This window comes from Rathayibacter sp. AY1C9 (assembly GCF_002932315.1).
GTDB lineage: Bacteria > Actinomycetota > Actinomycetes > Actinomycetales > Microbacteriaceae > Rathayibacter.
This window is the reverse complement of record NZ_PSVZ01000025.1, coordinates 1-42584: the sequence shown is the minus strand read 5'-3', so window position 1 is coordinate 42584 and position 42584 is coordinate 1. Positions and strand designations below refer to the sequence as shown.

Genomic DNA, 42584 nt, shown 5'->3' with positions numbered 1-42584 from the left:
AGGTTGGGGCCGATGGCGTCGGCTTCGAGGACGCGGCCGGTGCGGCGGTTCTCGCCTTCGCCCCAGGCGACGGTGCGCTCGTAGCCGACGACGATCACGGCGTCGCCCTTGTGGAGGGAGGCGAGCACGTGCTCGCCGAGTTCGAACTTCGCTTCCACGTAGTGCGTGGTCGGGGCGTCGTGCGGGGTCCACTCCCCCGCGCGGTATTCGCCGGTGTTCTCGATGACGCGCAGCTTCACGATCTGTACGCGGCCCGCCTGCACGGCCTCGGGGTCGGCGGCGAGGTTGCCGGTGATGGTCCTGGTACTCATTTGCCTTCTCCTGCTGGTTCGGTTCGTGGGTCGTCCCGTCGACGTCGGCGGGATCTCGTCTGTGGCGTCAGCCGCGGGGTTGTCAGTGGGGCGCGGCTCTATGCCCCAGGACGCGAGAGCGTCGCGTCGGGTGACCTCGACGGGCGGCTCGGACAGCGCCCTGCGCTGTTCGAGCTCGGCGCGCGTCACGGCGTAGGCCGGGAGACGCCGCTCGTCGCCGTAGGCGAGGCGGTAGTACCGATCGGCCTCGTTCTCCGCCCAGTCGACCTCGCCCTGCCGGTCCGCGCGCCCGGCGAGATACCCTGCCCGGTACTCGTCGCTCTCGACGTTCGGGCCGGTCACGCTGCGTGCTTCTCGATGAGGTCAGGGCGGAACCCCGACCAGTGATCCTCGTCGCTCGCGACGACCACCGGGGCGGCGGAGTAGCCCAGCTCCTCCGTGACGTAGGCGAGCGCTGCGGGGTTCGTCGTGACGTCGACAGTCGTGTACTCGATGCCCTTCGCGTCGAGGGCTCGGTAGGTCGCGGTGCACTGCACGCACGACGGCTTCGAGTAGACGGTCAGAGCCATGAGGAATCCTCCAGATAGAACTCCATGTGCGCTTCGAACTCCTCGCGCTTCTCCTCGGCGCAGTGCGCGTGGATCCACCACCCGGCCGCGTCGCGGTCACCGGCCTTGTCGAGCATCTGCGCGATCACGTTGACCTTCTCGCAGGAGAGAGTGGGCGAGACGGTCATCGCCACGCGGAAATTCGCGAGGGCCGCGGTGTAGGTAGCGCCCGCGGTGAGGAACGCGGTCACCGCCTCGTCGTAGGCGTCCGCCGCCGCGAGATAGATCGTCACTGCGTCGGCCTTCGGCTGCTCGGTCATCGCTTCGCTCCTTCCGGGGTGTGCGCGTCGCCCTCGTCGTCGTCGGTCGCGTGCTCCGCGATCCACAGGTCGGCGGCCTCGTCTCGTCCGAATGCTCGCAGGAGTCCGGCCAACGCGTCGACCTCGCAGCAGCTCATCCGGACGGCCAGATCGTCGGCGGTGTCCCCGTGGGAGAACACGGACACGAACTCGGCCACCGCCTCCGGGAGGGTCGGTGTCTGCGGTTCGGTGGTGGCGGTGTCGGTCATGGTGAAGTCCTCTCGTCGTCGGGTCCCGGGCGGTAGTCCTGCCCTGCCCCTCCCCCTCGTTTTTTTGCCGTGATTCTCAATCAGATTTGTCAAGCCAGCGGGGGTGGTCTGGCCGGATCGTTCTTCCTTCTCTCCCAGCGTTTTTTTGCCTGGAAGGCACGTAGTGCCGAGCAGGGTCGGAGGTGGGAGCGCAACCCGGAGGGCGGAGGAGGAGAGGTTGTCGGCGCGATGGGAGGGAGCGCAGCGACCGCGTGCCGAGAAGCTCGGAGGAGCCGGCCGCGCAGCGGCTTGCGTGGACGCCGGAGGCCCGTACGCTGCCGAAGGCTTCCAGGCAAAAATTCGCGCAGCGCACGACACCGCGCCGGCCTGAGGTCGGCGTCCGCTTGTTCGCGATCTGATGCGCGGAATTGCGGCCGCTCGAAACGGTCCCGACGCTGGACGTCCTAGCGACCGCTCTGCAATGCAGAGTACAGTTGCTCTACACCACAGAGTGATCGGAGCATCATGTCGCTGACTCGCACGCCCTTAGAAGAACGGGTCCGAGACGCGCGGCACGTGTCATCACTTCCGCTGATCGTCTCCGGCGTCGGAGTGGTAACAGCCGGACTGCTGCCCCTGGCCGGTTCGACGCTCTTCACCGTCGGCTTCCTGATACCTGCCTTCACGAGCATCGCTCTCTGGCTCGTGTTGAGGGCTACTGCTGCTCACGCAGGTGTGGGAATGGGGCGCGAGCGCATGGGGCCGGTCGCGGCTGTCATCGCCACTATCTCGATCTTGACGTTTCTGCCCACGATGTTCGCCGGTCCGGCCTTCCTCGTTGAGTTCGTCGGTCCGGCATTCCTTGTCGGGGTGCTCCTGTTCGCGATCGGTTGGCGACTCGAGAATCGCAGCCAGTGGCTTGCTGGCCTCGGGGTGGCAGTAGTTTCCCCCTTCCTCTTCAACAGTTTCTTGCAGGGCGCCGCCGCCGAGAGCGGGTTGACCCCGGGTGATTCCTACGGTTCCACGCCTCTGTCGATCGATGGCGTCGTTCTCGCGATCGCCGGCATCACCGTCGTCGTTCTGGGTATTACTGCTTTCCGGCAGGAGACGGGACGTGCCCGTGACACCAGGCGCTGAGGAGTCGACCGACGACGAGTTCGCGTCCTTGGACGATGCCGTCCACCAACGAACACGTCTTGCGATTTTGACCATCCTTCACGAGGCTGGCGAAGCCGACTTCCGGTTCCTGCGCGCGACCCTCGACCTCACCGACGGCAACCTTGGGCGACACCTCGAAGTCCTACTCAGGGCCGGTCACATCACCACACGACGGGGCTACGACGGCCGCCGAGCCAAGAACTGGGTCGCTCTCACTCCTCAGGGCACCGCCGCCCTCAGCATCGAAGTCGAAGCACTGCGCGCGATTGTCGCGCGCGTCGATCGCGCGCAGAATCCCTGACCAGGATTACCCCGCAGCGAGGTGGTTCACCACGAGTGACGGTTGCCGATGCCCTCCCACGGATTCCCGCCAGCACCGAGACCACGAGCCGCCGACCCATCTGCGATCGTCCCTGACGCGAACGCGGCGGGCTCTGCGCCTGTGGGGTGATAGCTGGTCTGGTCGCGGAAAATTGCCCAGATGACGTTGATGCGGCGTCGGGCGAGTGCGATCAGTGCCTGCTTGTGCGACTTGCCCTCGCCACGTTTTCGCTCGTAGAACGAGCGAGAGACCGGGCAGTTCCTCGACGCGATGAACGCCGCTTGGAAGCAGGCGTTCAACAGCCGCCGGTCGTAGCGCCGTGGCCGGTGGTGGTTGCCGGAGATCTTCCCGGAGTCGCGCGGCACGGGAGCGAGGCCCGCGAAGCTGGCCAGCCGGTCGGGCGTCTCGAATGCGGCGAGGTCAGTACCGGTTGCGGCGAGGAAGTCCGCGGCGAGCCTGCGCCCAAATCCGGGGAGCGACACGAGCAGATCCGCAGAACTGCTGTCCTGTAGAACGGCGTCGATCTCGGCCTCGAGCTCGGCGAGTTCGTCGCGGATGCGGAGCAGATCGCGGGCGGACCGGCTCACCAGCCGGGCCGCGGCATCCTCCCCCGCGACGACCGAGGTCTGCTCGCGCGCGGCTTCCACCGCCGTCTTAGCGACGGCCGCGGACTTCCAACAGCCCTGCCCCTTCAACCACGACGCCAGACGGCTCTCCCCCGTCTGCCTGATCGCGGACGGCGTCGCGTACCGGGTGAGCAGCACCAGAGGTCCCCTGGTCGTCGCGTAGTTGAACGCTCCCTCGAGTGACGGGAAGTAGTGGACCAGGATGGCGCGTAGCCGATTTACGGCGCGGGTGCGGTCGTGCACCAGGTCCTCGCGCCGGGCTGAGAGCAGGCGCAGCTCCGCGGTGACGTCGTCGGCCTGCCGCATCAGCGTCACGTCTCGTCGGGTCCGGGCCTGGTCGGCGATGATGACCGCGTCCTTCGCGTCCGTCTTTGCCTCGCCTCGGTAGGCGCCCGAGGCGTGATGAACGACCCGGCCCGAGATGTAGAACAGCGGCTGCGCGTGGGAGCTGAGCAGCGTCTGCAGCAGCCCCGTTCCGCCGTGGTTGAGGTCCGTCGCCCACGCGACGTCGGTGCCACCCGGCAAGGAGGCGACGTCGCCCATCAGGGTCAGGATCGCTGACTCTCGGTTCTTGAAGCGCTGCGAGAGCAGCTTGGTTCCGTTGCCGTCGATGACGACGCAGTGGTGTTCGGTCTTGCCGGCGTCGATACCGGCCCAGAGTTGTGGCATGCAGGGTCCTTCCGTTGAGGGGTGCGGTGCGCGATGAACGACCTTGCCGGCATGTCCTTACGGGGCGATCTGGTCGCGTTTCTCAATGAGCGGTCCTGCCGTTGCGGGGTCCCGGGCGGCTAATCACGGCGTGCCATCAGTCGGCTGAAGGCGGTCAGCCATACCCGGGATCCCTGGCGCGTTCCGGAGCCTACAACTGCCCCGGATCCACGGAAATAACGGTAAGGAAGGCGGTTTTCCGCCTTAGCAACCGGAGGGCGCAGTGCAATCCGCAGGGCGAGGGGGGAGAGAGTTTCGGCGCGAAATAAGGGAGCGCCGCGACCGCGTGCCGAAAGTCTCGGAGGAGTCGGTGGCGCAGCCACTTGAACGGAGCCCGTAGGTAGCTACGAGCGCAGCGAAGCGGAGGGAGCCGCCGAAGGCTTCACGGCAAAGAAGCGTGAGCCCAACGGGCGAACATCAGCGGCCGGCACCGCCGGCCGAACCTCTGGGCGGCGCTCCGTCGCTGCTGCGCGAGTGCAGCTCGCGCCCCGGAACGGGATACCGGGGAGCGTGAGGGGTTACCCCTCATGGGGCGGCAACGCCGACCCTCCCCCACCGTCGACCGCGACATGCTGACTTGTAAACATGCCTACAAGTCAGCACGTGCTGTGGGGACTCGAACGTCCGTCACCACAGTTGCCGAGCCGTGGGTTCGAACAGCGCCGCCGCCACCGCGCAGGTCCCCCGGAAGATAGCGGCGCCGACGCGCAGTAGCTCGTGGGTCATCCGATCCCGCGTCTGCCGGCTGCTCCCAATCACGGGGTCACCGCGGATGGCGAGTGACGGCCTGGGAGGGCCGGACGGCCCGGTAGGCATGTAGGGAAGTTGACTTGATTACATGCTTACTTGTCATCAGCTTTGTGTCCCTCGTACTGGGCGAGGAGGAGTTGAAAGGCTTCCGCAGCGAGCACCTGTACGGGGACGCCCTGCTCGGCCGCCAGGATCTTCACCGCTCGGATCGAGTCCTGGGGGAGTCGGACGGAGAACACGGCGAGCTGGGTCGGCGGCACGAAGGTGCCTTCGCCCGCCTGGGCTCTCTTCGGTCGAGCTGCGCGGCCCGCGGCCGCAAAGCGGTTCTCGCTCACTTGACGATTCCCTTCAACTCCGCGAGCACGTTTCGGTACTGGCCAGGATCGGTGATCGGCAGGCCGTACGCCATCGCGAGAGCCTGCGCCTGCGGGATCTCGCTCGTCAGGACGGGGACGCCGAACGGTTCGAGCGCGTCGCGGATCTGCCCAGCGGCGACCGTGCGCTTGACCACTCGGGTGAGGAGGGTGAAGGCCGGCGCGTCCGTGAGGGCTTGAACCTGCTCGATGAGGTTGACCGTCTCCGCGTACTGGGAGAAGTCGCCGCTGGTGGGTTGGATCGGGATCAGGATCAGGTCAGCGGCTCGAGCTGCTGACGTCGTGATACCCAGGTCGCCCGGGGGAGTGTCGATGAGCACGTTCTGGTGGCTGCTGCTCAACCAGGGCTGCTTGTGGATCGTGTTGCGAGGCAGCCCGGTCGCGTCCCAACCGAGGGTGTTGGCCCAGTCGAGCGCGCTGCCCTGCGGGTCGCCGTCGACAATGAGCACGCTCTCCCCGGTCTCGCGAAGCGCTGCTGCGAGATGGATGACGGTCGAGGTCTTGCCCGACCCGCCTTTCAGGTTCACTACCGCTGTAATCATGATGACAAGACTACCAGTCTGCATGCTGACATGTAAACATGCTGACGTGCTGACTTGGGGGATGCGCGGTTACTGGGGCCGTCGCTCGACGGCGGACGCCCAGACCCACAGTCGGCGGCTGGCGTCGCGGTCCTGCCACTCGACCATGACGGCTCGGGCGGTCCAGGCGATAGCGAAGCCCTCAACGCGAACGGGGGTGCCGGGGTAGCGGACCCAAGCCCAGACGGGCAGGGGAGTGGCGGCCCAGGTGGGCCGCTGCCGGGTCTTGTCTAGCTCGTCGTCGGTCAGGCCGATGGGGTGGCCGCGGCCGGCTGTCTCTTCGATGCGTCGATCGATCTGTGCGCCGACGTGGCGCTCGTAGCGTCGGTTCGTTCCCACGCCGCCAGTAGAACATATGTTCGAACGCGTGCGGTCGACGTCATGCGGCGGTCGAGGACCACCAGAGCGAGCCGGGGGCGAGCATGCCGGTGCGTCCCCAGTGCAGCGCCTCGCGGTGATCGCCGCGGCCGGCGGCGTCGCGGGGGTAGAGCGGCCAGACGCGCTCGCCAGCGGTGCTGTCCTCGAACAGGGGACGGCTCGACACGTGTCGGCGTCGCGGGCGTTGCCTGGGGGAGGAGGAGCGGTGCGCGAGCTCGGCTTGCCACCAGGCCCACACTTCGCGCTCGACGTCGTAGCGGTGCGCTCGATCCGTCAACGCTCCGTCGACCCCGATCGCACGAGCGGCGGCGGTTCGGCGGTCACGCTTGGCCTGGGTCCAGCCGTTGGTGTGCTTGACGATGAGCCGGTGTGTGCGCAGGCGGGAGAGGGCGGTGGCGGCGGTGCGGGTGGTCACTCCCAGCAGGGTGGCTGCGGCGTCGAGAGCGAGGGTCCCTTCTCGGCGCAAGAGCGCGTACGCCTTGCCTGCCAGGTGTCCGAGGCCGGCGCGAGTGAAGAGGTCGTGCCGAGTGTCCGTGAGGTCCGCCTCGAGCGTGGTGAGCAGCATGGCTCGTTCGGTGAAAAGCGGCCCGGGGGGGCGGGGGTTATTAGTGGTTGTGACCGGACTTTGCAGGGAGCCTGTGGAAAAGTGCTCGGACAGTCGCCATTCGCTGGCGTTGGATCCGTCCGCGCGGACGACGAGCTGCACGTAGCCGTCCTCGCGCAGCGTCCGCAGGGCGCTTGCCGCGGTGGTGCGGCCCAGGCCGGCCAGGAGGGCCAGGTCGCGGATGGACGCGGCCACGGTGCGCTTGCCGGTGTGCAAGGTGAGGTAGGCCAGGGCGGTGAGGATCGTCTTCTCCGACGTCGCCCGCTCGGTCCTGCCCCACCGGCCCGGGCTCACCCGGAACCGGTCGAGGAGGGCGCTGACGGCGCCGACGAGGCTGTCCAGCTCCGCTAGGTCGCCCGGTTCGCGCTCGGGCGGGAGAACGGCGTGCAGCGCCGCGTACTGGCGGGCCCTCTCCCACTGCCGCGCCAGGCGCTCCGCAGCCTCGTCGCGGGCGCGGGGCCGGCGGTGGCCGCGCCCGGTGTTCTTGGTCCGGTAGTGCTCCATCCCGGGAGCGGTCCGGGCGGCGTGCTCGACGTCGGTGTCAGACCAGCCGGCGTGCGCAGCGGAGAGCAGGCACATGAACGCGGTCCACGAGGGATTCGCGCCGCCGCCGGGCGTGGCCATGTGCGCGGCGCCGGCAGCGCTGAGCGTCCGGTGCGTTTGGTGTGCGGTGGCGGTGGGTACTGGGGGAGTGGCGTCGACGCGCAGCGGCGGCCGGGACTCTTCCAGCGCGACCGTGACGGCATCGATGGCGGCCGCGGTGACGTTCGTATCCAGCAGCTCCTCCGCGCGGCCTCGGAGGACGGTCGAGAAGCTGCCGTCGCGGTGCGGGGAGAGCGGCGGACGGGCGGCGCCGGTGCGCGGGTTGCGGAGCATCCCGTGATCGAGGGTGCGGAAGTTTGCTCGAGCGGCGATCGCCAATCGGGCCACCTGCTCGGCTGGGGCGGCTTCCGCGAGAGCGACCCACAGGTGGCGGCCTCCGGTGCCGGAGGACTGACAGACGATGTGAGCGACCTGGTGGGCGTCGAGGACAGCGGAAAGCGCGTCGCAGTCGTCCGCGGCCTGCTCCATGAGCTCGGCGTCGACGCCGTGGGAGTCTTTGCCGTCGAAGTCGAAGCACAGCAGCCGGAACGCTCCAGCGTCATCGGTGAGGTAGATCGCCCACGGCGCGGCCGGCGCGACGGGGGAGACGGGGAACGCGGCCGGATAGGCGTTCTCGTCCAGGCGCCCGTAGGCGTCCGGGCGCATCGTGCGCACCGCGGCACGGGGGCTCAGCCGGCGCGTCAGCGTCCACGGCGCCGAGAAGAGGTCAACTTCGGCGTTTTGGGCGTGCGCAGACACAGCAATGTGGCTTACGATGAGGTCACTTCTCCTCCCTCGGGTGGGGATGACGAAGGCCCGGCCTGAGAAACCGGTACTTCTGGAACTGCTTCACACCTGTTAGCCCTGGTAAGCGAGGGTGTGAAGCGAGAGCTTCTAGGCCCGTCGCGTGAGCGGCGGGCCTAATGCGTTAAGTCGTGGTGATCGGCAACTCCTCGTTCGGCTCGGTCTCGGAGGTCCACCACACCGGCAGCCCTCGAGAATCGACCTCGATGCTCTCTACCAGGCGTTCGAAGAACACAGCCGACGACACATTGGCGTGACGCGCGAGCTGATCGAAACGGTCCTTCGCCGCGCGCTCGACCTTCCAGCCGGTCGCTACGGCGTCATTGAGCGAGCCGCGAGGTCGCCTGGGAGTAGCCATGCCTGAAAACATACCGCTGTCGCTAGCGATCGCGAGACGCGCTGCCCGGTGTGTCGCCGTCACAGGTCGAGCGAGCGTCGCGCGGCGACCACGAACGACGCGATCGAGTTGGGGTCGACGCGGAGATCTTCGCCCAGATGGATCAGGAGCCCCAACCGGTCGAGCGCTTCGACTTTGAGGCGCACCGCGGACGGCCGCAGGCGAGTAGCGCGCGCCAGCAGCTCCGGCGATGCCGCCGTGTCCGCGAGGAAGCTCAGCACACGGGTCATGTCCGGCTCGACAAGCGTCTGAATAGCTCCAAGCGCATCAGTGCCGTTCCCGGGGCCAAAGGCTTTAGTGCTCATCATCGATGCGCCCCCAAATCTGTCAACGAATATCCGTGCGGGTACTGGGCCGACCCCGTTACGCCTTGAACAAATCGCGGACTTGCGGGACGAGGGGCGCGCGCCGTGAGGCGATTCCGCACGCTCATTGCAGCAGCGGAAAGCGCCGAGACAAAGGCGTTGGTTCGAGGAAGTCCCAGCGCCTGACTCACACGCTTATCGCCAATCCATGTGCTGAGGATCAGCCGCGCGAAGGGGCGGACAGGCGTCGGCATAGTTGAGCGGATGACTCCGACTGTCCAGTCGGTCAACTCTTGCCCCTCACGCGACCAGGCAATCCGATCCTCCTCATAGGAGCGATAGAAGGAGTTTGCGGCATCTACGTCCTCTGGAACATTACTGAGCCCCATTGCGCGGCCAAGATTCGCGTAGAAGTCGATTGTTGCAACTTGCTCCGCCGACGTCAGCTCACGCCACCCATGCTTCTCTATCCACCGCATCGGTACTATTGCAAGACTGAAGAGAACATAGAGGAAATCTTCGCTGGGCGCTTTCACGTGGCGATGAGCCGAGACAAGTAGGTCGATCATTTCGAGCGCGCGATCTGACTGAAGTTCTCCGTCGATGAGTTCGTAGAGAATGAGCGCAGTGTCTACTGAGCGTTTTCTGGGTTCCGACTTGATAGCACCTGAACGGTGAAGCGTCCGAGCGATCGACGGGACAGCGAAGGACCGGTAGTAACTGAGCATCAGACCGATCTGCGCGTCGCGAGGCAGATCGAACATCACGAGCTGACGGTAGGTGTCGGCCCATGCCTCCCGCGGCGCAGCCGCGAGCGCACGGAGCCGTGCGGCGTGCGACGCGTGCATGAAACCACCCCCCGTCTGGCCGCTAACGACCAGTGTTGTACGTGTTCAATGAACCATAATGTGTCCGTGTGGTCAAAACCGGTACGCGCCCTCGTGTCGAGGGTGATGCTCGCTGCGAAGCTTCCGCGACCCCTGACCGCGGAGAGCCTGCTCGCCTACATGGAGGACCTTTGCGGAAGAGACATCGTGTTTCGTGACACGCCTCCCGCTCTCCTGCACGGGGGAGTGGTGAGCTACTGGCAGCGGACAAGTAGCAATAAGAACGTCATGTACATTCCCCACGACACGACGCGTCTACACCGCAAGCACAACCTGCAACATGAATACGGACACGTGCTGATGTGGTTCTTCCTCGATCAACAGGGGGTAACGATTGGAGTCGATCGGGAGGATCTAGCGGAGGCCATCGCAGACGCCCTCGCGAAAATTCAAGCGGCTGACGCGCTGGACCAGTCGATGCAACGCAACATAGGTTTCGGCGGAACGCTATGGTGATGATTCTCGAGTGGGTCATCGTTGCAGCAAGCGCTCTTCCAGTCATCGCCCTAATTGCGACACGAAATGCCTTCAAATATCCTTTGTTGACGATAGGGTGCGTGGGCTTTGCGATACTCCTTGCCCTAAAGAACACGCTTCTCTACACAGTCATCGATCAGGCTGTAGGCGGCCACAACCGGGCCGTTCTGCTAATGCACATGGCTGGACTCGTCGCAACCATCATCTTCGATGACATAATTATTCGTTCCGCCACTTCAACAAAAATCCGGACGCGCTTGCGGTTCACCGTCTACTTGCTTGGTCTGACGGGCGCGTGCCTACAGGTGGCGGTCTTTATGGCCAGCAGCTGGCCTATTACCGATGTCGAGCTTATCTACTATGACCGCGAAACGTCGGCGCTCGCGTTCAAATCGGTGCTTTGGCTTTCTCTCATCACGACAGCAAGTATGGGGCTTGTTGCCTGCCGTAGGAACATCCGTGTTCACTTCGGTTTTCATCGACGGCTGCCTATCTACTTGATCGCCATCGGTTGTTTCGGAGTGCTGCTAGTGACTCTGCTCGTTGCTAGGGGCTGGGTAGATTCGGTCCACATCTCCAAAGGGATGGATCTGGCCCTGTCGCTGGCGGGCGGGGCTTTCCTCGCGGCCGGCTTCAGCTACGCACCGATTACTGACCGGTGGCGGGCTCGTCAGCAGCACCAGCGCGAGCGATACCATCTGGTCAGACTGAGGCCGATCTGGACGGACCTCATGACGCAAATTCCGGCGGCGCGACGCCGGAACGGTGGCCGTGATGATGATGATTACAGCGAGCTGTATGGCTACCTCTCCGAGTGCGAGGACGCCCTATTACTTCATGCGAATCTCTCTGGCGACCAGTACAGAGTGTTAGAAGAAGCCCGCGCCTACGTGCACGAACGACAGGGAGTACCTCATGACTGATTCCGAGTCAGGAGCGGGCACCCCAACGAGCCCCGGTGGGATCACCGTCTCGAAGGAGGAGCTGGCGCAGCGTCTGCGACTCGCAACCGACCGGTACGAAACCATGCACGGGCGTCAGCCGTCCTGGGCCGTGGTGGAGGAACACGTCAAGGCCGCGGGGGTCGACCTCTCTCGCACCAAATGGCACTACATGCTGTCCGGCTCTCACGTCCTCGCAAAGGACATTAGCGTGTTCGAGGCGCTGGGCGATCTGTTTGACGTCCCCTCCACCTTTTTCTATCGGGCCGAAGAAAATGTGCCGCCGCAGCTTCAAGAGGCTATGCCGGCCGTCCTCGACCTTCGGAGAAATCGAGTCCGAAGAGAAATGCGCTCTATCGGGGAGATTTCACCCGAAGCAGAGGCGGCAATGGAACGCATCCTTGCGGAGCTTGAAGCGGAATAAATGTGCTAGGGCGTGTGACTGCTTTTGATCCACGATGTGAAGCCGTCGAGTACTTCATCGAATCGCTCGGTGTCTATCGAGTACATGACCGATACCCCGCGACGTCCACCGGGTGGAAGATGAGTACTCACGCGGACGATACCGGCACTTTCGAGCGTTGAGAGACAGCGCGAGAGCGATGCGTCGGTCATATCGACGGAACGTTTTAAATCTCCGAAGTACATTCCGGTTTCGCCCCACAATGCGCGGATGACTTCGCCGTTTTTCTTCGCCAGAACGGCTTGAGTCAACAGAACCTCCGGTGGCAAGGCAGGCACATCGGGGGTGCCGGGCTCGGAGGTCATCACAACATCATGGCGTATGGGGTCCCCGCCGAGACATCTTCGGGTATCGATGCGCAAGTAAGACTGCACCGGCTGAGTTCCGGATGTCAACTCATGCAATCATGACCCCAAAAAGTGATATCTTCGAGGTGTGGGGGTGGCTGTCGCTCCTGCTCATCTCGCAGGGGGCACAACTTGAGTGCAGTTCACCAGCGGACCGTAAGCGAGCGGTGCGCACGCGCATGGCTGCTTGGGGTGTCCGTTTCGATCGCAGGACTCCTCTCGGCCTGCTCACCACCCGCTGCCCCTCCGACTGCTGAGAACTCGCAAGCTCAGACGCCGGCCGTCTCGACCAGTTCTGATGCCGCCGAGGGTTCGCCGGCGCCGGCCGCATCAGCGACCGAGGCGGCGCCGGTCGACGCCGAGCCGGCTCCGGCTCCGAGTGTCGAGGCCGACACTCTTGCGACCGCCACGGCCGCTGTCACGGCGTTCTGCCGGCCCTCCCTGGATTACGACACGTGGATCGCTGAGCTGTACCCGTTCCTCAGCCAGCAAGCGGCGGTCGCCTACGAAACGGTCGACCCTGCCAACGTGCCCTGCACGACCGTCATTGGTGCCGCGTCGGTCCGGGACGGGGACGGCGCCTTCACGATGCGGATCCGGGTTCCCACGGATGCGGGGGAGTACTCCGTGTACGTCCACCGCACCGTCGAGACCGGTCCGTGGGCTGTCGAGCAGATCACCCCCTTGGCGTCGGAGTAGCCCGGTGGCGAAGGGGGGAATGGGGGTTCTCGCGGCGGTCCTGGCACCGCTTCTCGCGATTGCACTGCTGTTGTGGCTGCTGTTCTTCGGCGCCGCTGAGGATGCGGCCGCAGCATGCCTGCCTGGCGGCGGACCGGTGAACGTGTCCGCGATCCCCGCGGACGCGAAGGTCGGGGCCTACGGGCACGACCAGCTCGTGAACGCTGCGCTGATCGTCAACGCGGGCGCCGCGAAGGGCCTCGGCGCCGATGGGCAGACGCTCGGCGTGCAGACGGCGATCGGGGAGTCCTCCCTGGTGAACATCAACTACGGGGACGGAGCGATCAACCCGGACGGTTCGGTCGCTGACTCGATCGGCCTGTTCCAGCAGCAGTCGAGCTGGGGCACCGTCGAGCAGCGCATGGACCCGACGACCTCGGCGGGCTTCTTCTACGACCGCCTCGTGGCTGTCGAGGGCTGGCAGGCGATGGAGCCGTCCATCGCGATCAACAGGGTGCAGCGCAACGCCGACCCGAACCACTACACGAAGTACCGCGCCGACGCCGTGGCGATCATGACCTACCTCATCGGCCTCGGCAGCAGCACGACCGCGACGACGACGGTGGCACCGGTGAGTGCCCCGTCGACGCCGATCGGCACCGCGCCCGCCTCACCGGCGCCGGTCGGTGGATGCGTCGCCGTGTCCGGCGATGCGCAGGCTCTCGCAGCGAACCTCGTCGTGGCCATGGACGCTGGCAACCTGACCCTTCTCGAGGACCGCTACGCGCAGCAGATCCGCGACATGGCTGCGGGCACCCCCAAGGAGAACTGCGCGATCGATGTCCGCATTCTCCAGATCATCACGATCGCCCTGAACACGTTCGGGAAGATCGGCGTCTCCGACCTCAACCGCCAGTGCACCGGGAGCCTGCTCGGCGCAGGCACCGGTTCCTCCCACTGGATGAACGGCGGCGGGAACGCCGTGGATTTTTACAGCTTCGCCGGCACCGCCACAACCGGCTGCGACCCCAACGCCCTCCAGCTCCTCGACGTCCTCGACCCTCAGGTGCCCCAGGGCTCTCGAGCCGGCCAGATCCAGTGCCGCTCGACCACGTATCAGCACATCACCCAGTTCGGTGACACCCCGAACCACCTGCACTTCGACGTCGCCTACGCCGACGGCCCGCTCACCACCGGATAACCGGACCCTTTCGACGTCGCACCCGCGGCGCCGATCACCCCGCACCACCCAACACAGAAAACGGAGCACACCATGTCTGCCCTGCTCGCAGCAACCACCGACATCCTCACCACCGCGGGCGCGCTCGGCGCGGTCGTGCCGGACCCGGGTCCCGGCGGCATGCCGCCCGGGTTCGAGGCCTTCACCACGGTCATGGGCTGGGCCAAGTGGGTCGGCCTCGGCGTCGCCGTCGTCGGCCTGATCATCCTCGGCGTCACCATGACCGTCTCCGCCCGCCGCGGCGAAGGCGGCGAAATCGGCGGCTGGCTCGGCCGCCTGCTCATCGGCGTGATCATCATCTCCGCCGCCTTCACCGTCGTCGGCTTCCTGATGGGCGCGTAGCGTCCCGGGAAACCACCACGACACCACCAACAGGAAGGCAAGGGACGTCATGAACGACTCCGAACCGCGCAACCCGTTCACCACGAAGGGCTTCATCATCGGAGCAACCGTCGTCGGAGTACTCGCCCTCTCAGGCATCGTGCTCGGCGTGACGTCCCTGGACGCCGGGGGAGGCGGAACCACTACCGCCGACCCCGGCGTCTCCACCCCCAACCCCAGCTCCACCCTCTCGGCGGAGGCCGAAAGCGTTTGTGGGCTCCCCGGCTACGAGGAGACCGGAACGCTTACCGCCGCCCCGACAACTGAGTGGACCATCGTCGGCACGATGGCCGCTCCTGAGTCAGCGGTCGTCGGTCCCGGAATTACCGGCACCGATGGGGTGCGCTCCTGTTACGCCCACACGCCTGAGGGAGCCCTGTTCGCGATTGCCAACGTCTGGGCAATGGGAACTGACGCCCGCCTGTCCTCGTTGGTGACCGCACAGCTCACGGTGCCAGGTGCCGGGCGAGACGCAGCATTGGCCAAAGACACAACCCAGAGCAACACGGGTTTGAGCGCGCAGATCGCCGGGTTCAAGCTGCTGTCCTATTCGGGTACAGATGCGACAGTCGACACTGCTTTCCAGGTAAGCAACGGCTCTCTCCTCAGCTTCGCCTACGCGTTGAAGTGGGTAGAAGGCGACTGGAAGATCGTCCTCACCGATGAAGGCGATCCCACCTTTCGCCCTGTCGCCCTGCAAAGCCTGGGCGGTTATGTGACGTGGAGTGGCGTCTCGTGACCCCCGCACCTACTGGCGAGCCTTGCAGCCCCGCGGACGTCTTCTGCTGGACCGGCGCAGCTATCGGCAACGTCGTCTCGAAGGCGTCGAACGACGCCCTGCAGCAGTTCGTCAACAACATACTGGAGGGCTACGGCAAGGCCATCGCCTCGCTCGGCACCGTCTGGATGAACGTGCCCTCCCCGGTCACGGTCGTGGACCAGGGCGGCGGCGTCAACGGCGGCGGCACACCGCCGCTACCGGAGGCGTTCGAGACGATCCTCGGCTACGTGACGTGGGTCTCCGCGGGCCTGGCCGTCATGTCCCTGATCGTCGCTGGCGTGATGATGGCGAGCCGTCGCCGGCACGGCGACGGCGAAGCTCACATGGGCCGCATCGGCGTCATCCTCCTGGCCGTACTGCTGCTGTCCTCGGCGTCGGCGCTCGTGACCGGGTTCCTGCCGCTGGCGATGCACCTGAACGAGTCCTCCTCGGTCGTCGGCTGGGTGCAGGGGCAGTTGCAGTGGTACACCGGGGGCCTCGCGATCCTCGCGATCCTCGTCGCGGCGGGCCGCATGGTGTGGACGCAGCGCGCTCTGCCGCTGCGCGAGCTGGCTGGGTCCGTCATCACGCTGATCGCTGTGGCCGGCGCGGGCCTGGTCGTCATCCGCCTGGCGACGCAAGCGGGGGATGAGTTCTCGATCTGGATTCTCAACAACTCGACCGACTGCGACGTGTCGCAGCAGGGCGAGAGCAACTGCTTCGGCACCAACGTCTTCGCGATGATCGCACTCACCGCGACCTCCGGAATCGGTCTGATCGGCCTGTTCTTGCTGGGGATGCTCGCGGTGTTCATGACCTACGTGCAGATCGCGCTGATGGTGTTCCGTGGCGCGATGCTCGTCGTCCTGGCCGGGATCTTCCCGCTCGCCGCCTCGTTCACGAACACCGAGATCGGTCGGCAGTGGTTCAAGAAGGCGATGGCCTGGACCCTCGCCTTCATCCTCTACAAGCCCGCCGCGGCGATCGTGTACGCGATCGCCTTCCGGATGACCGGCACCGACCTGTTCAAGTCAGACGGCACGGGGCTCTTCCAGATCGTGACGGGCCTGGCCCTGATGCTGATCGCGCTCGTGGCCCTGCCCGCGCTGATGCGCTTCCTCGTGCCGGCCGTTGCGTCGGTCGGCGGGGGCGGTGCCGCGGGCCTGCTGCTGGGAGCTGCGGCCCTTTCGGCCGCGGGTGACGTCGCGACGGGCGCGATCCGTGCCAGCAACAACGGCGGCGGGGGAGGCGGTGGCGGTGGCGGCAACAGCTCGTCTACGGACGGACCGACCGGCAGCACATCGTCACCGGGCTCTCCCGCGTCATCCCCGGGCGCTGACCCTTCCGGGTCGGCGGCAACGGCGGGTAGCGGCGCGGGTGCGGGTGCGGGAAGTGCCGCGACCAGTGGTGCAGGAGCCGGAGCGTCGAGCGGCGCCGGGGCAGGCGCAGCAGCGGGCGGGGCGGCGGCTGCCGCCGGTCCGATCGGCGCCGGGATTGCCGTCGCGACGAAGGCGGCGGAGGGCGCGAAGCATGCCGCGCAGGCGGTCAAGGCGGGCACCGAAGAGGCGACCGGTAGCAACGAGAACGGGAGCTAACCCATGAGCAACGCAACTGCCACCGATCCGGTGAAGGCCCGCACCTACGGCAACTGGCGAAAGCCGCAGACCGCCGGTCTCGGCGGGCTGGGGCAGCTCGCCACCCTCGTGATGTTCGTGGGCATCGTGTCCTCGATCATCGCGTCCATGTTCTCCGGCCTGGGGCCGGCTCTAGTCGTCGCCGGGATCTTCGGCGGCATCCTCCTGAGCGTCTCGGTCAAGGACAAGCACGGGCAGTCAGCCCTGGGAAGGACGGTGGTCCGCGTGAACTGGTGGCGCACCAAGAGCAAGGGAGCGAACATCTACCGCTCCGGACCCATCGGCCGCGCGAAGTGGGGAACGTTCCAGCTCCCCGGGCTCGCGGCGGCGTCGCAGCTCACGGAGCACGAGGACTCCCACGGCCGCCGGTTCGCGCTGATCAGCACGCCCGCCACGCGCCACTTCACGATCGTGCTCGCGACCGAGCCGGACGGCGCCGCGCTGGTGGATCAGGAGCAGATCAACAACCAGGTCGCGGAGTACGGCATCTGGCTCGCGAACCTCGGAGACGAACCGGGCATCGAGGCCGCGTCGGTCACGGTCGAGACGGCGCCCGACACGGGTACGCGCCTGCGCGGTGAGGTCGAGGGGTCGATGGACCCGGACGCCCCGCTATTTGCTCGAGCGATGCTCTCGGAGGTCGTGGAGACCTACCCGGTGGGCTCCGCAACGATCCGCGCGTACATCGCGCTCACCTTTACCGCGAATGCTCGGATTAATGGGAAGCGCCGCAACGCACAGGAAGTCGCCTCCGACCTCTCCGCCCGCATCCCCGGTTTGACGTCTTCCCTCGCCGCCACCGGGGCCGGCGCAGCCCGCCCGCTCGGCGCGCAGGAAATCTGCGAGGTCATTCGCACCGCCTACGATCCCGACGCGGCCGTGCTGATCGATCAGGCGCGCGCGGAAGGGGAGACGGCCGATCTGTCGTGGACGGATGTCGGCCCTGCCGCCGCAGAGGCGCACTGGGACTCGTACCGGCACGACGGTGCGGTGTCGACGTCGTGGACGATGACGGCGCCCCCGCGTGGCGTGGTTCAGGCGGGCATCCTCGCTCGTCTGCTGGCACCGCACCGGGATATTGCTCGCAAGCGCGTCACACTGCTCTACCGCCCCATCGACCCCGCCCGCGCCGCGGCGCTGGTGGAAGCGGACCTCAACGCGGCGCAGTTCAACTCCTCCGCGTCCACCAAGCCCACGGCGCGCTCCACCCTCTCGACGCGCTCTGCGCAGGCCACGGCCGCGGAAGAAGCCGCCGGAGCCGGACTGATGAACTTCGGCCTCATCGTCACGGCCACGACCATGCAGCGCACACAGGAGCCGGAGGCTCGCGCGGCAGTCGACTCGCTGACCTCGGCCGCCCGGCTGCGGATGCGGCCGGCGTTCGGGTCGCAGGACTCCGCGTTCGCCGCGGCGCTGCCGCTGGGGCTCGTTCTGCCGCGGCATCTGCGCATCCCGAACGAGGTCCGGGAAGCCCTGTGACGATCGCCACCGCATCCGGGACGGCACTGGACGAGTGTCCGGTGCCGTCCCCGGTTAAGCCCCTTTTTCCCGCCTCGATCACTGCCGGAGGTTCCCAGTGAGCATCACCACCAAGCTCTTCTCCCGCCACCGCGACGAGCCCGACCCCGTCGACGTCCCCGCTGCTGTCGACGGGGACGAGCTGCCCACCGGCGCCGTTGACGTCGACCAGGACGCGGAGGCTGTGGACGTCGACGCGATCGACACGGCCGTGCCCACGGGCGCGGTCGGTGCCCCGTCGACGGCGCAGGCCGCGGCGGCGTCGACGGACAGCCGCGCCGGGTCTCGCCGCGCGCGACGGGTGCAGGAAGAGGCCGCGGCCGCACGTGCGGCCGCGTCACCGCTGGCGCGCGAGAAGCCCTCGAAGCGGTCGCGGAAGAAGCGGGCGATTCCGCACCAGGGCGGGAAGCAGAAGATCGAGAAGGAGCCGACGCCTAAGCGCCCGCTGCGGCCGACGTCGACGGGATGGCTCGGCCGCGGGGGAGGGCAGGCCGTGTCGGTCCAGCCCGCCGATGAGTTCCGCGCGACCACCGTGCAGGTGTGCGGGCTGTACCCGTTCTCGGTCGGCACCGGAACACCCATGATCGGCGTCCCGCTCGGGAAGAACCTCGCCACCGGCGCGTCGGTGCTGTGTGACCCGATTTCGTGGTTTCAGCGGGCGCAGCTCATCTCCAACCCCTCGATGTTCGTCCTCGGCAAGCCGGGCCTGGGGAAATCTTCGCTGACCCGCCGCATGGCGACCGGCCTCGCCGGCTACGGGACTCTGCCGCTGGTCCTGGGGGATTTGAAGCCTGACTACGTGGACCTGATTCGCGCGATGGATGGGCAGGTCATTACCCTCGGCCGCGGCCGGGGGTATCTGAACATCCTCGATCCGGGAGAGGCGACGACGGCGGCGCAGCGTCTCCGCGAGGACGCTGACCGGGCGCTCGCGCGCGCGGCGGAGCTCGACGCCCGCGGGGAGGACTCGAAGGAGGAGCGCAAGCACGCGGTGAAGTCGCAGCGCCTCGCATCTCAGGTGCTCGCGGACGCGCACGGCCGCCGGCACACGATGATCGCAGCGCTACTGACGATCCTCCGCTCCGAGCCGCCCTCGGACCGCGAAGAAACGATCATCGACCGGGCGCTGAAGTACCTGGACGAGACGCACGAGGGCATCCCCGTCCTCGCGGACCTCCTGGCCGTGATCCAGGCGGCGCCGGAGGAGATTCGTCAGGTCGCGCTCGACCGCAACGACCTCAACCGGTACAAGGCGATCACGGAGAATCTCGAAGCCTCGCTGATCGGTCTGACGACCGGTGGCCGGCTGGGGGAGATCTTCTCCCGCCAGACCACTACCCCGATGCGGCGGGACCGGCCCGTGGTCTACGACGTGTCCTCGATCGATGACTCTGAGGGCGATCTGCAGGCCAGCATCCTCCTGGCGTGCTGGTCCGCCGGGTTCGGAACCGTCAACGTCGCGTCCGCTCTCGCAGAGGCGGGGTTGGAGCCGCGCCGGCACTACTTCGTCATCCTGGACGAGCTGTGGCGGGCGCTGCGCGCAGGCCGCGGCATGGTCGATCGCGTCGACGCGCTCACCCGCCTCAACCGTGCCCGCGGTGTCGGCCTGGCGATGATCAGCCACACCATGAGCGACCTCCTCGCCCTGGCCTCGCAGGAGGACCAGATGAAAGCCCGCGGGTTCGTGGAGCGCTCCGGCATGGTCATCTGCGGAGGCCTGCCCGGTGCGGAGATGCCGCTCCTGACCTCCGCCGTCCCTCTGTCGAACGCGGAACAGAACATGCTCACGTCCTGGCAGGACCCGCCCGCGTGGGACCCGGTATCCGGACACGAGTCGGAGCCTCCCGGCCGGGGCCGGTTCCTGATCAAGGTGGGCGGCCGGCCCGGCATCCCGATCCGGGTGCAGCTCACCGCCGCCGAGCTGGACGTCAACGACACCAACAAGCTCTGGCACACCACCTCCCGCGCGGGACGGGCGAACGAGCCTCTGGCGACCGATCCGGTGGTCGTGGAGATTCTGCCGTGAACATCCTCACTGAGTCTTTCGCGATCCCCGCGGCGATCGGGGGGACATGCATGTTCGTGGGCTCGGCCGGGAATGTGATCCTTGACGTGATCAACCTCCGCGAAGAGGTCACGAGGGAGCATCTGCTGCACGGGGCATCCGCGCTGCTGCTGGCCGCCGCGTCAGGCTGGATGGCTTTCGCCGCCTGGATGGTGATCACCGGATGACCTGTCCCTCAACGGTCGTCTACGACGGTTACCTCTGGGGCTGCTCGATGACGACGATGCGCCCGCACAGGGACCACATGACGGACCTTCCGTGCGAGTACGCCGACAACGGCCAGGCCGTCCTCACCTGGGGTACTAGCTGGCAGGCGGCACCCGCCGACACGACGCCCCGCTATGACGGGCCGATCTATGAATGCTGCGAGCCGCGCCGGTTTCTGCCTGCGCCCGTTCCGCTGGCGGAGCTGGTGACGTCGTGACCATGCCCCGCACCATCGCCGCTCTCCTGCGGGGGCCGCTCGGTCAGGTCGGCGCGATCGCCGGGCTCCTGGCCGTCGCGGTCCTCGTGGCCACCGCCGCCTCGTTCGCGTTCACCGCGGCCGTGGAGCACGCGATCCCCGCTCGCGCCCCTCTCACTACAGCACCGACCGAAGGAGTCACGCCATGAGCCCGTCGAACAATCGCAAGCGCGAGCCGGGGCGATCCGGCACCCCGTGGTGGACATACCCGGTGGCGGTGGTGTTCGTGGGAGCGATCGCTCTCTTCGTTGCCGTCCGGTACGGGTCCGAGAAGGACGGCGTGAATCCCGATATCGGGACGTTGGAGCCGCTGGGCGTCATCGTGGGCCTGTTTGACGGAACGGTGGTGTGGCCGCCCACCGCAATACTGATCTGCGCAGTGGTGGGCGCCGTGGTGGCCCTGTTCGGGACGCTGTTCCTGTGGGCACGCCTGTCGGGCCGGAAGGAGCGCCGGGCGCGAGCTGTCGCCAACCGTGCCGCTAGTCACATGGCCACGGAGGGCGACCTGGAGCACCTGCGGGTGAAGGAGGCGACCGCGAAATCTCGACGGTTGGGCGTGAAGAACAGCCCCGGCATCCCATTGGGGACGATCGCTCCGGCGAACAGGAAGCAGGTGTTCGCGTCGTTCGAGGACATGACCACCCTCATCGCGGGTCCTCGCGTGGGGAAGTCGACCAGCTTCGTCATCCCCGCGGTGATGGCAGCTCCTGGCGCGATGGTGACCACCTCGAACAAGCGCGACGTGCTCGATGCGACTCGCGACGTGCGGGCCGCGTTCGGTCAGGTGTGGGTGTTCGATCCTCAGCGCGTCGCGCGGGAGGAACCGACCTGGTGGTGGAATCCGCTCACCTACGTGACGGATGACACTCGGGCGGCGAAGCTCGCCGGCTACTTCGCGGCCGGCAGCCGCAAGGCCGGCTCGTCCGGTGGCGACAACGCGCACTTCGAGGCCAACGGGAAGCTGCTGCTGGCGAGCTTCCTGCTCGCCGCGGCCGTCTCGGGCCGGCCAATCCGGGACGTGTACACGTGGACCACGGAGCCCACCAACGAGGAGACGGTGCGCATTCTCCGCAAGGGCGGCTACCCGTTGCAGGCGGACGGGCTGCTGGGCCTGTTGCAGTCGGACCCCAAGCCGCGCAGCGGCTACTTCGTCACCGCGCAGGAGATGGCGTCGAGCTTGCAGAACACGTTCGTGTCCGACTGGATCAATCCTCGAGAAAATGAGACGCGACCGGAATTCAAGGCCGCCGATTTCGTGCGTGGCCGGAACACCCTCTACAGCCTCTCCAAGGAAGGAGCTGGCACCGCCGGCCCCCTGGTCACCGCGCTCACCGCGGCGACGCTGGAAGCGGCGACGGACCTCGCGGACGTGTCCGCGGGCGGGCGGATGCAGACTCCGTTGGTCGCGATCCTGGACGAGGCCGCGAACGTGTGCCGGTGGCCGGACCTGCCCGACCTGTACTCGCACTTCGGGTCCCGGGGCATTCCGATCATGTCGGTGTTCCAGTCCTACTCGCAGGGCGTGGCCGTGTTCGGGAAGGAAGGCATGGAGAAGCTGCGCAGCGCGTCGAACGTGTTCATCTATGCCGGCGGTGTCCGGGAGAACGACTTCTTGAAGAACCTCTCTGAGCTGGTCGGCACCTATGACCGGGAGGCGTCCACGGAGAGCTTCAACAAGGGCGTGCGGTCCACGTCGACGTCGTTGAAGCGTGAGCCAATCCTGGAAGTGGACGAGCTGGCGAACCTGCCTCGCGGCTACGCGGTCATGCTCTCTTCCGGCGCGCGCGCGGCGATGCTGCGCACGATCCCGTGGTTCAGGGGACCGAAGAAGCAAGTTGCCGCGATCAAGGCCTCTATCGCCGCGCACGACCCCTCCAAGCAGCCTGCCGTGGTCGAGGAAACCGCCCCGGCTGCGGCGGCCGGCCCCACGGCAACCGAGCCCACCGTGGAGGACACCGCAACCGCCGTGGTCGAGGACTCGACGGTCACGGCCGCGGGCGAGGACACGTCGGCCGCGGCCGACAGCGAGAACGTCGCTCCGGCAACCGCGGCGGCGGCGGGCGCTCCGGCCGCGGAGGGCGCAGCGCTGCGGGACCTTCTGCGGACGAAGGACGCGGACACGGCGAAGGACCGCGCTGATGCCCCTGCCTGACCCGTTCGATGAGGAAGACCCGTTCGCCGGAGGCGAGACGCCCTCGACCACCGAACCGGACCCGGCACCCACTGAACCGGCGCCGACCGTCGCCGCTCCGGTGCCGACGACGAGCGACGTGTCGGCACCGGCAGAGGAGCCGGGGGCGGAGCGGGTGTACGGATCGGTGGATGAGTGGCTGCGGAAGTACTGGCGGTTCTCCTACCGCCGCCGCGTGTCCGCGAAAGGTCCCGCTACCGGACGGTGGAAAGCCGAGTGGTGGAACAGTGACGAGGCCGTGCAGCGGTTGGAGACGTTGTGGCTGAGTTGGGAGGACGCACGCCGGGAACCCGGTCTGCCGTTGAGCGCCTGGTGGCTGAACCACGCTGGCCCGCACATGGCCGTGCTGCTGTCTCACGATGGGCCGTTCGCCGGGTCCACGGACGAGAACGAGCCTGGCGAAGCACTGCCGTACAGCCGGCCGCCGGATCACCTGTTCCCGCCGGACCGACAACCCGACTGACCCGGGGCAAAATGAGAGGGAGGGCAGCGCATGATGCGCTGCCCTCCCTCTCGTATGTGCAGCCGCCTATCGGGGCTGTGGACGCTGCTTCGCCGCCTACCGCCACCGGCTTACCGCTGTTCTCTCCGCACAACCGACGAGCTGGACAACTTGAACCGGAGTGAGGGTGCGCCCTACGCGTCGTCTTCTCCTGCTGGTCGCGCTCGGCGCTAGGCTCCGAGGCATGGAAGCAGCCCGTCATTTCCGAGTACTGGCCTCAGCGGTAGGAGTGGCAGTGGCGCTGTTCTTGTCTGGCTGCGCTACCGCCGAGGATCCCATTGCAAGCTCTGCTTCCGCGACCGCGAGTCCTACTCGGTCTGCGACTCTGACTCCGACACCAACACCAACGCCGACGCCGACGCATGTGCTGACCGAGTCGATGGTCGGCGGCTTTATCTATCAGTTCAAGTGCTCGGGTGCGTCGACGATCTTCAATTCGCTTGAGGAGGTTTGGGCCGCTGGGACAGAGTTTTCATACTGTGAGACTATTCGCGTGAGCGGCGTAGCGCCGTCCGAGGCACAAAAGAGCATCTTCACATATGACTTCGATAATGCGGCATACGACAAGCTTTTAAAGGATTACTACAAATACTGCACCTCTTCGACACTCGGATCGACTGATCCGGCCGCTTTGAGCAAAAGCGAGTACGCTAATCGGCTTATTGCAGTGAAACTTTGCCCCAATAATCCAGGAGCTGCTCCGTACGCGCAGATTGTTGCCGGCGAAGAGCAGGCCGAGAGAGACGCAGCCTCGGCGGCGGCTGATGATGCTCGCTTGCGAGCCGAAGGAAGGCGAGTCGGAGACGGCACGTACCGGGTGGGGGAACCTGTGCTTCCAGGGACTTATGTGAGCGAGGGAAGCATTAGCAACTGCTATTGGGAGCTCCTCGACAGCGCCGGAAATATCATTGACAACAACTTCGTGTCTTCAGCGCTTCGCCTGGAAGTGGTCGTAGTAAGTGACGCCTATTCCTTCAGCTCCAATGGATGCGGCACATGGGATTTACAAGAATAGTGAACTAAAAGCAGTTCAATAGAAGTAGGGCGCCGCCATGGTGCATGTGGCGTGCTCGAACAAGCAGAATTGCCTATGGACACTCACCAAAATCGCCACGGCGAGACATGGTATCCCGTCGAGATTTGACCCCCGAATGAGGATTTGATCCAGGATGCAGATGTGCCTACAGTGCGAGGAACTCATGACTGTGAGCACTCGAAATTAGGGGATTTCCATGCACGCACGACGTAAAGCCGCTTCACTACTCGGAGTGGCCCTCTTCCTGGCGACAAGCCTGATCGCATCAGGGCCTGCGCAAGCCGAGACAAGCGCCACCACTAGCACGCTCTCGCCCGAAGTACTACATGACACGAAGATCGGTGATTCTCTGATCTTTTCCGACCCGGCCGCGACACCTGCTCAAGCGACGCCCTCATCCTCGGGGCAAACGTCACTGCGCGCTGCGTCCTTCACCATCACCTGCACGGTCGACGCGCAGAACCCGCACATCTCCGAAGGCGCCCGCAAGAAGGGCCAAATCTATGTGATCTACAAGACCAACGTGAAGTGCACCGGCACCGGCTCCTACCCCCCTACGGCCTCAGTCAGAGTGAGAAGTGGCCTGATGTGGGACAGCGCTTCCTACAACGGAGACACCAGCAACGGTGTGAACTGGCAGCAGGTAAAATCGAACGACGAACCGCGCACCGTCAAGGTGAATGGCTCCGGAAACGTCTTCTACACGCCTGCAGCCGATAAAGCCGGCTCCACCTTGACGGGCCACTATCAGGGTTCATCGACCATCGAGATCATTACCCCCACAGGTCAGAAAACTGGATCCGACATATCGTCTCCTGTTTTTTGCAAGCCGACGACTCAGACGGCAGTCTGCTCTTAGCCGATCCGCTCCATAACAACTTCCGGGGGCGGCGTCAACCAGATCAACGTGACGCCGCCCCCATCCTCATCAAAGCGAGCCGCAACCGAAAATCCGCCGTCTGACGCATTTTTCTTTGCCCACTCTAAAGCCTCTGAAGCCGATCCTCCATCGAGATTGAAGGCGCTGATGCGCCGCCCCGGATTTACAATCATAATCCGGTAACCACTTGCTGTCATTTCCGTCGAAGAATCTCTTTCATCTACTGAATAAACATTCATTTTAGATAAACTGTTTCCAATCGCTAATAGCAAGATATTTGGGCGTGCGCTTCAAGATGCCTTGCGGCATATCGGTGTTAGTAGTATCAGCCCGAATGGTAGCAACCTCATCAGCTGGGACCACGCGGGTTTCGTTCATCAGACCGGCGAAGTATTAGAAGACCTTTCCTTCTGACGTGTCGGGCTGCGTACAGCTCCTAGAAACTCTGCTCCGGTGTCTGCCGGGAGCGGTTTGCCGTGCGACTCGGAGTGGTCTGCGGGACGTTCACCTTGTGCGCTCCGGGCGTCGCGGGAACCGCTTCGGACACGGGCTTGCCCTGTGCGATCGTCGCGCGCATGCGCACGTCGATGGCCTCTTGCGGGATGCCGTGGGCTTTGAGTTCAGCGGCCATTGCGGTGCGGTGCTCGGCGCTGTCGTACGCTGCGGCGCCGTGGTTGCGCTCAGCGCTCGCGCGTCCCTGATCGGACGCGGCGGACGTCTCAGCGGCGCTCCTAGCGGCCGGCGCGGCCATAGCCGGCTCTGCGGTCGGGGTGGGGGCTTCGTCGCGGTAGAGCTGCGCCTGGGAGCGGGCATCGGTAGCCAGCTCTCGCAGCTCGTCGGGCGTGTGAGCGCTGGTGCCGCCCTGCTCGGCGGTCACGTCGTACTCGCGCGCCTGCAACTCCAACGCCGCCGCCTGATCGATGCGGAACTGATCAGGCGTCGGAGCATCGGTGACGGTGGGTGCATCGTCGGCGCGGGCGAGCGAGTTGTCTGCTCGATCATCCAGCCGGTTTGCTTCGCGCACTGCGTCAACCGCGTCCACGAACTCCACCGCAGCGGAGCCCCGCTCGCTCGTGGACAGGTTCTCCGACGCCGCCTGCTCCCGGTTCAGCTCCGCACGCGCCAGAGCCGCACGAACGTCTTCCGGGGCGGCTCCGGGACTGTTCACGTCGACGCCGTACCGCTCCTGCACTTCTCGAGCGATCGTCTCCGACGCGGCCTCGGCGCGCGGGTCGAAGTCCTTCCACTGCTGAGCCGTCTCGTGCATGCGCGCGATCTGGTCGACGTTCGCGCGGTCCCAGAACTCGGGACGCTCGACCAGTGCGAGCCGGTTCGCGGCGACGTCCCGCTCCCCCTCGAACCGGAGCTGCAACCCGCGCTGCTCTTGCTCGCTGCGCCGCTGCGCTTCGCGGGCCATTTCCTCGCGGGCGCGGGCGAACTTGTCCGCCATCTGCGCGGCGACCGCGATCGCCACCCGGAGCGCCTGCCCGGTGTCGTTCATTACCTCGTCGTGTTCCTCGGCCATGAGAGCCCCTTCCCCTACCTCTCCAACTCGTCGCGCTGCTGCGCGGGAGTGTTCGACAATCCCGGACCTGTCGTCGTGGTCGGCACGACCACCGGCCCGCTCGTGCGCGGCGGCAACGTCGTCGGCACCGGCGACCCGACACCGGAGCGGCCCGCGGCCAGCGCGGCGCGCTCCGCGGTCGCACGCTGCTCCGGCGACAACGAGGCCAACACGTTCGTGTGCTCCTGCGCCGTGTAAGCGTCACGAACCTTCGTCAACCGCTCACGCAGCGCCGCGGACAACTCCGCTGCGCGTCGCGCGTCGCCGGCGGCCTGCGCGGCACGGCGAATCGAGTTCGTCGTCGTCGCGAGCTGCCGGAACAGCAGCGCCTCCGCGGTCGCGTTCTTCCCCTTGGACACCTGCGCGAGGATCAGCGCTGTGGTGTTGCTCATCGACGGCATCGCCACCGGACGCGGCCGGCTCTCGGACGGCCGCAACTGCGCCGACCGGGCGAGCGTGCGCGCAGCATCCGCGAGCGGCCCGGGCGTCGTCTCCAACCGCTTTGACCATGCCGCGTAGGCGCCGGCCGTCTCGCGGGCGACGTGCGCCCACGCCGCGTGATCTTCCGGCGGAATCGTCTTGATGTACTCGTGCAGCCGCGTCATATCGCGTGCGTACAGGTCGAAGAACTGCGGGTTCATCTCGGCCTCTTCCCGGCCCGGATTTACCGGCCGGTACTGCCACGGGTTCTTGCTCGACGCGCGCCACTCTGCGACCGCTTCGGTCGCGGATTCCGGGCGGTCCGGCCAGCCCTTCCGAAGCTCGGGGAGCGACAGGTCACGGGCGAGCCGGAGGCCGCCGTGCCACACCGGCTGCTCACCCTTCGCGGGGCGCAGCGCCACCGAGTAACCGGTCACCACATCGTCTCGCCCGGCGGCGAAGCGGGGACGGATGAGCACACCTTCTCGCTTCATCCGGCGCACGAACTCACCCTCATCCACCGACGCTGTAGCCGCGGCCCGCACCGCCCTCTCCAACCGCTTCGCATCGACCTCGACCGCACCGCGCCGCCGCGCCGCCTCGCGCGCCGGCCGGCGCTCTTCGCGCTGCAACAACTCCGGCTGCTGCGCCGCGATCATCGGCGCCAGCTTGTGCTCGTGTTCCAGCTCACGAACCACCTTCATGGCCCGGTGGAAGTCGTTATGCGTCGACGCTTTGGTTCCGTCCTCACGCACCAGAGACACCGCCAGGTGGATGTGATCGTTGCCGTTCGAGGACACGCCGTGACGCACCGCGACCCACCGGCACGCGGCCTTCCCGCTGGCCTCCGTGAAACCCATCCGGTCCACGAAATCCTGCGCGATCTGCCCCCACTTCTCGTCGGTGAGCTGACCCTCCTCCGCCGCAAGAGACAGGGAGCAATGCCACACGTTCGCCTCCTCGCGAACCTTCACCACCTCGCCCGTCTCCGGGTCACGCTTGGACACCTGGCGCAGCACGTCGACCTCGAAATGCTTGCGCGGCTCATCGATGCTCTCAGCGATCGCCAGAGCGGTCGCGCGGTCCAACTCGTCGTACCCGTACAGCGCCATGATCGCCGCATCCCCCGCGACCAGGTGCGGCTCCGTGTGCTCGTTCGCAAACCCGCGTCCCGCGAGGTACGACATCAGCCCACTCATCTGCGCGCCACGGGTCACCTTCGCGATCACGTGCGGTTCACCACCGACAGCGCCTCGGACACCAGACCCGCCACCCGCCGGTACTCCGCCGTGACCTCCACGGCCTCCGCAACGTAGCGGCCCTCCGCGTTCGCGAACCGGGCAATCTGGTTGACGTTGTTCGACGCGTTGGCCATCTCGCGCTGCAACTTGAACAGCATCGCGACAGCCTCTTTCCGCTCCTTCGCAGTTACCACCTTCGCGTCCATCGCGGACTCGAACAACAGCCGCGCCACCGTCACATCTCGGACCTCCGCCCGGGCACGCAACTGTGCATCCTCCTCGGCCGTGACCTTCACCACGTATCGCTTCTCCCGCCGGCCCTCCGGCACGTTCGGACGGCGCTTACGCCCGAAGATCGGCCGCTTCTCCTCCGACTCGGACACGAGAACCACCATCCCTTCAAGGCCCAGCGCAGCGAACCCGCCAACCGGCGGGGACCATACGACCAGTATGCCCCGGTCCTCCACGCAGCGGAAGGGACGCGTGCGACATGGGGCACCCATGTCTATTGCTTGCTGACTCTGAAACTTCACGAACCGGACCGCGAAGCGGTAGGCCGGGTCCCGATCCGCGAAGCAGGATCGAGGACTGGCAGACGACGGCGGCGCCCGTTAATCTGACGGTATGCCTGAGAAGACGATCGATCCCGAATCCGCCGCCACATCAGCCCGAGCCCTCCTCGAGAGATCCGTCGAGGATCGTGTAGCTGCCGTGCGGACTCTCGTCGCCGCGATCAACGACGTCGATACCGCTGATGCCGCCGCCCGAGACGCACGCGACGCTCACTCGAAAGCATGGGACGCCGCCCTCGCTTCGGGATGGAGCGACAAAGACCTCCGCGCCACAGGAGCCCGCGCACCCGGCCCCGCTCGCGTCCGCAAGTCCCGACCGCGAGCGACGACACCGCGCCAGGAATCTCCCCAGACAGAGCAGCCGAACACGGGATCCTCCGGGGACTCCCACCACGAGCCGCAGGAGTGACCCTGCCCCGCCACGCCGCATCCTTTCGGGAGAGGATCGCGCCCGAAGCGCTGGTCCTCCTAGAGGAGCTGAACCTCTACTACCCACCTCGCTTCCGCGAGGGCATCCCCTTCACCGGAACTGCAAACCGTCGACGTCAAGACGCGGTGTTCGTCGACCGCATGCACGATCCGCAGCTCGACCTCCACCCGGACACCGCCGACCGCGCAGCGAACAGCAGCGCCGGGTATCGCGGCGACCGTCGACCCGCCTGGCTTATCGACGCAATAGTCGCCTCCTCCTACGACCCCGAGCGACGCGAAAGAGTGTGGGCCGACGTGCGTAACATGCGCGCCTACACCGATGACTTCGGACCGGTTCTCCGAGATGAACAACGACGACAGATCGACGCCACCTACCGCAAGCAACACCGCATCGATGATCTGGCCTGGACGCCCGTTCGACTCCTCGCCCTCAGCAGCGCCGCCGTCATCCTCACAGTCCTCGCGTGGACCGTCTTCTCTACCTTCACGATCTTTCCGCCACACCCATACGCCGTCAGAATCCTGACGCTCTTTGCAGTAGCCGTGTTCGTGATCGCAGCGCCCGTCTACTTCTACCTCGCCGGGCGACGCCGTGACTACCGCAAGTGGTACTACAGCAGTGACAGTCGCTACGAAACGTCCACCGATGACGAGGACGAGCACGACGGTTCGAGCGCCGCAGCGTGACAACGCACGTCACGTCCGGCCGTCCCTCCGACCGCTCCACTCTGGCCTTCGTGACGAGGGCGTCAAGAGCGCTCCGCGTCCCCTTCGGGGATGCCCCAGAGGGGCACTCCTGACACCCTCCTCCCTCCGGCCGACGCTCTGCTTATCGGAGGGAAGGCCTCACCCTGGGGCACCACTAGCACCCCGGCGAACGGCGCAGCGGGGAGCCGGCCTCGGTCGGCATGCCGACGCATGACGGCCGCCGTATGCGGAAGTAGTCTCTGTCGCATGAGCGCCGCGCAACCGCTGTCAACATCCACCGTCACCCTCGCGATGGACTACGGACAATTCACCATCACCAGTGGCATGCCTGACTCCGACGAACTCGCGCTCCTGGAAGATGCACTGACCACACCGCCCTCGGCCGGCGACGGCCAAACCGTGCTCGTCACATCCCCGCACCAGAACAACTTCCAGACGGCGATCGCCATCGAGCGGTGGGCCACTCGACCCCAGTCCGACACCGACGACTGGGAACAGATATCCGTCGAAACGATCACCCTCACCGCACCAACCGTGCGACTCGACAGTCCCACGATGACCGGTACAACTTTCGAGCTGGCGAAAGGAAGCTACTGGGTCGAAATCAGCGGACGCGGCTTCGTCAACTACGGCTGGCCAGGCTCCACCACACCAGGAGACATATGGCGTCTACGATTCTGGCCCAACACCGGCCCCACCGACCGCACACGCAAACTCTGGGACATGCCCGGCTTCGGTATCCCAACCTCTTCACTGCCGAAGAAATGGGCGGCCATTACGGCCGCAGCGAACGACCCGACAACCTATCCCCCGACTCCCGCGACCGCGCAGCCACTCGATACACCGCCGACCGGCGGACAGTGACGTCACGCCTGAACACTCGGTGCGTGCTCAGCCCCGAGAGCGCAGCTCCGCGGCACGTACGGCCAGCTCCTCGCGGGGCTGATGGGCAGCTCACAGATCACGGCGTGTCGCTGCTCGGGCTCGCTACGGTCAACCCATGACGACTCTTGGCCAGTACTCGCTCCTCAACCTTCTCACCCTGCAACTAGCAGCCAACCCTGCCGCGGCAGTGACTCCAGACGAAGTGCTCGGTGCGATGGAGGAGCGCCGACTCTTCTCGCTGCTGCGGGACACCGCCGAGAGGGTGGGCGCCGATCCGTCCCTCATCGCGTCGCTCGCCACTGCTGAGGAGGACGTGGCCGACTACCTCTCCTCGTGGGCGAACGTCGCTGACCTCCTGCGGAAGTACTCGGGCGACCTGACCGACGACAGCTCGCAGGGGTGGCTCGTTTTGGGGTTCGCTATCAACGACATCGTGCAAGATCGTGGCCGCGACGTCGACGCGACTTGGGACCGTTCGTAGCAGTCCTGCCGCGAGGCCTGGTGCTCGTGCCGCTCACCTTCAACCAGCGACGGAGCTAGTAGTCGTATCCCGCATGGGTGGCGATGCCCAGTCCCGGCGGCGCCGCCACCCTGCCCGCCAACCTGAGGTACACCCCAACCGGACGTCAGGCACCATCGCCGAAGCGCGTCCGAATAGGGCCATGTCGGGCCTTGTCTGACACTTGCACCTGCGGCTCTTAGACTTCAACTGGACAAGTAGCGGTCGGAGGCGGCATGTCGGGTCAGAGGGTCGGGTACGTGCGGGTGAGCACGTTGGATCAGAGCACGGTGCGCCAGCTCGACGGCGTGACGCTGGATCGAGTCTTCGAGGACAAGGCCTCCGGCAAGGACGTGAACCGTCCGCAGCTCGAAGAGATGATCGGGTTCGTCCGCGACGGAGACACGGTGCTCGTGCACTCGATGGATCGGCTCGCAAGAAACCTCGAAGATCTTCGCCGGCTCGTGCGCAGACTGACGGACAAGCGGGTCCGGGTCGAGTTCGTGAAGGAGCAGCTCACCTTCACCGGTGAGGACAGTGCGATGGCGAACCTGCTGCTGAACATGATGGGCGCGTTCGCAGAGTTCGAACGCGAACTCATCCGGGAGCGTCAACGCGAGGGCATCGCCCTCGCCAAGCAACGCGGCGCCTACCGCGGGCGCCGCCGGTCGCTCTCCCCGACCCAGATCGCCGAGCTACACGAACGTGCTGCCGCTGGCGTGCCGAAGACGACGCTGGCGAAGGAATACGGCATCAGCCGAGAGACCGTCTACGCCTACTTGCGTACCAGTGAAACGCCCTCCGCCTAGGCTGGCGCGGTGCTGGCTACCCTGGCCGGGTGGACTTCATTGGGTTGACGCCCCAGCACTTTGACACCGCGCTCGGCGAGGTACTGACCACAGCCATGCAGGCGCAGGGCTGGAGCGCACAGAAGGTAGCCGTGTTCGCACGGCTCCGACCGCGCACCGTCCGACGCATCCTGACCGGTAAAACCTCGGCCGGCACCGTACAACTGCATCGCCTCCTGCGAGTCCTGCAACTCGACCATGACGCCACGATGCGCACCGTCTACATCGAAGCGCGAGTCGCGCAGCTCGCCGCGGACACCGAAGCGGCCGAGGACCGCGACCGCACCCGGGACATGCTCGGATGATGACCGGCAACGACCTCGCCGTTCTCCTCAACCCGTTCGTCATCCTCGGCGCCGTCGTCATCGTTGCGGCAATCCTCGGCGGGCCGTGGCTGCGCGACCGATACATCTTCCGAGAACTCAACCGCGACACCGGCGTCACCCGACACCAGCCCACCGCCCTCTTCACCCCGGGACGCACCGGCAACCCGCCGCTGGTGTACTTCCTGGAACTGCACTACGCCGAACGCCTCGCCACGGTACTGATGCTGCACCGCATCGGCGCCATCGCGAGCCTCCACGACGGCTCCATGACCATGCACGACCGCGCCGGACGCCTCCTCACCCACCTCAGCGCACTCGACGTCGCCTACTATCGCCGCCTCAACGACACAGCCCCACAACCACCCGACCCGGAGTAGACAACCTGGGCCCCGCGCCTCGTTTCACGCCCCCTCAGCGGAACTGCTAACGGCCGGGTCAAACGAGACGACACCCCCAGCGCCACTGCGCGGCCCCACAGCCGACTTGCGCGCGACCGGTCAACGACCCCCTAATGGGACACCGCCAGACGTCAGTGCTCATGGGCCCAACCGGACGGGATCGCTAATGGCCGGTCCGCCCCCTCCCCTACAGGACGGGTCCAGCTACGGTCTCCCCACCAGACGGGTCATCTGCCGGCGAGAAACCGGAGCACGGGCGCTGCAACCGAGGCCGTGAAGCGCGGCGTGGCTAACCAGACCATGCTCGAAGACCCGCGCTTGCCGTCAGGCAGGAGCCCCTGGGCAGACTACGCTCCGGTGGCCAGATCACCCGTCCGTACTTTCAGACCGACGAGTTACCCGACCGCCCTCGATCCACGTCTCGATCACTCTCTGCAGGCGCTGAGATTCCATCCGCACGCAGTTGCTCGCCAGGAGCCCAACCGAACGCACTCGACTGGACCGCACCGGCGTCGGCGAACGGTCGCGCGACGTTCCGCAGTCGGTCACCTCTCTTGAGGACCAAAATTCGTACAGCGCGTACGGCGACACCGATAGCAAACAAGACCCAAAACCCAATCTGAACGACGTTGAGCACTGACGACACCGAAAAAAGACTTGACGCGCTGGCCTCAATCATGGTCTCCTGCTCCTACGGGGTTGGGGGCGAACCTCGCCGACGAGTGAATCTATTCTAGATCACTAAGGTTGTAGTAGTCCATATGTTCAATGGGGAACGAATGCGCACTCGATTCGCGATGACCGCAGCTACATGTCTAGCCGCGGCGCTCATCGCAACGTCATCGCCGGTCAACGCGGCCGAAACGATAAGCACAGGAAACACAGACTCTGTTTCGCAATATCTCGAAGAGCATCCCGATATCGTCATCGCGGATGATGCAGTTCTCAGCTCCGATTCAGTCATCGTCTTCGGCTCGAAGGGTGAAACCGTCGAGGTCATCGGAGATGACGCTCCAAGTGAGGCTCGAACTTCCGGTACGGCCGGAAACGAGTCCGCTCAGGTCGCCGCAGCGTGCAGCTACCGAAACGCCTCATTCGTCAACGTGTCGGGATGGGTGGAATCCACTGACGGATGCGGCATCATCGGCTATGACTCAACTGCTCGGTGGAGCTATTCCTGGACACAGGACAAGTTCGCCTTCAACAGCGGCCCCTCTTGTGTGCAGGGCCGTGGATACTCGGTAACGCCGAGCGTCTCGACGCCGGTGTGGTACACGGCCGGTTGCGGTGGCTCCGGCTCAGCAAACGCCCTCATCGGGAACCGCGCGACCGTGGCCAAGATCCGTGGGTATTCGAGCGCCCCGGGAACAATCGGGTACGTCCGCTGGAAGTGACTCACTCCATCGCGACGAGGCTGCTGGCCGCTTCGGTCAGCAGCCTCGTTGTGGCGTGCGCCCTAGTCGGATGCGCCGAATCTTCAAGTACAACTAAGAGCCTGACGACGAGCGACATTGGCGAAATTGCCAGCAATAACGCATGTTCGAACCCTCACTTGATGGGCGGAGACCCTGACTATTGGGGATCGGCAGCGGGGTTGTACTGCCTACCCGAATCCGGGACTGGCGTTGTTCTAAGAATTTATGATGAACCGGACGCCACCCTCAAGCTTATTGACGATTGGTCTGCCCTCATTACTGAGGATAACCAATTAGTCTACGGCGATTACTGGTTTGCGACAGGTCCCGCAACGACGCTCGAAACTCTCTTCGGTGAATTTAACCCTCGCGGGCCTCAGACATTTGCGCCGGCCGGTACAAAGCCAACCTCCGCTGAAGCAAATTTGGCCTTGTGTTCTTCTATCAGTTACGGCGTCACAACACAGTATCTACACACTGGCGACACTGTCGACCTCCAGCAATATTACGCCAGCTACCCGGGTCTACATGACCTCGTTTCGTCTGTGGCATCTAAGGCCACTCGCGACGGGGCGGAAGCCGCCATACAGGATGACCTACTTCTCACAGCCGCACTGACGAAGTATGATTCCGACATCAAGTCATTTTGTGCAGAATCTTTTGGCGCTAAGCGGAATACTGCTAGCACGGCGCATAATCCTTAATCTTCATCTTTCCGGGCTGCGCGTCCGACGAAGTGAACGGATCGACGAGCATCTGTAGCTTGCCAATTTTCGAAATGACGTACTACAAAAGCTCCCGCAATGAAAGAGTACCCAATTCCCTCAGCTATGCGAGTAAGAACTGGGACCGTTGAAAGAATTTGGCTGATTGTAGGGGACCCGTCAGCTTGATAGGGAGCGATCCAGATCGGCACTATCAATCCGAAAAATAAACCTAACGATATGCCGCCGATGCCAATCCAAAACATTGCGGTTGATGAAAGTGCTTTAATCATGAGGCTCCTTCGCCTATAGCTTAAAGTGTCGTTGGAATCATCGCACTCGGTTGTGGGCGTTGGTATCACCCGGCAGCCGATCAGGCCGCCTGCGTTCCACTCAGCGCGCTCGCCTTCGCGCGGCAGAACCAGCGCTGACCTCCCGATCAGGCGTGGACGTTCCCTTGGCGCCTGCTACACCATTCCCACACCGCTCTGAGCATGTCGGAGGTCGGAGCTACCATCTGCGACATGTCTCAGTGCACAGCGCCCGTACGGGGCCACATTCGCGGCGGCGGCGCCGATTGCCCAGTTCACGGTCGCGGCGGCGGCTACAGCTACTACGAGCAGCCGCGGCCCTACCGGCCGCACACGCCTCCTGCGGCTCCGGCGCCCGTGCGCCGGAGCGGGAGCGTGTCTGGCGGCGGCGGGCGCAGTGCTCGTCCGTCGTGGCAGCCGAGGACGTCGACCGTCTCGTACACGCCGCAGCAGGTCCGCGACCTGGAGCCCGTTCGTCAGGCAACAGTCGTGCGCACGGTTCAGCAGAACGATGTGTTCCTCTGCCACGCGTGGCCGGATCGTCAGGCCGACGCACAAGACGTCTACGAGCAGCTGCTCGCGAACGACGTGACGGTCTGGTTCAGCGAGGTCAGCCTCCGGCCTGGTACAGACATGCGCGTCGCGATCGATCGTGGTCTGGTCAGTTCTCGGATGGGCATCGTACTGGTCACGCCCGCGATGCTCGAGAAGCTGCGCACCGATCGGAGCATCGCGAGCAACGAACTCAGCGCCCTCCTCCGGCGGAGCCTTCTGGTGCCAGTGATGCACGGCGTGACGTTCGAAGAGCTGGACCAGGTGACGCCGACTCTCGCGTCGCGAGGCGGGTTCAGCACGGCGGAGGAGCCGATGGAGAGCATCATCGTCAAGATCGCCGAGCTCGTCGGAGTCCTCACAGAGGAAGAGGCTGACGAACTCAGCATGACGTCCCGCCGCTGGTAGCTCTCGCCCCTAGTCGAACGACAGCAGCACTCGACCAGCCCCGCTACGTTCATCCCATGGCAGAGACGATCACCTTGACCCTGAATCTCGGCCCGAACGCGTCCATCGCCGCGCTTGGGGCGGCGGTCGATGATGTGAGGCGTGTCCTCGAGTTCGCGAGCGCCCTGCAGCGCCGAACAGATCGAGGCGCGCTCATCGCTGCGCGAATGCGTTCGCGACGGCGCGGACTCGGCCGCGCTGGTGACCTTGCCTGGAGCGATGGCTCGCTCTTCTTCGCGGCCCTGGAACCCGTAGACCTTCCTCAGCCGATCGACGAGTTCGAGCGCATCGCTGGCCGCGAAGCGGACGCAAACGCTCAGATCACCGTCCAGAGCCTCCGGTACGAGAACCCGCTCGAACTGGTGATCCTCGCCGGCGGAACCGTCGTCTACGCGCTGCTCCGCCTACTCCGTGACTGGCCTGACCGTCAACAGCTCAACCGAGCGGCAGTCCGCGAGTACGAAAACGGCATCATCTTCCGCGAGCGTGTCCGCGCCCGCGTCCTCGAGCAGATCGATTCCGGGGATCTCCCACTGGCCCCGGAACTGATCGACTCCCTGCTCACCAATGATGTTGCAGACGCCCTCGGTGCCCTCGGCGATGGACCGCTGAAAGTGCTCGGCCTTTCGTCGGGCTCAGCCGCTTCGAAGCCGACCACCGAGAGCTGAGTCGAGCACCGTCCCGTCTACCCATCCCTCATCGGACGGTCGCGCGTTGAGCTGCGCAACGTCAGCACGGGAAGATGGAGGCATGTCGAAGAAGATCGAATCCGCCTACCGCAAGCTGGCCGACGCGCTGGAGAAGCACGCTGAACTTGTGGAGCTGCTGGCTGGCACATCGTGGGCAGCGGTTTGGGACCTTGATGCGCTGAAGACTCAGATCGCAGCCGAGTACAGCTACCCGCAATCATCGCCGCGAACGACGACGGACCGGTAGGCGAGACCTTCAGGCGGGGGTACCTTCGCCGTATGACGGGTGACCCTGGTGCTGTTCTGGCGAGCTTCCGCGAAGCAGCGGTTGCTCAACTCTCTGCGAGCTGACGATCTGAAGTGCTCCCGCAGCGATCGCCGCAAAGGCGATCGTCAAACCTGTGAACGGCAGGGTGTCGGCCACGTCCCAGGGGACAAAGAAGAGTCCATGGTCGGTCAGCGGATTGATCAGCATGAGGAGCACTACCCCGATCAGCGTGATGGGCTGCTTCGGGGAGAAGAGGAACGCGCCGACGATGGCGAGAGGGAAGGTGATCACCCAGAGAACGGACATCGCGACCCAAGGGAAGTCGGACTGGGTGGCGGCGTAGCAGCCGTCCGTCAGGCCACCGAAGCACTGCCCCCAGTGCAGCAAGAAGGCGGCAGCGCCGACGACTCCCGCCGAAATGAGGAGCGTTCCGACGGCCCGTGAGTAGCTCCTGAGTCGCGTCATGGCCCCACCTTACGTTCAGGCCGTGAACTGTCGGTGAACTTTTTCAGGCAAGCTTCCTCTGAGCGTCCTTGCCCTCCACTCTGATGTCTCAGACGGCAATGCCGCCGTCGAGACTCAAAGTTGGGGGACTTCCAGATGTCAATTTCACTCGCTCGTCACGCCGAAACGACACGCAGCAAGCGGTTCATGGGACGCGCTGCGATCGCCGGTGTAGTGCTCGCACTCCTCGCGACCGTGGCACCGGCCGGGGCCCAGGCCGCTCCGGCTCCGGCGCCTGAGGGCTCATCCGCGGTCGGCTACCTCACCACCGACGAGGGATTCACGACCGAAGTTCCGGCCGCGTACCTTCAAGAGGGCGCACCCGAGTGGATCGAATACGACGAGGGCATGTCGGCCGCAGCGGTGGGCGGAACCTGCACGAAGCCGCTGTGCGGCCGGATCGTGAACAAGGGGTCCATCTCCTTCCGAGTCTCCACCGACTACACGACCAACGGGCAGGTCGCCGCGGGTGCGGTGCAGAAGACGATCGCACCCAATGTGGAGGCCGGCGCTCCGTACGACTGGGATGCGGTGCTCATCCCCGCGGGTTACTGCGGCACCTTCTACACCGGAGCCGGGTACTACTTCCGCAGCACCGAAAGCCGCGTCGGACAGGCATCCAGCCGGTGGCACAAGATCGATGACGCGGGCGCCCACGCGATCGTGAAGCAGGGAAGCTGCGCCTAGACGTCTGGCAAGACGGCAAAGAAGGGGGGAGGGGAAGCGCTCGCGCTTCCCCTCCCCCCTTCTTTGCCGTTCCGCAGCTAGACACTCAATCAACCATTCCCATACGAGACGGTTCCGATCTGTTGTTGCGCTCGAGAAGAGACTGCAATGCGTGGCCCGTTGGGGCCGATGGACGATGATGATGTCGCGATGCTAGAGGCCACTGCAACAGATTAGTTCCAATCAAGAAAATTTGTTGCAATGGGTTGGGGTCGCTTCTTGCCAGAAGCGGCCTCGACTATGCGGCCGCTCGGAAAGAATAAAAGACAGCTACGTTATCAATTTGTGACCGGCCGTTCGCGTCGCGTTTGATGATTTTGGGATATTGTCTACATCAGGGCTCATAGGAGATACCTATCACAGCCTTGGGGGGACAAACCATGCGACTCGTCACAACTCGAAAGATGACCATGGCAGCGGCGGCCGGTCTTCTGGCCGGCGCCGCTCTCTTCGCGACGGCGACGCCGGCCAGCGCCGTGCAGTACAGCGGAGGGTACTTCCCTACATACTCCGCCTGCCGTGCCGAGGTTCAGGCCTATCGTGCGGACGGGTGGACGATTCTCAAGAACTGCCCCTACGTTCCGGGGTACGGCTACCTCGTGGACGCATCGAAGGGTTAGGCCATGCGGAAGGCCCGGGTCGCTCGCCTCGGCGATCGGCTCGGGCCTTCCGCATGACAGGATCAGGCCGGGTCGCTCGCCTCGGCGATCGGCCCGGGCCTTCCGCATGGCAGGATCAGAGTGTGGATTCCCGAAGAACGACACTCTGCACCATCGCCACAATTGCAGCGACGATTGCGATCCTCTCTGGCTGCACACCCAGAGACGTCACGTCCGACTCGGCATCGGCATCCGCCCCGGCCTTGTCATCGGCAGCTCCCGAGGCGACTGCGACTGCTTACGATCCCAGTCAGAGCACCGATCAAAATCTGGCCGTCTTCAACTCGGTCAACGAGCGAACGGTCGCGTCAGTCGGCGATCCGAACGGGACGGACTTAGCACAGGCTCTGATCAACAGCGGGTTCGACCAGACGCAAATGGAGACGACTGTCGAAACGACGACCGCGGGCGAAACAGCTGACGCGATTTTTATCGCGGTTAAGTCTAATGGTTCCTGCTTCGTCGGTCAGTATCGTCACAAAGCTTCCGGGGAAGACGGCGACAATAAATATGTCGGGGCGCTGTTCCAACCCATCTCGACGGGTAAATGCCTCATTGGCAACTCGCTGCCAGTCGAGTGATCATCTGGACCGCGTTGCCGTCCGCGGAGTTTTAAGTTGACCAAGTAACGCCCCTATCGGACGCGAGACGACCCGCTACCTAGACCGTCGGCCGGCGGCGGTGTTCGCGTCGAGCTGGCGATCAATGTCAGCGACGATCGCGCGAGCACGCTCGGCCTGCCCGCGGGGGTCGCGACCGCGGACCGATCGGCTGACCGTTGTAGCGTGCGCTCTCCTCCTCGTTCTTGGCTTGGTTGTCCACCTCGCTGGCGAACTCTTGTAGTGCTGCGGCTGTCGACGGCGATCGTCACCCGCGACTCGCATTTGGCGCCGGGTGAGGTCCAAAACCGGATGCCGGCGTGCACCACGCCGGACGGGTACGACGACTGGCTCGGTGGGCACCTGGACGTCGACGCTTTGAAGGAGCTGCTCGAGTAGAAGTCGAGCGCGGTCGCGTTCGACCTCGAGCACTACGAGGTTTCTCGAGATGTGAACAGCGTCCGCGACAACGGACCCCACCTGCTCGACCCGCTCCCCTGGGCGTCGTCGTGTTGGCACGTCGTGTCTAATGGTGCGGTGCGGTCGAGAAGTGGGGACTTCGTTGACGCCGCGACGGCCATACCGGTGCAAGGGGCTCCGGTGCCGCCCTGCTCTCGGCCGCGTGCATGGCGCGGCCGAGAGCAGCACCCGCGACGCAGCTTTCCGAAACCTGGGTTGCCGAGAATGAGGCCATGTCTAGAGGCGGTCCGACCAACCCGATGCCGGGCCAGCACATGCGCTTCGTGCGGTACGTGAGCACTCGTGACGGGTGGACGCCCGAGATCGTGCGCGGCGAAATCGAGGACCGCACGGACGCCGGCTGGCGGGTGCGGGTCATCGATGACGTGCGCGAGCTCCCGGAGACGGAGTGGTCGATCTACTACCCCTGACCGGGGCCTCTCGGCGGGGTGAGCGCGGACGCCAGACACTCGCTCATGGTGCGCCGCCTGTAAGCGGCTGGCTGGTAGAAACAGAGCGATCACTGATTCCCTCTGCTTGGAGATACCCGATGGCACAGAAGCTCTCTCTGATCGATGACCTGGACGGCTCTGCAATTGAGGGTGACGGTGGAACCGTCACCTTCTCGATTGACGGCGCGAACTATGAAATCGATCTATCGGCGAAGAACACGGCCGAGCTGCGCTCCGTGTTCGAGAAGTACGTGGACGCCGGCCGTCGTGTGCGTCGAGACGGTAACGCCGGCTCCTCGGCTCCCGCTCGGGCGAAGAGCGACCCGGAGCGGTTGAAGGCGGTCCGGGAGTGGGCGGCGAAGAACGGGCACAACGTGTCGGATCGCGGCCGCATCTCTGCTGAGGTTCAGAAGGCGTACGACGACGCCCACTAGGGCGGCGTCACCGTTGACGCTCGGTGGAGCGGCGCCGCGGGTAGCCCCCGGCGGGCCGCGAAACGGAGTGCGCGCCGGGGGCTACTGGCGGTCCCTCGGCCAACCGGGGCGAATGGCGGGGTCCGCGGCAGCGGAGCCGGGACGTGCGGTCCCGCTCGACGCCGCCTCGTCAGCGTAGAACGCTGCCCGCTTTGGGGGCAGTCCCAGTCGCCGGTGTCACAGTGACGCCATGGCCACTCCCCGGAATCCCCTGGCGCGTGCGGCGCTGATCAGCAACGGCATGGTCTGGTTCGGGTTGTCGCTGATGTTCGCGAGCATCGCCGGGGGGCAGACGTATGCGGCATTCACCGGGCAGTGGTTCAACGTCCTCGGCTGGGTGCTCCTCGTTGCGGTGGCGATCGGCCTGGCCGTCGTCGGCGTCATCGAGAACCGGAACATTCGCGCGGGAAAGACGCGCAAACCGCGGCCCCGCCGCTGACCACCGCTCGAGCGCGAATGGCCGGTCCACGCGTGTGATCGGGGGGGTCGAGGGGGGTCTCCCCCTCGTGCGGGCCGGCCCGTTTCGGGTCGACCCGCAGGCGCGTGCTCAGAGCATGTAGAGGTGGTATCCGACCGCCACGCCCTCGCGGAGCGGGCCGAAGGTGTCGGCGTAGTCCTGCGTCTCGTGGCTATTCGTGATGAGGTCGAGCGCGACGCGCTCCTCGTCGCTCTCGTCGCTCATCTCGTCGGGCTCGTCCTCCCACTCGCGGAGGACCCGATGCCCCGCGTCGGTGACGCGGCAGAGCGCCCAGTATCCGGAAAACGTGCCGACGCTCTCGCGCTTGAACACGAGAGCCGTGGCGGTCGGCCAGGCGTGCCGGGCGGCAGCGGTGAAGAGCACGCGCACCGCGGCGTGCAGGGCGCGGATCTCGCCAGTCTGGGCGGCAGCGTTCACGGCGTCTTGCGCGGCGCGCAGCTCGGCGGTGTGTCCCCACTCGTCGACGTCGGGGGCGGGGGTCGTGGTGGTGGTCATGG

Annotated in this window: 53 protein-coding genes and 1 pseudogene; 34 read left to right on the top strand and 20 right to left on the bottom strand. The window is 65.6% G+C overall.

Going from position 1 to position 42584, the window contains the following annotated elements:
* The 4 genes and pseudogenes from C5D09_RS17740 to C5D09_RS14640 all read right to left on the bottom strand — a co-directional run.
* Positions 1-311 (bottom strand): annotated as a pseudogene (locus C5D09_RS17740) (single-stranded DNA-binding protein); the annotation flags it as partial.
* Positions 312-649: 338 nt separating this feature from the next.
* Positions 650-880 carry a glutaredoxin-like protein NrdH gene (gene nrdH, locus C5D09_RS14650; protein ID WP_104224209.1) on the bottom strand — a complete coding sequence of 77 codons (231 nt, stop codon included), beginning with the start codon at positions 878-880 and terminating at the stop codon, positions 650-652.
* The gene (locus C5D09_RS14645) at positions 871-1179 is read right to left on the bottom strand and encodes a hypothetical protein (protein WP_104256210.1); all 309 of its coding nucleotides are present in this window, start codon (positions 1177-1179) and stop codon (positions 871-873) included. The genes nrdH and C5D09_RS14645 overlap by 10 nt, the downstream gene beginning before the upstream one ends.
* On the bottom strand, positions 1176-1427 hold the full coding sequence (locus C5D09_RS14640) for a hypothetical protein (RefSeq protein ID WP_104224211.1): 252 nt from the start codon (positions 1425-1427) through the stop codon (positions 1176-1178). The genes C5D09_RS14645 and C5D09_RS14640 overlap by 4 nt, the downstream gene beginning before the upstream one ends.
* Positions 1428-1931: 504 nt before the next feature.
* Between C5D09_RS14640 and C5D09_RS17240 the strand changes: the two genes are divergently transcribed.
* Positions 1932-2543: a hypothetical protein gene (locus C5D09_RS17240; protein ID WP_146083192.1), complete on the top strand. Its 612-nt coding sequence runs from the start codon at positions 1932-1934 to the stop codon at positions 2541-2543.
* Positions 2521-2865 carry a transcriptional regulator gene (locus tag C5D09_RS14635; protein ID WP_258063703.1) on the top strand — a complete coding sequence of 115 codons (345 nt, stop codon included), beginning with the start codon at positions 2521-2523 and terminating at the stop codon, positions 2863-2865. The genes C5D09_RS17240 and C5D09_RS14635 overlap by 23 nt, the downstream gene beginning before the upstream one ends.
* Before the next feature lie 26 nt (positions 2866-2891).
* Here the strand turns inward: C5D09_RS14635 and C5D09_RS14630 are convergent, their stop codons facing one another.
* The 8 genes from C5D09_RS14630 to C5D09_RS17230 form a co-directional block, all read right to left on the bottom strand.
* Positions 2892-4181, bottom strand: coding sequence for an IS110 family transposase (locus C5D09_RS14630; protein ID WP_258063702.1), 1290 nt, complete (start codon positions 4179-4181; stop codon positions 2892-2894).
* Between the two features lie 881 nt (positions 4182-5062).
* Positions 5063-5305, bottom strand: a complete 243-nt coding sequence (locus C5D09_RS14625) for a ribbon-helix-helix domain-containing protein (RefSeq protein WP_104256212.1) — start codon at positions 5303-5305, stop codon at positions 5063-5065.
* Positions 5302-5886, bottom strand: a complete 585-nt coding sequence (locus C5D09_RS14620) for an AAA family ATPase (RefSeq protein ID WP_181072910.1) — start codon at positions 5884-5886, stop codon at positions 5302-5304. The genes C5D09_RS14625 and C5D09_RS14620 overlap by 4 nt, the downstream gene beginning before the upstream one ends.
* A 69-nt stretch (positions 5887-5955) precedes the next feature.
* A complete protein-coding gene (locus tag C5D09_RS14615) occupies positions 5956-6264 on the bottom strand; it encodes a hypothetical protein (protein ID WP_104256214.1) in 309 nt (102 codons plus the stop codon).
* Positions 6265-6304: 40 nt separating this feature from the next.
* The gene (locus C5D09_RS14610; RefSeq protein WP_104256215.1) at positions 6305-8248 is read right to left on the bottom strand and encodes a hypothetical protein; all 1944 of its coding nucleotides are present in this window, start codon (positions 8246-8248) and stop codon (positions 6305-6307) included.
* A gap of 169 nt (positions 8249-8417) precedes the next feature.
* A complete protein-coding gene (locus tag C5D09_RS17235) occupies positions 8418-8651 on the bottom strand; it encodes a hypothetical protein (protein WP_146076972.1) in 234 nt (77 codons plus the stop codon).
* A gap of 59 nt (positions 8652-8710) precedes the next feature.
* On the bottom strand, positions 8711-8995 hold the full coding sequence (locus C5D09_RS14605) for a hypothetical protein (RefSeq protein WP_146083193.1): 285 nt from the start codon (positions 8993-8995) through the stop codon (positions 8711-8713).
* Positions 8995-9762, bottom strand: coding sequence for an oxygenase MpaB family protein (locus C5D09_RS17230; RefSeq protein ID WP_146083194.1), 768 nt, complete (start codon positions 9760-9762; stop codon positions 8995-8997). The genes C5D09_RS14605 and C5D09_RS17230 overlap by 1 nt, the downstream gene beginning before the upstream one ends.
* Before the next feature lie 348 nt (positions 9763-10110).
* On the opposite strand from C5D09_RS17230, the gene C5D09_RS17225 reads away from it, so the two are divergent.
* From C5D09_RS17225 to C5D09_RS14590, 3 genes are read left to right on the top strand one after another with little or no spacing between them, the layout of a single operon-like run.
* Entirely contained in the window at positions 10111-10338 is a 228-nt protein-coding gene (locus C5D09_RS17225) for a hypothetical protein (RefSeq protein WP_146083195.1), read from the top strand.
* Positions 10338-11282 carry a hypothetical protein gene (locus C5D09_RS14595; protein WP_146083196.1) on the top strand — a complete coding sequence of 315 codons (945 nt, stop codon included), beginning with the start codon at positions 10338-10340 and terminating at the stop codon, positions 11280-11282. The genes C5D09_RS17225 and C5D09_RS14595 overlap by 1 nt, the downstream gene beginning before the upstream one ends.
* Positions 11275-11724: a hypothetical protein gene (locus C5D09_RS14590; RefSeq protein ID WP_104256219.1), complete on the top strand. Its 450-nt coding sequence runs from the start codon at positions 11275-11277 to the stop codon at positions 11722-11724. Before C5D09_RS14595 ends, C5D09_RS14590 begins: the two co-directional genes overlap by 8 nt.
* Before the next feature lie 5 nt (positions 11725-11729).
* Here the strand turns inward: C5D09_RS14590 and C5D09_RS17220 are convergent, their stop codons facing one another.
* On the bottom strand, positions 11730-12068 hold the full coding sequence (locus tag C5D09_RS17220) for a helix-turn-helix transcriptional regulator (RefSeq protein ID WP_146083197.1): 339 nt from the start codon (positions 12066-12068) through the stop codon (positions 11730-11732).
* A 234-nt stretch (positions 12069-12302) separates the two neighbouring features.
* Here C5D09_RS17220 and C5D09_RS14585 point away from each other — a divergent pair, with 234 nt between their 5' ends.
* From C5D09_RS14585 to C5D09_RS17205, 14 genes are all read left to right on the top strand, one after another.
* Positions 12303-12809 (top strand): hypothetical protein, encoded by a 507-nt coding sequence (locus tag C5D09_RS14585; RefSeq protein WP_104256220.1) that lies wholly within the window; start codon positions 12303-12305, stop codon positions 12807-12809.
* Between the two features lie 19 nt (positions 12810-12828).
* Positions 12829-13989, top strand: a complete 1161-nt coding sequence (locus tag C5D09_RS14580) for a hypothetical protein (protein ID WP_146083198.1) — start codon at positions 12829-12831, stop codon at positions 13987-13989.
* A 72-nt stretch (positions 13990-14061) separates the two neighbouring features.
* Complete coding sequence (locus tag C5D09_RS14575; RefSeq protein ID WP_104256222.1) at positions 14062-14370, top strand: hypothetical protein; 309 nt, start codon at positions 14062-14064, stop codon at positions 14368-14370.
* Positions 14371-14419: 49 nt separating this feature from the next.
* Positions 14420-15148, top strand: coding sequence for a hypothetical protein (locus C5D09_RS14570; protein WP_104256223.1), 729 nt, complete (start codon positions 14420-14422; stop codon positions 15146-15148).
* 167 nt (positions 15149-15315) lie between these two features.
* The gene (locus tag C5D09_RS14565; protein WP_146085651.1) at positions 15316-16764 is read left to right on the top strand and encodes a hypothetical protein; all 1449 of its coding nucleotides are present in this window, start codon (positions 15316-15318) and stop codon (positions 16762-16764) included.
* 3 nt (positions 16765-16767) lie between these two features.
* Positions 16768-18282 (top strand): SCO6880 family protein, encoded by a 1515-nt coding sequence (locus C5D09_RS14560; protein WP_181074617.1) that lies wholly within the window; start codon positions 16768-16770, stop codon positions 18280-18282.
* Between the two features lie 382 nt (positions 18283-18664).
* Positions 18665-20347, top strand: a complete 1683-nt coding sequence (locus tag C5D09_RS14555) for an ATP/GTP-binding protein (RefSeq protein ID WP_374953325.1) — start codon at positions 18665-18667, stop codon at positions 20345-20347.
* A complete protein-coding gene (locus C5D09_RS14550) occupies positions 20344-20553 on the top strand; it encodes a hypothetical protein (protein WP_104256225.1) in 210 nt (69 codons plus the stop codon). Before C5D09_RS14555 ends, C5D09_RS14550 begins: the two co-directional genes overlap by 4 nt.
* Positions 20550-20810, top strand: coding sequence for a hypothetical protein (locus C5D09_RS14545; RefSeq protein ID WP_104256226.1), 261 nt, complete (start codon positions 20550-20552; stop codon positions 20808-20810). Before C5D09_RS14550 ends, C5D09_RS14545 begins: the two co-directional genes overlap by 4 nt.
* A 2-nt stretch (positions 20811-20812) precedes the next feature.
* Positions 20813-20998, top strand: coding sequence for a hypothetical protein (locus tag C5D09_RS14540; RefSeq protein ID WP_104256227.1), 186 nt, complete (start codon positions 20813-20815; stop codon positions 20996-20998).
* Positions 20995-23001, top strand: coding sequence for a type IV secretory system conjugative DNA transfer family protein (locus C5D09_RS14535; RefSeq protein WP_181074616.1), 2007 nt, complete (start codon positions 20995-20997; stop codon positions 22999-23001). Before C5D09_RS14540 ends, C5D09_RS14535 begins: the two co-directional genes overlap by 4 nt.
* Complete coding sequence (locus C5D09_RS14530; RefSeq protein WP_104256228.1) at positions 22988-23503, top strand: DUF4913 domain-containing protein; 516 nt, start codon at positions 22988-22990, stop codon at positions 23501-23503. Before C5D09_RS14535 ends, C5D09_RS14530 begins: the two co-directional genes overlap by 14 nt.
* Before the next feature lie 274 nt (positions 23504-23777).
* The gene (locus C5D09_RS17210; protein ID WP_146083199.1) at positions 23778-24557 is read left to right on the top strand and encodes a hypothetical protein; all 780 of its coding nucleotides are present in this window, start codon (positions 23778-23780) and stop codon (positions 24555-24557) included.
* A gap of 253 nt (positions 24558-24810) precedes the next feature.
* A complete protein-coding gene (locus C5D09_RS17205) occupies positions 24811-25437 on the top strand; it encodes a hypothetical protein (RefSeq protein ID WP_146083200.1) in 627 nt (208 codons plus the stop codon).
* On the opposite strand, the gene C5D09_RS14525 is transcribed toward C5D09_RS17205, so the two are convergent.
* The 5 genes from C5D09_RS14525 to C5D09_RS17890 all read right to left on the bottom strand — a co-directional run bounded on the left by C5D09_RS14525 (position 25434) and on the right by C5D09_RS17890 (position 29469).
* Entirely contained in the window at positions 25434-25697 is a 264-nt protein-coding gene (locus tag C5D09_RS14525) for a hypothetical protein (RefSeq protein ID WP_104256229.1), read from the bottom strand. The two genes, C5D09_RS17205 and C5D09_RS14525, sit on opposite strands and share 4 nt — an antisense overlap.
* Positions 25698-25894: 197 nt before the next feature.
* The gene (locus tag C5D09_RS14520) at positions 25895-26983 is read right to left on the bottom strand and encodes a hypothetical protein (protein ID WP_104256230.1); all 1089 of its coding nucleotides are present in this window, start codon (positions 26981-26983) and stop codon (positions 25895-25897) included.
* 14 nt (positions 26984-26997) lie between these two features.
* Positions 26998-28671 carry a relaxase/mobilization nuclease domain-containing protein gene (locus C5D09_RS14515; protein WP_104256231.1) on the bottom strand — a complete coding sequence of 558 codons (1674 nt, stop codon included), beginning with the start codon at positions 28669-28671 and terminating at the stop codon, positions 26998-27000.
* Positions 28668-29078 carry a plasmid mobilization relaxosome protein MobC gene (gene mobC / locus C5D09_RS14510; RefSeq protein WP_104256232.1) on the bottom strand — a complete coding sequence of 137 codons (411 nt, stop codon included), beginning with the start codon at positions 29076-29078 and terminating at the stop codon, positions 28668-28670. Before mobC ends, C5D09_RS14515 begins: the two co-directional genes overlap by 4 nt.
* Before the next feature lie 268 nt (positions 29079-29346).
* Positions 29347-29469: a hypothetical protein gene (locus tag C5D09_RS17890; protein ID WP_258063701.1), complete on the bottom strand. Its 123-nt coding sequence runs from the start codon at positions 29467-29469 to the stop codon at positions 29347-29349.
* A gap of 191 nt (positions 29470-29660) precedes the next feature.
* On the opposite strand from C5D09_RS17890, the gene C5D09_RS14505 reads away from it, so the two are divergent.
* From C5D09_RS14505 to C5D09_RS14465, 10 genes are all read left to right on the top strand, one after another.
* A complete protein-coding gene (locus C5D09_RS14505; RefSeq protein ID WP_104256233.1) occupies positions 29661-30374 on the top strand; it encodes a hypothetical protein in 714 nt (237 codons plus the stop codon).
* Positions 30375-30641: 267 nt separating this feature from the next.
* Positions 30642-31259 carry a hypothetical protein gene (locus C5D09_RS14500; RefSeq protein ID WP_181074614.1) on the top strand — a complete coding sequence of 206 codons (618 nt, stop codon included), beginning with the start codon at positions 30642-30644 and terminating at the stop codon, positions 31257-31259.
* 136 nt (positions 31260-31395) lie between these two features.
* The gene (locus C5D09_RS14495; protein ID WP_146083202.1) at positions 31396-31761 is read left to right on the top strand and encodes a hypothetical protein; all 366 of its coding nucleotides are present in this window, start codon (positions 31396-31398) and stop codon (positions 31759-31761) included.
* 254 nt (positions 31762-32015) lie between these two features.
* Positions 32016-32588: a recombinase family protein gene (locus C5D09_RS14490; RefSeq protein ID WP_104256235.1), complete on the top strand. Its 573-nt coding sequence runs from the start codon at positions 32016-32018 to the stop codon at positions 32586-32588.
* 29 nt (positions 32589-32617) lie between these two features.
* Positions 32618-32932, top strand: a complete 315-nt coding sequence (locus C5D09_RS14485) for a helix-turn-helix transcriptional regulator (RefSeq protein WP_104256236.1) — start codon at positions 32618-32620, stop codon at positions 32930-32932.
* Entirely contained in the window at positions 32932-33330 is a 399-nt protein-coding gene (locus C5D09_RS14480; protein ID WP_104256237.1) for a hypothetical protein, read from the top strand. The genes C5D09_RS14485 and C5D09_RS14480 overlap by 1 nt, the downstream gene beginning before the upstream one ends.
* An 818-nt stretch (positions 33331-34148) precedes the next feature.
* Positions 34149-34745 carry a hypothetical protein gene (locus C5D09_RS17200; RefSeq protein ID WP_146083203.1) on the top strand — a complete coding sequence of 199 codons (597 nt, stop codon included), beginning with the start codon at positions 34149-34151 and terminating at the stop codon, positions 34743-34745.
* Between the two features lie 1249 nt (positions 34746-35994).
* Positions 35995-36741, top strand: a complete 747-nt coding sequence (locus C5D09_RS14475; RefSeq protein WP_104256238.1) for a toll/interleukin-1 receptor domain-containing protein — start codon at positions 35995-35997, stop codon at positions 36739-36741.
* A gap of 56 nt (positions 36742-36797) precedes the next feature.
* Positions 36798-37448 carry a hypothetical protein gene (locus C5D09_RS14470; RefSeq protein WP_104256239.1) on the top strand — a complete coding sequence of 217 codons (651 nt, stop codon included), beginning with the start codon at positions 36798-36800 and terminating at the stop codon, positions 37446-37448.
* An 82-nt stretch (positions 37449-37530) separates the two neighbouring features.
* On the top strand, positions 37531-37716 hold the full coding sequence (locus C5D09_RS14465) for a hypothetical protein (RefSeq protein WP_104256240.1): 186 nt from the start codon (positions 37531-37533) through the stop codon (positions 37714-37716).
* A gap of 9 nt (positions 37717-37725) precedes the next feature.
* On the opposite strand, the gene C5D09_RS14460 is transcribed toward C5D09_RS14465, so the two are convergent.
* Positions 37726-38202 carry a hypothetical protein gene (locus tag C5D09_RS14460; protein ID WP_104256241.1) on the bottom strand — a complete coding sequence of 159 codons (477 nt, stop codon included), beginning with the start codon at positions 38200-38202 and terminating at the stop codon, positions 37726-37728.
* Between the two features lie 135 nt (positions 38203-38337).
* On the opposite strand from C5D09_RS14460, the gene C5D09_RS14455 reads away from it, so the two are divergent.
* From C5D09_RS14455 to C5D09_RS14440, 5 genes are all read left to right on the top strand, one after another.
* Positions 38338-38928, top strand: coding sequence for a hypothetical protein (locus tag C5D09_RS14455; RefSeq protein ID WP_146085516.1), 591 nt, complete (start codon positions 38338-38340; stop codon positions 38926-38928).
* Between the two features lie 781 nt (positions 38929-39709).
* A complete protein-coding gene (locus C5D09_RS17195; RefSeq protein WP_146083204.1) occupies positions 39710-40207 on the top strand; it encodes a DUF6993 domain-containing protein in 498 nt (165 codons plus the stop codon).
* Between the two features lie 710 nt (positions 40208-40917).
* Positions 40918-41115, top strand: a complete 198-nt coding sequence (locus C5D09_RS17190) for a hypothetical protein (protein ID WP_146083205.1) — start codon at positions 40918-40920, stop codon at positions 41113-41115.
* Between the two features lie 119 nt (positions 41116-41234).
* The gene (locus C5D09_RS14445; RefSeq protein ID WP_104256244.1) at positions 41235-41570 is read left to right on the top strand and encodes an Lsr2 family protein; all 336 of its coding nucleotides are present in this window, start codon (positions 41235-41237) and stop codon (positions 41568-41570) included.
* A gap of 229 nt (positions 41571-41799) precedes the next feature.
* Entirely contained in the window at positions 41800-42048 is a 249-nt protein-coding gene (locus C5D09_RS14440; RefSeq protein ID WP_146083206.1) for a hypothetical protein, read from the top strand.
* A 108-nt stretch (positions 42049-42156) separates the two neighbouring features.
* On the opposite strand, the gene C5D09_RS17600 is transcribed toward C5D09_RS14440, so the two are convergent.
* On the bottom strand, positions 42157-42584 hold a 428-nt coding region (locus tag C5D09_RS17600), incomplete at its 5' end, for a hypothetical protein (protein WP_104256246.1).

Coding starts and splice junctions, on each gene's coding strand:
- C5D09_RS14620 (WP_181072910.1), bottom strand. CDS start 5,886: ATGATTACAGCGGTAGTGAACCTGAAAGGCGGGTCGGGCAAGACCTCG.
- C5D09_RS14640 (WP_104224211.1), bottom strand. CDS start 1,427: ATGACCGACACCGCCACCACCGAACCGCAGACACCGACCCTCCCGGAG.
- C5D09_RS17225 (WP_146083195.1), top strand. CDS start 10,111: ATGTACATTCCCCACGACACGACGCGTCTACACCGCAAGCACAACCTG.
- C5D09_RS14445 (WP_104256244.1), top strand. CDS start 41,235: ATGGCACAGAAGCTCTCTCTGATCGATGACCTGGACGGCTCTGCAATT.
- C5D09_RS14525 (WP_104256229.1), bottom strand. CDS start 25,697: ATGAATGTTTATTCAGTAGATGAAAGAGATTCTTCGACGGAAATGACA.
- C5D09_RS14580 (WP_146083198.1), top strand. CDS start 12,829: ATGGGGGTTCTCGCGGCGGTCCTGGCACCGCTTCTCGCGATTGCACTG.
- C5D09_RS14535 (WP_181074616.1), top strand. CDS start 20,995: ATGAGCCCGTCGAACAATCGCAAGCGCGAGCCGGGGCGATCCGGCACC.
- C5D09_RS14605 (WP_146083193.1), bottom strand. CDS start 8,995: ATGAGCACTAAAGCCTTTGGCCCCGGGAACGGCACTGATGCGCTTGGA.
- C5D09_RS17200 (WP_146083203.1), top strand. CDS start 34,149: ATGACCGCAGCTACATGTCTAGCCGCGGCGCTCATCGCAACGTCATCG.
- C5D09_RS14590 (WP_104256219.1), top strand. CDS start 11,275: ATGACTGATTCCGAGTCAGGAGCGGGCACCCCAACGAGCCCCGGTGGG.
- C5D09_RS14570 (WP_104256223.1), top strand. CDS start 14,420: ATGAACGACTCCGAACCGCGCAACCCGTTCACCACGAAGGGCTTCATC.
- C5D09_RS14460 (WP_104256241.1), bottom strand. CDS start 38,202: ATGACGCGACTCAGGAGCTACTCACGGGCCGTCGGAACGCTCCTCATT.
- C5D09_RS17190 (WP_146083205.1), top strand. CDS start 40,918: ATGTCTAGAGGCGGTCCGACCAACCCGATGCCGGGCCAGCACATGCGC.
- mobC (WP_104256232.1), bottom strand. CDS start 29,078: ATGGTGGTTCTCGTGTCCGAGTCGGAGGAGAAGCGGCCGATCTTCGGG.
- C5D09_RS14560 (WP_181074617.1), top strand. CDS start 16,768: ATGAGCAACGCAACTGCCACCGATCCGGTGAAGGCCCGCACCTACGGC.
- C5D09_RS14470 (WP_104256239.1), top strand. CDS start 36,798: ATGGCAGAGACGATCACCTTGACCCTGAATCTCGGCCCGAACGCGTCC.
- C5D09_RS14440 (WP_146083206.1), top strand. CDS start 41,800: ATGGCCACTCCCCGGAATCCCCTGGCGCGTGCGGCGCTGATCAGCAAC.
- C5D09_RS14530 (WP_104256228.1), top strand. CDS start 22,988: ATGCCCCTGCCTGACCCGTTCGATGAGGAAGACCCGTTCGCCGGAGGC.
- C5D09_RS14540 (WP_104256227.1), top strand. CDS start 20,813: ATGCCCCGCACCATCGCCGCTCTCCTGCGGGGGCCGCTCGGTCAGGTC.
- C5D09_RS14465 (WP_104256240.1), top strand. CDS start 37,531: ATGTCGAAGAAGATCGAATCCGCCTACCGCAAGCTGGCCGACGCGCTG.
- C5D09_RS14575 (WP_104256222.1), top strand. CDS start 14,062: ATGTCTGCCCTGCTCGCAGCAACCACCGACATCCTCACCACCGCGGGC.
- C5D09_RS14500 (WP_181074614.1), top strand. CDS start 30,642: ATGAGCGCCGCGCAACCGCTGTCAACATCCACCGTCACCCTCGCGATG.
- C5D09_RS14480 (WP_104256237.1), top strand. CDS start 32,932: ATGACCGGCAACGACCTCGCCGTTCTCCTCAACCCGTTCGTCATCCTC.
- C5D09_RS14475 (WP_104256238.1), top strand. CDS start 35,995: ATGTCTCAGTGCACAGCGCCCGTACGGGGCCACATTCGCGGCGGCGGC.
- C5D09_RS14455 (WP_146085516.1), top strand. CDS start 38,338: ATGTCAATTTCACTCGCTCGTCACGCCGAAACGACACGCAGCAAGCGG.
- C5D09_RS17240 (WP_146083192.1), top strand. CDS start 1,932: ATGTCGCTGACTCGCACGCCCTTAGAAGAACGGGTCCGAGACGCGCGG.
- C5D09_RS14645 (WP_104256210.1), bottom strand. CDS start 1,179: ATGACCGAGCAGCCGAAGGCCGACGCAGTGACGATCTATCTCGCGGCG.
- C5D09_RS17235 (WP_146076972.1), bottom strand. CDS start 8,651: ATGGCTACTCCCAGGCGACCTCGCGGCTCGCTCAATGACGCCGTAGCG.
- C5D09_RS14595 (WP_146083196.1), top strand. CDS start 10,338: ATGATTCTCGAGTGGGTCATCGTTGCAGCAAGCGCTCTTCCAGTCATC.
- C5D09_RS14545 (WP_104256226.1), top strand. CDS start 20,550: ATGACCTGTCCCTCAACGGTCGTCTACGACGGTTACCTCTGGGGCTGC.
- C5D09_RS14520 (WP_104256230.1), bottom strand. CDS start 26,983: ATGGCCGAGGAACACGACGAGGTAATGAACGACACCGGGCAGGCGCTC.
- C5D09_RS14565 (WP_146085651.1), top strand. CDS start 15,316: ATGAACGTGCCCTCCCCGGTCACGGTCGTGGACCAGGGCGGCGGCGTC.
- C5D09_RS17220 (WP_146083197.1), bottom strand. CDS start 12,068: ATGACCTCCGAGCCCGGCACCCCCGATGTGCCTGCCTTGCCACCGGAG.
- nrdH (WP_104224209.1), bottom strand. CDS start 880: ATGGCTCTGACCGTCTACTCGAAGCCGTCGTGCGTGCAGTGCACCGCG.
- C5D09_RS14490 (WP_104256235.1), top strand. CDS start 32,016: ATGTCGGGTCAGAGGGTCGGGTACGTGCGGGTGAGCACGTTGGATCAG.
- C5D09_RS14630 (WP_258063702.1), bottom strand. CDS start 4,181: ATGCCACAACTCTGGGCCGGTATCGACGCCGGCAAGACCGAACACCAC.
- C5D09_RS14495 (WP_146083202.1), top strand. CDS start 31,396: ATGACGACTCTTGGCCAGTACTCGCTCCTCAACCTTCTCACCCTGCAA.